Here is a 50973-nt window from a genome sequence, read left to right as displayed (position 1 = left end):
GGGCATTAACGACTTGCGCGACTGAGCGCACTCTAGATGCCAATTTTGGCCGTTTAGGGGCGGTTTTTGCCATCTGGTGTGCTCTCTGTCGCGTAAACGCCGTCAGCCCCCAGGATGACGTGCAAGACCATCCTCCGGGCTGACGCTTTCCGCGCGGGGGCTGCGTAGCGTTCGTAACGTCACCCAAATTGGAACCAGATTGGAAAGCGAGTGCACCATGCAAGAGTCATTCGAGGAGCTGCGCGACGTCGCGGCCGCCACCCGCGATCTGAGAAAGATCTACGGCGAAGGCGCCACCCAGGTTGAGGCGCTTGCCGGCGTCGATGTGCAGTTCAAACGCGGCGAGTTCGCCGCGATCATGGGGCCATCGGGCTCCGGCAAATCGACGCTCATGCACATGCTCGCCGGCCTCGACCGCCCCAGCTCCGGCCTCGTCTGGCTGGCAGGGAAGTGGATCACCAGCCTGAAAGACAACGACGTCACGCTCCTGCGGCGCGACCGCGTCGGCTTCGTCTTCCAGGGGTTCAACCTGCTGCCGATGTACACCGCGAAGCAGAACATCCTGCTGCCCTTCGAGCTCGCCGGCACGAAACCCGACGACGCGTGGTTCGCCACGGTCGTCGATCTACTGCACCTCGGCGACCGCCTAGAGCACCTCCCCTCGGAACTCTCCGGCGGGCAACAGCAGCGCGTCGCCGTGGCACGCGCGCTCATCACCAAGCCCGACGTGATCTTCGCCGACGAGCCCACGGGCAACTTGGACTCGCGCGCGGGAAGTCAAGTGCTCTCCTTCCTGCGCACGAGCGTGCGCGAGCTAGGGCAGACCGTCATCATGGTGACCCACGACGCCGTCGCCGCCGCGCACGCGAGCCGCGTCCTTCTCCTCGCCGACGGGCGCATCGCTGGCGAAATCCAAGACCCGACGCCTGAAGCGGTCTCCACCAGTCTCGATCTCCTCCGCACCGACGAGGTGGCATGATGTGGCACTTCGCAATCACGCAGATGCGTTCGTCGGTCGGCAAGCTCGTGCTGGCGGGCATCGCCATCGTGCTGGGCACGGGCTTCGTGTCAGCGACGCTGCTCGGCACCAGCATCATGAAAGCGACCGCGGAAGCCGTAGCCACCGCGGACTTGAACGGGGCAGACGTCGCAGCCAAGCAAGTCAATATCACCGACGAGCAACTCGCCGCCGTGCGCGCCACTCCCGGTGTCAAGACCATCGATTACCGGCTCAACGAGGGCGTGCCCGTGGGGAACGCGACATCGACGTACTTCCTACAATTACAGTCGCTGCCGACGGCAGGCGACGCGCCAACACCTGCGGAAGGAACAACGCCGAAGGCTCCCGGCGAGCTGATGATCGCGCACGATCTCGCCAAGTCGCTACACGTGAGAGCGGGCGACACGCTCCAGTGGTCTGGGCCAGAAGACAAGGGTAGGGAATTCAAGATCGTCGGTGTCACCCAGCCGAGCATGTCCTTGTTGAGCACCGCGCCGTCGTGGGCGACCGCAGAAACAGTGCAGCAGGTTCGCGCCGCATACGCAGAAGAACAAGTCGACAACGACACGCTACTCGTCTACACCGACGGCTCACGCAACCCGAGCGAGGTAGCGGCCGACATTGCGAAGAAAATTCCTTACACCGTGCACACCGCACAGGAGGTCATCGATCAGCAGGTTGAGGGCATGGTCGGCAATGCGAATTTCTTCGTATTCTTGGGGCTCGCCTTCGCAGCCGTTGCGGTGGGCGTGGCTGCCATGGTGATCGCCAACACGTTCGAGGTGCTCGTCGCGCAGCGCACGAAGGCCCTCGCCCTGCTGCGCTGCGGCGGTGCCACGAAGGCGCAGATCCGTCGGTCGGTGCTCATCGAGGCCGCGGTGTTGGGCGTCGTCGCGTCGGTTGTCGGTATTCTGCTCGGCCACGGGCTCGGCTACGCCGGCCTTTGGTGGGTGTCGACGCAGTCCTCCGACGCCGCGAAGCTCGGCAGCATGGGTGTGAATATGCCGGCGATCCTCGTGCCCCTCATCGTCGGCCTGGTGGTGACCGTGCTCGCAGCACTCGGCCCCGCCCGGGCCGCCACGCGGGTGAGCCCCGTGGCCGCACTGCGCCCGACGACGGTGAACCCCGTGCGGACGAAGAGCGGTCTGCGCAAGGTCGTGGGGCTGGTCATACTCATCCTCGGTGCTCTGATGCTGGGCTTCCCCACCGCTTTGGTGTACGGCTACCGCGCCGACGGCGACCTCACCGGGCTCATCGACCTGCTCGGTGTTCTGCTGCTCATCGGCGTGGCCGGCGGGCTGCTGCTCGTCGCGGGGTTCCTCGTGCTGGCCGTGTACATGGTGCCGCAGATGGTAGCGGTGCTCGGGTGGCTGGTTGCGCTCGTCGTGCCGCAGAAATCGAAGGCGACGGTGCGGCTGGCCACAGCGAACGCCACGCGGAACCCTCGTCGGACGGCGGCTACCACATCGGCGCTCGTGATTGGCGTGGGCCTGGTGACTTTGATGGCGACGGGTGCGGCCTCGGGGCGAGCCACGATCGAGAATTCACTCGACGAGTTCTACCCCACCGAGGTGGTGGTCAGTGTCAATGGCACCGAGGCATTTTCCGACAATCTGGTGAAAGCCGTCGAGGGCGTGGAGGGCGTCGAGCACGTCGCCCGCGCATGGATGGCCAGCGACGCCAACGGTAACCACGTGATGATCGCGAAGCGCGACGACGTGTTGGCCACGGTGAAGACCTCAAACTACTCGCTGCAACCCGGGCGCGTCGGTGTGGACCCGCGGCCGTTCCACGAGGGAGGCGTTCCCGACGAGGTGGTGCTCAGCATCCAGACGCCGTCGGGAGAGAGAACGAAGCCCATCACGCTGCCCACCCAGACCGTGAAGAATCTCTCGGTGGCGATGGTGGTGGAGCCTGAGACCATCGAGCAGTCCGGGGCGCAGCTCGGCCAGCCGACGATGCTCTTGCTGAACGTCAACGACGAGCGGGTGGACGACGTCGTGCTCGACGTGCAGCGCGTAGTCTCCGAGCATGGCGGCGACTCGGCGCCTTCCGTAGCGGCGCCGCTACAGCAGCGCCAGAACATGACTCGGGTGATCGACGCGGTGGTGGCCGTGATGATTGGTCTGCTCGCGGTGGCGGTGGTGATTGCCCTTGTCGGCGTGGCAAACACGCTCACGCTGTCGGTGATTGAGCGGCGACGCGAGCACGGCATGCTGCGCTCCGTCGGCGTCACGGGCAGTCAGTTGCGCGGGATGCTGGCCGCAGAAGGCGTGCTCATCTCGGTAGCCGGTGCTGTGATCGGCACCCTGCTCGGGGTGCTGACCGGCTTCGCTGGGGCAACGATCCTGCTCAGCAGCGCGGACGGCTTTGTGTTCGCCCTCGATTGGCGCGTGCTGCTCGGCATCTTGGTCGTCGCGGTGGTGGCTGGGCTCATCGCCTCCGTCATGCCGTCACGGTCGGCGGCGCGGGTGCCCGTCGTGGTGGCGCTGGCCGCAGAGTAGGCCTAGCAGGCCCCATGAGGTGGCAGATTGGCGCCCGTCAATGGGCGCTGATCTGCCACCTTGTGCGTATGCGACGGGCATGACGCGCGCGAGGTGCTTCTCAGCGGGTGACCAGGTTACGGAACTCGCCGCCTGTGGCGAGCGCGCGGAGCTGTTGGGTGACCAGCTCGTCGGCGCCGATGGGGCGGCCACCCGCAGCGTGCGGGGAGATGAGCAGGTTCGGGGCCTCCCACAGCGGCGAGTCCTCCGGCAGGGGCTCGTGCCACATCACGTCGATAGCCGCACCAGCGATCGATCCGCCCTCCAACGCCTGCACCAGCGCGTCCTCGTCAACAGTGCGCCCCCGCCCAACATTCACGACGTAGGCGTGCTCAGGCAACTGCTCCAGGCGCTCGGCGTTCAGTGCGTTTGTGGTGTGCTCGGTGTCGGGCAGTATCATGATGAGCACATCCGCGCGGGCGAGTTCGCCGTCGAGGTGCGCCTCGTCGACGACCGGAAACCCGCCACGCTCCCCCGCCGAGCGGGCCGCGCCGACGACGTTGGCGCCCAGCGTCTCCAGCACTGGGGCGAGGCGTTGCGCGATCGACCCGAACCCCCAGATGAGCACGTTGGCACCAATCAGGGTGGTGACGGGCTTCGTCGCGAGCTCCTGGCGGCCGCTGATCTCCCACGTCCAGGTGTGTGTGGCCTTGTTCGCGACGACTGTCGGCACCTTGCGCACGAGCGCCAAGGTGAGCGCGACGGTGTGCTCGGTCACGGTGCGATCGTGCAGGCCCGCGCCCCCGCAGAGCACCGCGTCGTCGTTGAATCCCGCTGCGAGGATGGCGTCGGTGCCGGCCATGAGCGTCTGCACCAGCTTTAGCTTCGGCAGCTGCGGCGCGATCTCCTTGAGCTTGCCAGGCTTGTTGCCCCACACAACGAGCACCTCGGCGTCGCGGTGCTCGTCGGGGATATCTTCTTTGATGTCGTAGATGACCTGCTCGTCATCGGTGTCGAGAGCCAGGGGAAAGGAGTTGGGCACGAGGATCTTCATGTGTCCACAGTAGTCCGCGCTACCCTTCCATCATGCCCGGATACCTCATGTTGCTCGCGCCCTCCGCCAACCGCGTCTACGCCGGGTCCGCGCCGCAGCTCGCCGTCGCAGAGCTCAAGGCCACCTGCCCGGGCGCCTTCGACGTCGAACCCGTCGAGCTGGCGGGCGTGCCGTACTTGGCGTTCACCGCTGACGAGGGGGCGCTCGACATGGTGGCTCTCCAGTCGGGGTGTTTCGCGCTGTTCGAGCACCGAGAGGGGTTGCTTCGGCCGGTCGAACTGCCGAAGGTGTTCCGTTTCCCCGACGATCTCGTCACCATCCCGAAGTATCAGGGCAAGACGAATGAGCAGTTCACGCAGCTGTTGTTGAACGTCACGCTGGGCGCGGTGACGCGTGAGGCCGACGGCCGCCGCCAGGTGCTCGACCCGATGGCCGGGCGCGGCACCACACTGTCGACCGCGCTGCGGCAAGGCCACGACGCGTACGGCGTCGAGCTGGATGACAAGGCGTTCGAGGCGGCCGCGTCGTTTTGGAAGTCCTATTTCCGCCGCAAGCGCATGAAACACACGGCCGACGTCACGCCCGTGAAACGCAACGGACGCGCGGTGGGCCGGCGCCTTGACCTGCGCGTCGACGGCCTCACCGCCACCATGTTCACCGGCGACGCCCGCGACTCCGCGCAGCTCTTCGGCAAGAAGCGCTTCGACGCGGTGGTCACCGATGCGCCCTACGGCGTGGCGCACGGCGCGACGAGCGACTCCGGCCGCCACCGCTCCCCCGCCGAGCTGCTCGCCGAAGCCATCCCCGTGTGGGCGGGCCAGCTGAAGCACGGCGGCGCGCTCGGCGTCGCGTGGAACACGTTCGGGCTCTCCCGCGACGATCTCTCGGCCCTGTGCGAGAGCGCCGGCCTGCGCGTCGTCGACGGCGAGGAGTTTGCCCACCGCGTGGACGCGTCCATCAAGCGCGACGTGCTGGTCGCGCGCAAGCCCTGACGCTGGGCGGCTGCGCTGCGGGGGTGGTTTCGATACGCCGCCTCCGGCGGCTACTCAACCACCGGTGCAGGCAGGCGTGGCCCCACCGAGCGTCGAGCCGCCACTCACCCGACCGTCGAGTAAGCGCGAAGCGGGGTTTCGAGACGCAACGTGGTTTCGATACGCGCCCTACGGCCGCTACTCAACCACCGGAGACGAGGCGCCCTCCCCCAACCGTCAAGCCGCCGCAACCCAGACCGTCGAGTAGGCGGCGCAGCCGCTGTATCGAGACGCGGTGAGGGGAAGGAGCTAACCCGATATCCACACGCGTTTGCTGCACAGGCCGATTCTGCCCGGTTTCGACAAACGAATGTGGATATCGGGTTAGCCAAGCGATCAGAGGGGTGTGGTTTCGAGTCGCGGGGACAGTTTCGATACGCCGCCTGCGGCCGCTACTCAACCACCGGAGACGAGGCGCTCGCATAGGCTTGCTGCATGCGATGCATTTTCATGCGGCATGCCCAGGCCGAAGATTTCTCCCTCACCGGCGACCACGACCGGCGCCTCACCGTCCGCGGGCGCGAGCAGGCAGTTGCCGCAGGCGAACTTCTCCAGCCCCTTGGCGTCACACACGCATACGTGTCGACGGCAGCCCGGGCCCGCGAGACCTTCGAGCTCCTCGGCCTTGACTGCGCCGTCGAATACCTCCCCGGCCTCTACAACACCCACCACGACGGGGTGCTCGAAGCGCTCGTCGCCGCAGAAACCACACCGTCGGGCGCGGCGCTCATCGTCGGCCACAACCCCTCGATGCACAGCTGGGCCGCTGAACTCGCCAGGCTCAGCAATGCCACCGCAGCAGCCGCCATCGCAGCATCATTCCCGACGGCCGCCCTCGCCGCCTTCCATCTCCCAAACACCCCGTGGGAATCGTTCCTCGCTGGCAACCTGCCCGACGAAGTCCAACTCGAACACGTCCACCTGCGCTAACTCAGGCGCCGGCTCACGCCTGCACAAACGGATACTCAGCGAACCGCCGACGCACGCCGGCATGAGCACGCTTGGGGATGCCCGCAAGCTCCGTGAGCTCCAACGTGCGACGCCCAGCCTGCCCGCCACGGCTCCAGAAGGCCCGCACCACGCCGTCGACGACCACCGATTTCCTGAACACGCCGTTGTTGCCGGGCACGAGCGCGTCGTGGGTGGCTTGGTCCATCGCAAACAGCCTGTCGGGGTAGCCCAAGATGTATTCGTCGAAGCCAGGCAACAGGAGTGGTTGCGACGCGGCCCGCGCCAGGTCGTCCATGATCTCGGGCGGCGAAGCCGACGCGTACGTCTCGTCGCCGAGATACGTGACATCGTCGGGTAGCTGTGGCAGCGCCGCCCGAATTGTCCTGAGCGGAAGCTTGCACCACCACGCGAAATCCCGTACGGTCGCCGGCCCGTGGCTGCGGAAGTAGCGCGCCGCGAGTTCCGTCGTCGCGGATACGGCATCGCCGTTGAAGCGCTGCTCCAGGCCGGGGCCGAGCAGCTCGTCGGCGAGCATGAGCTGCTGATCGACACCGTTCCAGTGGCCGTAGCACAGCACCCCTTCTGCGATCAGCGTGAAGATGCAGTGATACCCCCGCCCGCCACGGTGGTCGAGGTCTGCTGCCGCCATCAAATCCATGAACTCGCCCCTGCTCACACCCTTGCCAGGCGCGATGTCGCGCACGCGCTGCTCCATCTGACGGATCTCGGCCTCTGTGATGCCGTCGACTCGTTCGCGACGCCTGCGCGCCTCCCCCAACGACTTCCCCGCACACAAGTCGGTGATCCAGCGCAGATCCTCGGCAGTGCTCAAGAACACGGTGCCGCGCATCGGATAGCCGCGCACGAGTTCACCGGCGTTCATCGCCGCGATGACATCCGCGACTAAGCCCGTCGCGCGCAGCGCTGCGGAGGCCATGACACCCGGAAGATCCTGCCCCTGCATCACGCCAAACGCACGCACGGCGTCGACGGGCGACGCCCACCGGGGCTGGATGAGACCTTGGGCGGCGAGGCGAGCTCGGGCGAGTTGACGATCAGGCACACCTGGAGGCTACCGCAGCCGCGGCCGCCTGGCCGGAGCGCAGCGCACCCTCCATGTACCCGTTGAACCGGGTGGCGTACTCGGCGCCGGCCCAGTACAGCACCCCTTCTGGCTTCGCGAGCCCCGGGCCGACGGCGGTCCAAATGCCCGGCGCAAAATGTGCTCCGTGGCAGCCCTGAGTGAATTGCTCCGCCGTCCAGTCGCGCTCGACGTAGCCGCTTGGCTGGGGCACGTCGTTGCTGAACGATGCCCGCACGGAATCCAGGAAAGCCCGTTCCCGAATCTGTGGTGTGCGCTTCGCCAACGACACCGCCTCAGAACCCGAGAAGAAGCCCATGAGGTGACCCTGCGACGCATTCGTCGGCGTGGTGTCGAACGTGACCCGCACCGGCCCGGCATCCGCGCTGGACTGACCCGACAGCCCCCGCGCGCGCCAGAAAGGCTCATCGAACAGCAGGTACGCCTTAATCACATTGCCTGGGCTCACCTTGTCGGCCTCCTCGAGGCGCCACGTCGGCAACGCGGGCTCATGCGCAAGCGCCGTAGCCAGGCGCGGTGGAAGCGTCGAGATCACGAATCGCGCCTCGACTTCCTCGCCGCTGGCGAGCACCACGGTGGCGCCGTCGGCACGATGCCGAACGCACGTTACTTCCTGGCCGAGGCGCACGGTGTCGCCGAGGTCTGCGGCCATGCGTCGGGCCAGCTCGTGCATGCCGCCCACCACGCGCAGCTGCTCCAGCTGCCCGTTCACGGCCAACATGGACTCGAGATCGGGCCCGTCCTCGACGAGATGCAACGCCTCCGACAGCGGTGTGCTGGCTGCTTCCACGTCGAATGCGGAGGCGAACACCTCGGCGAACCGCGCCCGCGACATGTCGGTGCGGATGTTCGCAGAGGCCCAGCGCTCCAGCGACTGCTCCAGCCACAGATGGTTCGCCCGAGCCCACACCTTGTCATTGACGAGCCGATGCGCCAGTCGCCGCAGGCGAAGGAGCCCTTGCCCTAAGTCGGCCACTTCGAACGGATTGAGCACGGTGGTGTTGCCGTCGGTGGGAATCTGATGCGTCTTTTCGTGATGGCGAACGATGAAGCGACCGTTTGGTTCGGGAATGCCGACGGTCTCCAGGCCAAAGTGGGCAATCAGCTCACGCAGCGCGTCGAAGCCGGAGCCAATCCACTGCCCGCCCATCTCGAGATAGGATCCGTCGGGCAACGCAATGTTTTCCACCCGCCCACCGACGCGGTCACGGGCTTCGAGGACGGTCACACGCAGCCCGCGAGCGCTCAGGTCTCGGGCCGCTTCAAGCCCCGCCAAACCGGCTCCGATGATGGCTGCGTCATACACGACCCGGACTCCTGTTCTTGACATCATTGAACAGGCACCAGCCTACAAAGGCGGCCCTGGCCGGTTCCGGGCGCCCCCTAGTTGAGCGCAGAAGAAGCTCAGACACCGTGGATGCGACTCCGCCGTATGGCTGAACATTCGCGCGAACACACGTGAGCTACCAGAGCCGTCCACGGGAATCGAACCCGTGACCTACGCTTTACGAGAGCGTCGCTCTACCGACTGAGCTAGGACGGCAGCAAGGTGAAACTATAGCGGTAACCCAGCAAAACCTCACAACCCGGCATCACTACTTGCACCGCTTCCCCTCCTCGGGCAGCGTGCCGTCAGCCAGAAACGCCCCGACGGTGCGCGTTACGCATTCGTTGCCGCCGGTGACGGCGCCGTGCCCGGCACCTTCGTAGGTGAGGAGTCTCGCTGGCTCGAGCTGCTTCGCCATCCGCTCGGCCTGCTCGTAGGGCGTCGCGGAGTCGCCTGTCGAACCGATGACGAGGATCGGGTCGGCGTCTTTCGCGTCGAGCTTGTACGGCGGCAATGATTCGGCCGTCCAGAACTCGCACTGGTACCTATAGCCCATGTGGCGACCGAAAATGGGCGTGTCCGCCATGGCTTCCTTGGCGCGTTGCGGCACGACTGCGGCCCCCTTGTCGTACGAATCTGCGCAGCTCATTGCAGGGAATGCATAGGCAAGCGTGTCGTATTGGCCGCCCTGCCCTCGTCCGTTCAATTCGTCGGCTGCCCGCAGGAGCCCTTCGCCGTCACCTGCCATCGCCTCGCGTAGGAACTCCGCGAGCGCGCGGTAGCCCGAATCGTCGGCGTACAGGAACATGGCGATGCCGGTGGCCGCAAGCGACTGCGTCAGCATGCGGTTGCCTACTTCGAGGGGCGACGCGTCCAGACTTTGCAGCCAGTTTGTGACCTGCTGCTGGAGCTCCTTCGACGACTTCCCGTGCAGCACGCATACCTGCTGTTCCGCGCACCAGTCAGCCCAAGCGACGAAGGCTCGCTCGAACCCGACGATCTGCGGCACTGGTTCTTCGTCGGTGATCTCGACGGCACCGTCGAGCACGAGCCGCCCGGAGGTGTCGGGGAACAAGGTGGCGTACATCGCGCCGATGAAGGTGCCGTACGAGACGCCCAGGAAGTTCAGTTTCTTGGCTCCGACGAGGTGCCGCAGCAGATCCATGTCGCGAACCACGTCGATGCTGGAGATGTGGTCGAGCAGCTTGCCCGAGGCGTCTCGACATTGCTTCGCGAACTGACGGTAGCCATCCTGGAGGGCGCGTTCTTCTTCTGCGTCGTCGGGGGTGGAGTCGAGGTCGAAGAGTTTGTCGGTTTCTGCTGGGGAACCGCATTGGACATGCGTGGATTCGCCCGTACCGCGCGGGTCCCAGCCGATCAAGTCCATGCCCTCGAAGTAGTCGGGTGCGAATCGAGTGGCGAATCCTGTGCCGCCCGCACCAGGGCCGCCGGGGTTGACGAAGAGTGGATCCAAGCTCGGATTAGCGCTCGGCACCTTCGTGATCGCCAACTCGACGGCGGCTTGTCCAGGGTTCTCCCAGTCGAGCGGAGCGAGGATCTTCGCGCACAGGCCCTGACCGCACGTCTCCCACTCGACGGGTTGCTCGGCGTAGGCGCGCAGATCATCGCCCAAGCCGCCTGGGAACCTAACCTTCGGCTGCCCCGTCGCCTGGTAGTCGGTCTGGCGATCAGGATTGGGGGTGGCATCGGGATTGAAAACATCAAGCGTGTCGAGTGGACGGGCGAGTTTGCCGGGCATGCGCTGCCCTGCTTCCACCTTCCGGGGCCCCTGGCGGGTGGGCTGCACCTTCGGCGGCTGTTGGTCGGGTGACGTACCCCCGCCGACGAGCCCAAACGCGAACAGAGAAAAGACAAGGCTTACACAAAGCAGTGCGATGACAACCTGTGTGAGCCTCAGTCTTTTATCCATACGGAAAGCCTATAGGGCTGATGCAATTATTCGTCGATCGTTTCCTTCGACTTCTGCCTCGCGGCATAGATGGCGCCGTCAATCGACCAGCGTCCGGCACCGAAGGCGACGATGACGAGCGCGGCAGCCAGCGTCAGCAGCGTGCGGTCGCCGAGGAAGCCCTCACTGCCCTCCGTGAAGATGCTGAACGCACCCCACCGGAACAGCGCCAGTGACGCTCCCGAGATGAGCACGAGCAGCACGCTGACGAAGCGTGCACCCAAACCGATGAGCAGGAACGCAGCCAGCACAGCCAGGCTGTAGCCAAGGACCCATGCGACGAGTCGCGGCTCGGGCACGACGGTTCCGGCGAGGAACTCCTCTGTGCGAGCGACGTTTTGGAGCACCTGGTACGCCAGCACGCCGATAATCGCTGCAAGCACTCCGCGCAGCACGAAGAGCGAAAACGCGCCAAAGAACTTGTCGGCCTGGCGCTTCACCGGCCTGGTGACGACGCGCACCCCGGAATCCTGCGAGCTGGGCACGACGCCGAGACGGGCATCGCGCGCATCCCGCTGCTCCTGAAGCCGGGCCTGGCGCTCACGCTCCTCGGCTTCCTCGGCGGCAAGGCGCTCGTCGTCAATAACTTGCGTGTTGTGATCCACCGCTGGGGCGAAAGCCTGCGTTGTTTCGGCCTCGAGCTCTTGTTCAGCGGCAGGCTCGGGCTCTACTTTCTGGTGTTCTTCGCGGTAGAGCGATGCGTACTGACCATCGCCATGCTTGGCTCCGTCGCCAGGGCCAGCCGCCACGGCATCTGCTGCCAGCGGCGCGCCTGCCGCAGCGGCTTCACCCTCAACGCGTTCATCACGAGGCTCCGGCTCTGGCTGGGGTTCAGCCTCCGGCTGTGTCTCGGCCTCGTGTTGAGGTGTCGCATCGGGGGACTGCTCCGCCTCGGGCTGGGGCTCCGCCACTTCGGGCTGTATCCGCTCCTCCGGCTGCGTCTCGGGCTCGCGCCCGATCTCATTGCGATCAACCGCACTGTGCACAGCCGTGGATTCGGGGTCGTCCTCGGTGCGAGGCTCAACAGCAGCATCGGTGATGCTCTCAGGCTGCTCGGCAGCTACTTCCGGCACGATCGGGCGAGGGCGCACCGGAGTGTGTTCGTCGTCGGCAGTCTCGTAGCTACCGTAGAATTCATCGACGGGGGAAGTGCTCTCCGAGGACTGCTCACCCTGAATTTCCTCAACCGGATGGTCCTCGACCGGGCTTTCGTCAGCCATGCGTTCCTCAGCGGGATAGTGATCCGTCGGCTGCTCCTTAACCGAGCTTTCGTCAACCAGACGTTCCTGAGCCAGATTCTCCTCGGCCAGGCTTTCGTCGGCCGAGCTTTCCTCAACCGGATTGTCGGTAACCGGCTGCTCTTCGGCCAGTCGCTCATCCTCATGCGCGGCTGAAGCAGCAGTCTGCTGCACATCGCCGGCCTCAACATCGGGCGTCACCGCATGAGTAGGAAACGCCGCAGGCGCCGGCTCGGTAGTGGGTGCTTCGTCGACGGCAGATATCCCGGCGTCGGGCTCCACGGCGTCGGGCACCTCCTCAGCTACTACCTGCGTCTGCTCGACCGACTCTTCCTCTTCAGGCTCGGAGTGTTGTGCCCGTCGCATGGGCGGCACATATTCGCGTGCGGCCTCCGGTGTACGCACAGGCACAGCCTGCTCCTGTGCGTAGTCGTCCCATTCCGCAGGGTCGACTTCGACGCCGTAGTCGGTATCGGCATCCCAATCCTCACGGGGGGTGCCCTCCCGAACCCAGTCGTTGGAGTTGTTGGTCGACATTGCTGACCTCGCTCGTTGCGTAGATGTTCTTCCCGCCCATTGTTTCAGCCAAACGGCGAGTTACGGAACCAGACACGCGCCCCACAACCTAGCTTCGAAGGATACCCACCAACAGCGCTTCGAATGCGAGTTGGGGTGCGACGTTACCCTCCAGCCGGGTGCGCGTTGCCAGAATGTGATCCAGCACACGCACGGTGCGCTCAGCGGAAGAACGCCGGGCGAGCTGCTCGACAATGTCGGCGATGTCGGCATTAACCAGCGGCGCTTTGGCGTTGGTTTGCACCGCAAGTACATCGCGATACAGCGCAGTGAACTCGGTAAGTACGCGGTCGAGGGAATCCCGGACAATGCGCTTGCGGCGAGTCTTGTGCTCATCTTCCAACTCTCGCAGTGCGGCCTGCGCATTCCGCGGTTTGCGCGTGCCCCTACCTCCCAAGCCCAGCGATTCCTTCAGTGCCGCCACCTCTTTCTCGTCGAGCGGCGCGCATATTTCTTCGGCATCTGCCGTCGCATTCGCCACGAGGTTTTCAGCCGCCACCAGACAGTCGGTGACACAACCCAGTTTGGCTGGGATGGTGAGCACCTCGTGCCGACGGATGCGCGCGTCTTCAGACCGGGCGAGCCCACGAGCCCTCCCGACGTGCCCCTGCGCCGCGCGTGCGGCGTGGGCAGCCAGCGCTGGGTCGATGCCGTCGCGCTCCACCAGCAGCTGCGCGACAGCTTCGTCGGAAGGCGTGGCGAGCTTGACGGTGCGGCACCGTGAGCGGATGGTGATGATGACGTCGTCAGGGCTGGGCGCGCACAGTAGCCACACCGTGCGCGGGGCGGGCTCTTCGAGCCCCTTGAGCAGGGCATCGGCGGCGCGCTCGGTGACGCGATCGGCGTCTTCCACCACGACGATCTGGTAGCGCCCCTTCACCGGTGCCACGTTGGCGCGAAACACCATCTCGCGCGTCTCCTTCACACCGATGGAGAGCTGTTCGGTGCGCACCAGCGTGACGTCGGGATGGGCGCCACTGAGTGCCGTGCGGCACTCCTCACACGCCCCGCAGCCCCCACGCGGGCACTGCAGTGCCGCAGCGAAAGCCTTGGCAGCATTCGACCTGCCGCTACCAGGAGGGCCGACGAACAGCCAGGCGTGCGTCATGGCGTGCCGAGCACCGGAGACGGCGCGACGCAACGTCGCAACCACGCGTTCCTGCCCAATCAACTCGCCGTAGACGTCCGCCATGTCTCACATCCTGCCACGCCGCACTGACAATTCAGCTTCGTCGAGCGAGCAACCCATCGACGGCATCCGCCACGCGTTTGGCAATCTCGTCCCGAGGGGCTCGCGCGTGCAGGACGAGATACTCGTCGGGGCGCTGGGCGGCGAGGTCGAGGAAGTGCTGCCGTGCGCGCCGGTGGAACTCTGCGCCGGCGTCCTCGAGCCGATCCTTCGTCGCAATGCGGTGTACCGCGTCGGCGGGGTCGACGTCGAGAAGAATCGTCAGGTGCGGGCGCAGCCCCCCGACTGCCCACCATGCGATGCGCGACACGTCGTCAAGGTTCAGCGCCCTGCCAGCGCCCTGGTAGGCGATCATGGAATCGACGTAACGGTCGGTGATAACCACCTTCCCACTCGCCAGTGCGGGGGCGATGAGTTCGTGCACGTGCTGGGCCTTGTCGGCGGCGTAGGTGAGTGCTTCTGCCCTGGCATCGACGTCGCCTGTCGCCGGGTCGAGCAGCAGGCGTCGGAGGGTGGCGCCCAGTTGCGTGCCCCCCGGTTGGCGCGTCACCACTCTTTCTACGTCGAGGCTAGCCAGGTGCGCAGCGAGGTACTCGACCTGGGTGGATTTGCCGACGCTGTCTCCGCCCTCGAATGCAATGAAGATGCCTGTCACCGCAACTTCTTTCGCATCTTCTTCAATGCTTTTCTGCCCTTTGCGACATGCTCGGGCCACGTATCGATCAGGGTTCGACGAGCCCGTACCACATTCCACTGCGCGTGCTCCACGTCTCGTCCGAGTTGGAAGGCTTCCTCCGGAGACAGGCCAGCGACCTCAATGCCGTCGGGCGGGCTCACCGATGAGCGCAGGAGGTCGATCACTTCGCCGAGTTCACGATCAAGCTTGCGCGCGGGTTTACCAAACAGGGGTTCGAGCAGGCGGTTCGTCGCTTGGAGCTGCAAGGCCGACCGCAGCGCGGCACCCCATGCTTCGTCGGGACCATCCAGTTCGAGCGCTCGGCACCGATCGAAGAGGATCATGAGCGCATGCTCCATGCGGCTATTGAGCGCCACGCGGGCACTCTCCGTCGACATATTGCCAAGCTTCGGCGCACGCACAGCCCCGACGAGCGCGTCAATGACGCCTAGAAGGAGATCGTCTCGGCTGCCGGGATGCGACGAGGCAAGCGTCCGCAGGTCAGTTTCAAGCTCATCGCGCCACGCCGGTTCAAGCACCGGGGCGAGCCCCCGAAGGTCATGCGAGAGCTTGTCGATCTCGACGCGCTCCTCCTCCGGCTCCTGCTTCAATTCCGCGATAACGAGCTCGTACAGATGATTCAGTAGCACCTCGGAGACGAACTCTTCCAAATTCATGTCCGAGTCGATGCCTTCTGGTGGCCGGAAGCTCGTCAGCCCGGTGGCGGGAGGGCCGATGCGCTGCTGAAGTGTGGGCGGGGCACCCATGGGGCTCGCATCGATCGCTTCGAGCGCGGAAACGATGAAATCACGCTGCTGGCCCGCGAGCTTGGCCCGTGGAGTCATCGTGATCTCGCGAGTCTCAGGCAGTTCGATGTTGTCGCGAACGATACGGATGGTGTCGTCGCGGATGTCGACAAGATCGTCATCACCACCGCGTAACACGTACTCGTGCCGGTCGCAAACCATCGTGGCGAAGGCCGTAAGCGGTTCGTGGCGCACGAACCACGACAGTTGACGTCGCAACTCGCGCGGTAATTCTCCCGAGCCGTCAAGTGCATAGCTCGCCTCGTCGGGAAGACCTGGCCAGCCCGGCGCGGACACGTACCACTCCCCCGGCTCCTCGTTGCATCGACGACGCGCCACGATGATGCTCGCGCGCAGCAGGCGAGCATCGTGGGAGTCGAGGACGGTGACTTCCATCCGATGGCCTTGCGCGGGGCGCGCGAGCAGGCGGGTAAACCCGGCCGAATTCGACACCAGCGGCGGCACTGAGGCCTCAACCGGCACCTGGAACCGCAGCGGCTTCTGTTTGGCCATCAGGACTTCTTCTTCGTCGTCTTACGCCTCGTGGTCTTGCGCTTGGGAGCCGGGCCCTTGGCGCGCTTGGCTGCCAGCAGCTCGAAAGCGCGGGAGGCGGTGAGGGTGGCAGGGTCTTCCCCGCGCGGCACAGTCACGTTGGTTTCCCCGTCGGTGATATACGGGCCGTAGCGTCCGTCTTTCACCACGACGGGTTTGCCATTGGTTGGGTCTTCACCCAGCTCAAGCAGCGGAGGCTTAGCTGCGGCCCGGCCACGCTGTTTGGGTTGCGCATAGATGGCCTCAGCTTGCTCCATGGTGATGCTGAAGATCTCGTCCTCACTCGTGAGCGAGCGAGAATCCGTGCCTTTTTTCAGGTACGGGCCATAGCGCCCGTTTTGCGCCGTGATCTCCGTGCCGTCCTGGGTTGTTCCGACGACGCGCGGCAAGCTGAGTAGCTGGAGGGCTTGATCAAGCGTGACCGTCTCCAGCGACATCGACTTGAACAGCGATCCGGTGCGCGGCTTCTTCGACTTCGGTGCGTCCTCAGGCAGCAGCTCGGTGACGTAGGGACCGAAGCGCCCGTTCTTCGCGACGATGGTCAACCCCGTCGCCGCATCGACGCCCAGCTCTCTCTGCTCGTCGAGCGGTTGGCTAAGCAGCTCCTCTGCTGCCTCGACGGTGAGCTGATCTGGAGGCAAGTCTTCGGGCACGTTGGCTCGTTTCTTACCCCCCTCCGCTTCAACGTAGGTGCCGTAGCGCCCAACACGCACGTCGATGCCAGAGTCGCCGAGTGGGAAGGTCGACAGGGCTTTGGCGTCGATGTCGCCCAACTCCGTGACGAGGGTCTGCAAGCCTTGCGCCGTCTTGCCTTCAGGGCCGAAATAGAAGTCGTTCAACACGGCGAGACGTTTCGCACGCCCCGACGCGATCTCGTCGAGCTGGTCTTCCAGATGCGCGGTGAAGTCGTAGTCAATGAGCTTAGAGAAGTGCTCCTCGAGCAACCGTGTTACCGCGAAGGCGAGCCACGTGGGCACCAGTGCCGACCCCTTCTTGAACACATAGTCGCGTGCGGTGATGGTGCGGATGATCGATGCGTACGTGGAGGGGCGGCCGATCTCCAGCTCTTCGAGCTTCGCGACAAGCGACGGCTCGGTATATCGCGCGGGGGGCTTCGTCTGGTGCCCCGATTGGGCGACGGCGTAGGCGGCGAGCGTGTCACCCTTGGCCAGTTCCGGCAACCGCGACTGCTGATCGTCGGCGGCGCCCTCGTCAACACTCACGACGTAGGCCTTGAGGAAACCGGGGAACGTGATGGTGCGGCCAGAGGAGACGAGTTCCAGTTCTTGGCCATCGACGACTGCTTGGAAGGATAGCGACATCTGCTCACCCACCGCGTCGGCCATCTGGGAGGCGACCGTGCGCCTCCAGATGAGCTGGTAGAGGCGGTAGTGGTCGCCGTTCAGGCCGGCCTTGTCGGGGTGTACGAACTCATCACCGGCTGGACGGATGGCCTCGTGCGCTTCCTGTGCGTTCTTCACCTTCGACGCGTACACTCGCGGCTTCGGGGAGAGGAACTTCTCGCCAAACAACCCTGCGACGGCGGCTCGCGCGGCCTTGATGGCTTGGTTGGAGAGCGTCACCGAGTCGGTACGCATATAGGTGATGAAGCCCTGCTCGTAGAGGTCTTGAGCCACCGACATCGTGCGCTGCGACGTGAATTGCAGCTTACGGCCAGCCTCCTGCTGCAGGGTCGTAGTGCGGAAGGGCTCATACGGCCGGCGGGTGTAGGGCTTCGCTTCGACGGAGGTCACGACGATCTCCGCGTCGCGCAGGCCGTCGGCAATCTTGGCGGCGCTGGGCTCGTCGAGCACCATGACGTAGGGGTCTTTGGTTTGGCCGTCGGCATCGAAATCTCTGCCCTGGGCCACCTTCTGCCCGCCTACGGATACGAGGCGGCCGGGGAAGGTGCGCGGGTCGCGGTGCTCGCCGGCGTCTAACGTGAGGTCGAGATCCCAATATGCGGCGGGCACGAACGCGATGCGCTCGCGCTCCCTATCGACGATCAGCCGGGTTGCCACCGACTGCACACGCCCGGCGGAGAGCTTCGGCATCACCTTCTTCCACAGCACCGGGGAAACTTCGTAGCCATAGAGGCGGTCCAAAATGCGCCGGGTCTCCTGCGCGTCAACGAGATGGACATCGAGCTCACGTGGGTGCTCCACCGCCTCTTGGATGGCATGCTTGGTGATCTCGTGGAACACCATCCGCTTCACGGGGATCTTCGGCTTCAGTTCCTCGAGCAGGTGCCACGCGATCGCTTCGCCTTCGCGGTCACCATCGGTGGCGAGCAGGAGTTCGTCGACGTCCTTCAGTTTCGCCTTGAGTTCCTTGATGGTGGCTTTCTTGTCGGCACCCACTACATAGATGGGCGTGAAGTCGTCATCCACGTTCACGCCAGTGCGCGCCCATTTCTCGCCCTTGTACTTCGCGGGCACGTCGGACGCGCTGGTGGGCAGGTCGCGGACGTGGCCGCGACTCGAGGTGACCGAGTATTCCTTACCGAGGAAACCAGCGATTTTGGTGGCCTTGGTGGGTGACTCAACGATCACGAGGCGCTGTGGGGTCATGAATTCTTCCTGCTCAATGTTTGGGTTCCTAGACCATAGCCGACGAAGTGCGGAACACCGGGTGGTACGTCAGCTCCCTTCCAGAACAAGGTACTGCTCTTCGAACGCCTGACGCAGTTTGGCCAGCATGTCCACAGTGAATTGCGAGGGCTCCAGTTCCAGGATCTGCGCTACCGCGCCCAGCACCTGCTGCACGGTGAGTTCGCCGTCGAGTGCCCCGAGCACGGCGGCGAACGCGGTGTCGGCCGTCATGCCTCGAAGCAGCCCGGTGGTCTGCCTGAAGACGATGTGCTCCGGGTCTACTGCACCTGGAGCACCCACCGTTTCCTGACGCACGTCGACCAGCCGGGGGCGTGAGGCCAGAAGTTGCTCGTCGGGGGCGATGGCTGCGTCGACTGCGGCCCGATGCCGCGCGAAGAGTGGACCTACGGGTTGCTGCGCGGCATGAGGCCACGATTCGACGCGGACGTGCGGGGTGGCCCTGCCCGCGTCGGTGACGAGAATCCAACCCATCCCCACTTCCGCAATGCGCAGTTCGGCGAAGTACTCGAGCCACCGCTCATAGGCTTGCCGCCACTGAGGCGTGCCTGCGAGCCCGGCGTCGGTGAGCCACATTTCGATGTAGCTGTACTTGTCGAGGCGCTCCCGCTCAATCACCCACACATCGAGGTTGAGCGGCGTCACCAGTGACCGGATGCGCTCATCCCACGCCTGGCCGTCCAGGATGGCCCAGTTCGTGAGCAGTTGGAGACTGCCGCCCGGAGCAAGGTGCGCCGGAGCGTCGTGGAGGATGGCCTGTAGCAGACCGTCACCGGTGAAGTTCGTCTCTCGGTAGGTGAGCGTCGAATCATCGCTCGACGGCGGGCTCATCACGTACGGCGGATTGGAGACGATGAGATCGAACCGTTCCCCCTCCACCGGCGAAAACAACGACCCCTCCCGAATATCGACGGCGACCCCGGTGAGCGCAGCGCTCTCGCGCGCCATGGTGAGCGCTCTGGAGTTGACGTCGGTGGCGACGACACTCTTCGTGTGCTGGGCGAGGTGCAACGACTGCACCCCGCAACCGGTGCCGAGATCGAGCGCACGCTCAACCGGGGTGCGCATCGTCATCTGCGCGAGCGTGGTGGAGGCCGGCGAGACGCCCAGCACGTAGTCGGGGCGGGTGGGCGTGGTCACCATGTCAAGGCCGGGGGTCAGGTCGGAGACAACCCAGCCCGAAGCGCCATCGTCGGGCGAACCATATGGCCGGACGTCAACCGTGGCCCGCACGAGCCCATCGTGCTGGGCGAGGTACTGGTCGGCCTCCCCTTTCAAGAACGCGACGTCGGAGCGTGGCACTTCCTGCTGCAAGATGAACAGCTTGATGAGCGTGGCGAGCGGGTCATTAACATCGCCCAGCTCGCAGGATGCGGGAACCGTGATGTTGCGTCCGAGCCCGGCCTGGCCAAGCTCGCCGATGCGTTCCAACACACCATCTGCTGTGTACCCCGCCTCGGCCAATCGGTTGCGCAGTGCCATAGATTCCCTTTCCTCGTTGGCGGTAGTTGCTCTTCACTATTTCTACTGCACAACTGCTCTTGGACTACGCCATCACACGGTGGCCGCGGTGGCCAACCGTTCGATGTGCTCGGGCACGAGTCCCAGGTGCGGCTGGATGTGCGCCACCACCCCGGTCTCTACGACGACGTTCGGGCCCTCGCCACGCACGATGCAGCGAGAGAGGGACCCTCCGTTGCGCCGGGCCGCTTGTTGTGACGCGGCGCACGGGTCGTCACCCCTCACGGCCGCCGACGCACCCGCCAATGCCGCAACCTCTGCGACGCGCTCAGCCTGTCGAATGGTGCTGAACCAGGTGATGCACATGCACGATGCCCCGGCCACGATGGCAGTCACAGCTGCGATGCCCGCAGTGAGCACGGTACCGACGCCACGTTCTGCCCGGCTCATGATCGCGCGCCTGGCTCGTAGGCCATCCAAGTGCTGGCACGCACCGGAATATCGCCCAAGCCAATCACCAAGCTGGTCGTAGACACGGTGACGGTGACACCGGCGTCGTCGCGTTCCACGTTCACCGTGCCCGGCGCCCGCTGCTTGGCCTTGCTGGCCGCGTCGGCGTCACCCCGGGCGAGCTGCCTGGCGATCTGCGCGGAAGATTCCGCCACCGCTGCTTGCGACACCCCGAGCATGGTGAGCGTTACCAATACCGCCGCCAGCATCGTCGCAGTGACGAAGCCGATGGCGAGTTCGACGCTGACCATGCCGCGGGGTGAGGGGCGACGGCCGATGCCGCCGCCCGCCAGCCCTGCGAGCATTAGAAACCGAACATCTTTCCGAAGATATCGAAGATGCTGCCGCCTCCGCTGCCGGTACTGATGTTGTTGAAGATGTTCACCACCCAGTCGAAGAGCATTTTGAAGAACTGGTTGTCGTTGAAGATGCGCAGCAGCACCAGTGCTGCTGCGGCGGCCGCGAGCAAGCCAATGGCGTACTCAACGGTGGTCAGGCCGCGTTCGGCCAGACGCTTGACGGTAGTGGTGGTCTTGACGATGTCCATTGGGGTTCCTTCCCTCGAAGCCGTCCGGGAATGTCCCGGACACCCATCGTTATGGCAGCGACACGCCCGAGATTCCCGTCTGGAAGGAATGTTGTGGATAACTTCGTCGCCTCGAAATTGGAACTGTGGAGGGTGGGCGCAGTTCACACCTCGAGCACACGGCTCATCAGCACGGTGGCTTTTTCTTTGTCGAGCACCTGGTTGGCGTTGCCGCACTTCGGAGAGACGATGCACGCGGGACAGCCGTCGTCGCAGGGGCAACGGCGAAGGCGTCCCAGTGTGGCGGTCAGCCACGCCTCGACGATGTCGTAAGCGCGGAAGGCGAATCCGGCGCCGCCTGCAAGACCGTCGTGGACGAAGATGGTGGGCATTCCGGTATCCGGGTGCAGCGGTGTGGAGACACCGCCGATGTCCCAGCGATCGCAGGCAGCAAAGGCCGGAAGCAGACCGATGGCGGTGTGTTCGATGGCGTGCGCCGCAGCGCCCAACTGCAGCGATCCCCAGTCAAGGGCTGCGGTGAGCGCGTCAGGGATGGTGAGCCACACCGCCTGCGTGATGAGCTGCCTGCGCGGCATCTCTAAGGGGTGCTGGTCCCAGACTTCGTGCGTGAGCTCGTCGCGGCGAAGGAACGCCAGCACCTGCGAGGTGAGCCGCACGTCGCCGCGGTGGACCGTCGCGGCGCCGAAGGCACGCGAATCCAGTTCGGAGAGCACCTCGATATCCGAACTGACCTGCGGTTGGGTGTAGTACTTCGGCCGCGCCTGCACCACGAAGGCCTGTCTATCGGCTCGGTCGATCTCATCGACGAGGAAGCTCTCCCCTTGGTGCAGGTACACCGCCCCAGGATGGGCGACGGCGTCGACGCGCACTTCATCGACGGTGCCGACGATCCTTCCCGTATCCCGTTCCACGAGGTCGTAGGGCTTCGTTCCAGCCGACCGCAGCGAGATGAAGTCGACGGCACGATCTGCCCTGGTCCAGTAGTACTTCCCGCCCCGATCACGCAACACTTTTTGTTCCACCAGCTGATGGACGACGTCGCCGTAGGAACCGCCAAACCACCGGGCATCCTCACGCGTCAACGGGAGCTCTTGAGCCGCAGCGGCAAGGTGCGGCCCGAGTATCCGCGGATTGTCGGGGTGCAGCACGGCCTGCTCTACGGGAGCGCGCAGCAGCGCGTCCGGGTGGTCGAAGAGGAATCCGTCCAGAGGGTTCTCCCTGGCCAGCACCACAACCAGCGCGTCGGATCCCCGTCGACCCGCCCGCCCAGCCTGTTGCCACAGCGTGCTCAGTTTCCCTGGGTAGCCTGCGATGAGCACAGCGTCCATGCCCGCCACATCAATGCCGAGCTCGAGCGCGTTCGTCGTCGCAACCCCGCGCAGCTCGCCGGTTTGTAGCGCCTGTTCCAAACCGCGCCGCTCGCTGGGCAGAAAGCCCGCCCGATAGCTCGCGATGGCCGGGCCTGCGATCTCCTGGGCTTCGAGCGCGACGAGTTCCGCGCCCGTTCTGCTCGCCACGAAGGCGATGGTCTGCGCCCCGGATACCGCCAGGCGTCCGAGGAGGTTGCCCGTGTCTTGGTTGAGCGAGATGGATGGCTTCCACAGCGCCACGACACGCTTCGGTTTCGGTGCCCCGTCACGCGTCACCGCTGCAACCGATGATTCCCCGATCAACTTGCCCCCGAACTCCGCCATGCCCGTGGCGGTTCCCGAAGCCAGCAAGAAGGTTGGGTTGGCGCCGTAGTGGGTGGCGAGTCGACGCAGGCGTCTCAGCACGTGCGCGATGTGTGCGCCGAACACCCCCTGATAGCGGTGGGCTTCATCGACGACGACGTAGCGCAATCCCGAGAGCAGCCTGGACCACCGCCGGTGATTGGGCAGCACGGAGTAGTGCAGCATGTCCGGATTGGTGAACACAAAACTGGCGTGCTCGCGGGCGAATCGTCGCTCGGCTTCATCCGAGTCGCCGTCGACGGCCGTGATGCGCCAATCGGCTGGCCCAAAGGTGGTTGCGGCGCGCACCTGATCGTGCGCGAGCGCCTTCGTCGGTGCGAGGTACAGCGCGGTGTGTTCGGTGCGCCGGATACGCGAGATGGGCACCTCCACGCCCACGTTACCCTCGGCCGTCGCGGCGATCACTGGCAGCAGATAGGCCAGCGATTTACCAGAACCCGTTGACGTGGTGAGCGCAACGTGCTGCCCACGATAGGCGAGCTCCGCGAACTCCTGCTGATGTGTCCACAGACGTGTGATGCCCTGGCTGGCGCAACGTTGCTGCACCTGAGACGACACCCACGCCGGCCAATCGCCGTACTCCCCCTCGCTCGCGGGGCGCACGTCGACGGTGGAGACCTCGGGCGCCTCCAGCACCCACGACCAGCTGTGCATGGGCGCACTCTACAGCGGCATCCTGCACTGGCCCTGCTGCGCCTGGAGCGCGCTACAGGCACGATGCTTATCCGCCCGAGAGGAAGTTCTTCAGCAGGCCGGCGATGATGGGCACCACGCCGATGAGCACAAAGGCAGGCAGGAAACAGGCCATGAGCGGAATCACCGACTTCACCCCCACCTTGCGCGCCCGCTTCATGGCGGCATCGCGCACCTGTACGCGCACATCGTCGGCATGCAGACGCAGCGATCCCGACAAACTAGTGCCCGACCGGCTCGCACGCACCATGTCTTTCGCCACGGTGCCCCAGACGGGGTGCTGCCCAAGCTCCTCCCACGCTTCCTCGACGGATCGTCCGACGTTGAGATGAGCGAGCACGCGCCGCAGGAGTGCCTGCGTGCGGGAGGGAGACACGTCGGCGACGGTGGCGAGCGCACCCGAAATAGGCGCCCCGGATTCGAGACAGACGGCTAGGTAGTCCAAGGTGTCGGGCATCTCTTCTTGTTCTCGACGGTGCGAGACGCGCCTGCGCAGAAGTCCCGTCGCGAGGAAGGTGACGGCACCCAGCATGAGCGCCAGCGCCGGCACTTCAGGAAGGCCCACCGCGCAGATTCCCGCAGCACCCAGGGCAGCCACGGCGCGCCACGACGTCGGATATTGCTCTCCGCGACGGTGTTCTGCGGCCCGGCGCGTTGGCCCTGCCTCCAAGCGGTGCAGCGCCCTGTCAGGGGTGAGGAGCCAGGCGCACGCCGCCGCGAGCGCGATCAACAGCGCAGACATCATCGTGCAAGCCTTTCCGTCCAGATCACTCCGAGCGCCGTCAGCCCGACGGCCGTCGCAGCGAGCCATTGCCCGAGTGCAGCGCCGAAGATGAACTCCAGCGGATTGCCCCCAGCGAAAAAACCCAACCCGAGTGCACCGAAGGGGAGTACGGCCATAATGTGCCCCGAGGCTCGAGCCGACGACAGCTCCGTCTCGACAACCTCAGCGAGCTGACGCGCCTGCCGCAGCGTATCGGCAACCTGCTCCAGTACACCAGCCACCGGAGCACCGCTGCGCTCGCTCACCTGCCAAGCCGCCGCGACGGATTCGAGCCCTTCCGCACCCGGCAGTTGAGCGGTGCGGCGCAGCGTTTCGGGCACATCCGCCCCCAGCGCCGACGCGTACGCCGCCTCCGTGAGCAGCGGATGGTCCTCAGCAGCTTCCCGCAAGGCCACCGTCGGAATCTGCCCGGAGCGCAGCAGCGACGCCAACAGTCGCGCCGCGTCTGCCACTTCCTGCGAACGCTTGCCAGCTACCTTGGCCCGACGACGCTCGAGCACCAGCCAGCAGGCGGTTCCCGCGGCGACGGCGGCCGCCACCGCCCAGCCTAAGCCGCCGAGGCCAAGCAAGAGCGTCACAGCTCCGAAGGCCACGAGCGCGGCTGTCATCACCGGTGTCGCCCGCCAGCGACGACGTCGACGGGAGCGGGCGGGCGAGAGTCGTCGAAGGGCCGAGCTCGGGTGCGCGCCGACGGCCAGCCAACCCGTGATGCCTGCGAGTGCTGCCGTCAACATAGCCACTCCTCGACGATGCTCGCCGCTTCTCCGCGTTCCCAGCCGTCGGCGGTGAATGTGAGACCTGGTTGCACGACGACGCCGTCGCCGTCGCGGCGGATGACGCCGAGCTCTGCGATTCGGCGCCGCCCCTGCGCGTCGCGGCGGACGTGGACAACTAGCTTCAGCGCTGCGGCAACCTGGGCGCTGCAGGCCACCCGGTCGAGCCCTCCGAGCGCTGCGAGTGCTTCCAGGCGCGCGGGCACGTCGCGCACCGAGTTGGCGTGGATGGTGGCGCAGCCGCCTTCGTGCCCTGTGTTGAAGGCGCGAAGCAGGTCGGTGATCTCTCGGCCCCGTACCTCGCCCAGCACCACGCGGTCGGGGCGCATACGAAGGGCCTGGCGCACGAGGTCGGTGAGGCTGATGGCCCCCGCGCCCTCCGCGTTGGGCGGGCGGCCCTCCATGCGCACGCAGTGAGGATGATCGGGAACGAGTTCGCGGGCGTCCTCCACCAAGACGATGCGCTCGCTGTGAGGTACTTCTGCCAACAGCGCCGCGAGCAGTGTCGTCTTGCCCGAGCCCGTGCCGCCGCTGACGAGGAACGGCAACTTCCGCTGCACCATGGCACGCAGCAGGCTGGCTCCGCGCTGCGATAGGGAGCCACTGGCCACGAGATCTTCCAATGAGAACGAACGGGAGGCCGGAACGCGTAGTGACAAGCATGTTCCGGGCATCGCCACGGGCGCCAGCACAGCATGGAGGCGCGTACCGTCGGGCAGCCGCCCGTCGACGAAGGGCTGCGCGTCGTCGAGCCTGCGGCCGGCCGTCGCTGCGAGACGAATGGCCAAGCGGCGCACCTGCTCGTCGTCGAGGAAGGTGACCGCTGCGCGTTCGAGCCCCGAGCCGGCGTCGAAGAACACATCGGCGGGGCCGTTGACGACAACATCACTCACCCCCGGTTTGCCGAGCAGTTCCTCGAGTGGGCCGGCGCCGATGGAGTCGCGTCGCAGCATGTCCATCACCGTCAGCACGCGGGCGTCGGTGACCACCTCGCCGAGGCTTCGCATGACGGCCGCCACGTCGCTGGGGCCGTAGCTGCGCCCCAACGCGCCAAGGCGTTCACGAATGCTGGAAAGCTCAGCCATGGAACGCCTCCTGCCAGATGGCCGCCACGTCGCGTCGGAACTTCTTGGCAGGCCCGCGAAGGGGCGGCTCCCCCAGCTCTGCGAGGCGCGGCAGTGCCCGATCCTCTGCTAGTGACCCCGCCAGCGGCACGCCCAGCGCATTTGCGATGGCATCGGCGCCCAGCCGTCGCCCAGGCCCGGAGCGCACCACCAGCCCCGACGGTGGGGTTGCCGCCGCAGCCGCCCGCATCCGCGCAGCGGCCACGCTGCGCACGTCTGCGCCTACCACGAGCAGCTGCGCCTCCGCGCGAAGGTCAAAACCGCTGCGATCATCGACCACCACGACGTCAACTTCGCGGCGCAACGCCGTGAGCACGGCGTGGGCTGCTTGCGGATCGGGGAACGCCGGATCACCGCGGTCGAGGCCGAGCAACAACAGGCCGTCGACGGACGGCAGCAGCGCCTCGAGCCCGCCGATCTCGCCGCGAGCCCGCGCGAGCTCCGACCACCGCACCCCCTCGTCGGTTTCCTTCCCCACCAGCAGGTCAAGCCCACCGCCGCCGGGCACCAACTCGACGACTGCCGCGCGGGATCCTCGTCGGACGGCCTCCTGGCCCAGCCCCACCGCGAGCGTAGAAGTGCCGAGGCCTCCAACGGCGCCCGTCACCGCGATCGTCCACGCCTGAGACACCGGGCCGCCCGACGCCTCCGCAAGCAGATCCGCCAGCTCCGCCGAAGCGTGCGGCAGCATGAGCGCCGGGCAACCGAGCTCGGCGGATGCGAGCACCAGCGCCTTCGGATCTCTACCGACGACGTACGTTGCGGTGCGTGTATCCAGCGACGCGGCACGCCCCGCCATATCGGGTGCAACTAGCCTAAGGCGCGCAGCGCGCCACCGCTGATGCATCTCTTCGGTGTCGTGGGCTGCAGCCACCGGCACGTCGAGCGCGAGCGCTGATGCCTGCACTGCTTCGTACACCGATACATCACGGGTAAGGACCAACACGGGTGCGATATCGTTCATACCCATTGTTATGGCAGCGACACGCCCGAAACTTGCACGGCCCACGAAGCCTGTGGATAACTCCGCACACGGCTAGGCTGGGGTTGAGGAGGTCCTGTGAGCACGTTTCCCCCCGAAGCACTCGATTGGCTCGCCGTCTGGAGCGGCGTGCGCGGGCTCGTCGTCGGTGACGATCTCGCACTGCCCGGCCGCCTGAGCAACCGCGGCCACCACGTCCTCGCACTCTCGCCGTCGAAGAAGGTGGTGGAGCACCACCGACGCGCTCCCGGCGTCGTCGCGTTGAGAGGGCGCGCTGAGGCGATCCCCACCGATCCCTTCCAGTTTGAGGTGGTGCTAAGCCACCAAAGTTTCCACACCCTCAACGCCGAACAGGCGCTGCCGCAGATCGCCGGCGTGCTGCGTGAAGGCGGGTGCTTCTCCGCGTCGTACCTCATCCGCGACGATTCCGTGCCGTGGGTGCGTCGTTTGGCGGCCCTGCTTCGTCGTTACGATCCGATGGCGATGCGCGGTGACTACGGCCATCAGTCTCTCGAACAGCTGCGCGAGTCGCCCTACTTCCCCGAGATTGAAACACGTGCCTTTCGCATCTGGGAGCAACTGTCCAGGGATGCGATGCAGACGATGATCCGCCGTCAGCCTCTGACCCGCTCGCTCGGAGAACGGCAGCTCAACCACCTCATCGAGCAAGTGATGGAGCTCTACGACTCGGCAGCGCGTCCCGGCGAAAACTTGAAGCTTCCCTTCCAACTCCTGTGCTGGCGGGCTTGGGTAGATCACACCGAGCTCACCAACCCCGTTCGCATTCCCGACGACGGACTGGAGATCAAAGTCTGACGCCTGGCCCGGCACCGCATAGGCTAGGAGGACACGAAAGGAACGAAATGGCTGACAACGTGAAAGACATCAGGGAGAACCTGGGCGACTTCTTGTCCAAAGAAGCCGAACTCGCCAAGGCCGAGCTCGTACCGTCGGCGAAAAAGGCCGGCATTGGCACGGGCATGTTTGCCGTGTCGCTTGGTTTCGCGCTCCACGCGGTGTGGATGATCGTCATAGCGCTCGCCGCGCTGTTCACCTGGCTCCTCACGCTGACGGGCCTCAGCCTGGCACTCTCGCTCATCTTCGGTTTCCTCATCGCCGCGGTGGTGTCGCTCATCTTCGCCGGCGTCTTCGCACTGATCGGCATCGGCAACTTCAAGAAGGTCAAGGCACCCGAAGCCACCATCGCCGAGTTCAAGGCGACGCTGAACGCCATATCCGACGGGTGGGCCCGCAAGGACGATCCGACGATGCCTGCCAAGCATCCCGACCTGAACGTGGTTCCTGGGGAAAGCGCCTAGTCACGCATGTATTCCGCTGGGATCGGGACGACATCGTCTCGGTCCCAGTTCGTCTCCCAGCCCCCCAGCCGAAGCACCCAGTCGACGAGGTGCGCTGTGAGTCCCCAGATGAACACGTCGGGCAACACGAACGCCGGGCCGCGGAACCCCGTCGGATGACGCGATGTGCGACGCACTGTCGCCGACGTGAGCACCGACACCGGGCACTGATGCACGGATGCGGTCTCGCCTGGATCCATCGCATACAGCTCACCGCCCGGCCACGTGACGACGACGGTGGTGACGTCGAAGTTCGATTTCGGCACCCACACGGGAGGCAACTGGCCGAGCACATCGATGCCGTCTCGCTCCAGCCCGACCTCTTCCCAAGCCTCGCGCAGAGCGGCACCGACGGGGCCATCGTCGCTGGGGTCGATGCGTCCGCCCGGCAACGCCACCTGGCCAGCATGATTGCGCAGCGTCGACGCCCTGCGCACGAACGTGATGCGGGGGTCGGGTTCGTCGCTGAGCATCATGGCGACGGCGGCAGAGCGTTGCCCGCGCGGCTGGCGGTCCATGTCGGAGGCGCGTAGCGGCTGCGGATTCATGAGTGCGTCTCGCAGCTTCGCAAACGTCACAGGTGCTCCTCAATCAGCTGTTCGAGCTGCTCGGTGGACCGCAACACGCCCGGGTGCGTGTAGACGACGCGGCCCGAGGGGTCGACGAAGAGCGTCATGGGGATGCCCGGCACATTCAGTTCGGTACGCAGTTGTTTGTCCATGTCCTGCACGTGCGGGTATGGCCAGTGCACGACGGAGGCGAATTCGAGCGCCCAGTCGGGCCGCGGGTCGTTGTAGTTGATGCCGAGGAAGGCGATGTCGTTGTGCTTCGTGGCTGCTTCCCGAAGGAAGGCCGCCTCTTCCCGACACGGCGCGCACCACTGCGCCCACAGGTTGATGACCATCGGCTTGCGAGGCAGCCCTGCGAGGTTGACTACCTTGTCGGAGCCCAAACAGGGCAGCGCCGTGCGCGGCAACCCGTCCTCGACGGGTTCAGCGTCGGAGGCGCTTGCCGGGCAGTCGGGAACCCCGTATTGCTCCCTGAGCGCGCGTAGATCGCTCGACGGTGAAGGCGATGCGGTGGGCGGGGGTTGCGACGGGGCACAGCCGGCGATGCAGAGCACCGCCGCGACGAGCGCGACGAGCCGCGCCTTCACTGGCTCGTCCCCTGCGCTACAAGTGCCGCCGCTTTCTTCGGGTCTTGTTCGCCGCAATCGTTACTCGGGCACGCATCGGCGACGGGGCACGCGCCGCAGGCAGGGCGCCTGGCATGGCAAATCCGTCGACCGTGCGCGATGAGCACGTGCGACATGACGGTCCACCGCTCGCGGGGTAACAGCTCCATGAGCCGCCGTTCGACGACGTCGGGTTTGCGCTCGTCCACCCATCCGAGCCGGTTGCTCACCCGCATGACGTGCGTGTCGGGGGTGATGCCCGGCACACCGAAGGCGTTGCCAAGCACGACGTTCGCCGTCTTGCGTCCCACACCTGGCAGCGCGACGAGTTGCTCGAGCGTGTCAGGAACCGCGCCGGCGTACTCGTCGACGATCATCTGAGAAAGGCCGACGAGGGCCACCGCTTTGTTGCGATACATACCCACCGGACGGATGATGCTCTCCACGCGTTCCGGGCTGGCGATGGCCAACGCCTCGGCGTCGGGGAATTCGTCGAACAACTTCGGCGTGACGGCGTTCACCCGCACGTCGGTGGATTGCGCGGACAACACCGTCGCGACGAGCAACTCAAATGGCGTCGTGAAATCGAGCTCGCATCGGGCGTCGGGGTAAGCCTCAGCGAGCTTGTCCGCGACGCGTGCCGCGGACTCCATCGATTAGCTCTCGAGCGGGCGCTTGAAGTAGCCGACGAGCGTGTCGGGGTTTGGTCCGGGCGCGAGGGTCACGAGTTCCCAACCTTCGGAACCGAAGTTGTTGAGGATCTGCTGTGCAACGTGCGACAGGATCGGTGCGGTGAAGTACTCCCATTTCGTCATGGAAGTCAGCCTAGCCAGCGATAACAACCACGTCGGCTAGCGGCAGAGCACGGCATGCCAATCCTTGATGTCAGGGCGAGCCCGCAGCAGCGCACGGCGCTCCCGCTCGGTCATGCCGCCCCAGACTCCCCACTCGATGCGGTTATCGAGCGCCTCCGCGAGGCATTCAGACCGGACAGGGCAATCTCGACACACAGCTCGGGCACGCTTTTGGTCTTTGCCTTCAGGAAACAGTGCATCGGCTAGATCGCGGCAGTTGGCTCGAAGCGTCCATTCACTCACTTCTGCAAGAGACATGCTCTGCCCTCCTTTGCGCAGGTTCTCTAGTGGGTTGAACCCTACCAGGTCACGACGAGGTAACGGAAGGGTCGGTGGGCTGCTCAGAGCTCGCCGGCGTGAGATATGGGGATTGTTTCGAGTGTCACGTAGACTGAGCGCCATGAAATCGGCGAAACTGAGCGAGAAGACGTATGCCCTCTTCATGTTCCTGGCAATCAGCCTTCTTGCTGGCGTACTGCTATCCGGGGTAGCGGTGCCGTTCGTCGCGATGGCGAGTGGAGCGACGAAGGCCGCCAAGCAGTCGTTGGATTACCTGCCTGCCGAGTTCGAAACCCCACCGCAGTCACAGCGTTCTCGAATCCTGATGGCCAATGGCGAGGTGCTCTCCACGTTCTTCGAGGAGAACCGCATCTACAAACCGCTCGCTGAGATCTCGCCCCTGATGCAGAAGGCGCAGATAGCCATCGAAGATCACCGCTTCTACGAGCATGGCGCTGTCGACCCTGAAGGCATGGTTCGAGCGTTCTTCAAGACGATTGCGGGCGATACCCAGGGCGCGTCGACGCTCACCCAGCAGTACGTGAAGCTCGTGCGCGTCGAGCAAGCGAAATACAGCAACGACCCAAAGGCGGCGAAGGAAGCCGTCGAAGTGTCGATCGAACGCAAGATCCACGAGGCACGCTACGCCTTCGCCGTCGAGGAAAAACTCACGAAACAGGAGATCCTCGAGCGGTACCTCAACATCGCTTACTACGGCAACGGCGCCTACGGCGTCGAGGCCGCCGCGCAGCAGTACTTCGGTATCCCCGCGAAGGATCTCGACCTGGCCCAGAGCGCTTTGCTCGCCGGCCTGGTGCAGAACCCCGTCGGGCTCAACCCGGTGAGGAACCAACACAAGGCCTTGCAGCGTCGCAATGTGGTGCTCCAACGCCTCGCTGATGAGGGGTACGTGACGCAGGCGGAGGCCGACGAGGCGAAGAAGGTCGGCTTCGACCAGCAGAAGGTCACGCGTACCCCGAACGGCTGCATCACATCGAAGTATCCGTTCCTGTGCGATTACGTCACGCACACGCTGCTCAGCGGCGAGGTGGAAGGCCTGGGCGATACCCGAGAGGAACGACGCAACACGTTGCGCCGCGGCGGCCTCACAATTCAGACGCTGATTAACCCGGCCGCGCAGGATGCGGCGGAGAAGGCGGTGTCGAACATGATCGCCCCGACCGACCCGATCCTCGCGAACACCGTGCTGTTGGAGCCAAAGACGGGCCTCATCGTCGCAATGGCGCAAAGCCGGCCTGTGATGGGCGACGACAGAGCCAAGGGCGAGACGTACTACAACTACAACGTCACCAAGGCGATGGGCGGCGCGGAAGGGTTCCAGTCCGGTTCGACTATGAAAGTGTTCGCCTCGGCAGCAGCACTGCAGGGCGGTATGTCGATGACGCACACCATCAACGCTCCCGGCACCCTCACCGACCTGGGCGGCACGCGTTGGAAGGGCTGTGACGGCATCTCAATCGTCGACAAGAACTACACGCCGAGCAACCTTGGTAAGCGTGGCTACGGCAACATCACAATGACTGAGGCGTTGAAGAACTCCGTCAACACCTACTTCCTTCGCCTCACGCAGGCGATGGGCAACTGCCCCGCCATTGAGATGGCGCAGAAATCCGGCGTTGTACGCGCCGACGGCGTCGATATGAAGGAGCAGGAGTCGTACTACCCGTCATGGGTGCTCGGCACGAGCTACGTCACTCCCCTGGCTATGGCCGAAGGCTACGCAACGCTCGCGAACCGCGGCGTGCATTGCAAACCCCGCATCCTCGAATCGATCAAGACGGCGAGTGGTGCCGAGATTCCGGTGCCCGACGGCAGCTGTGAGCGCGTGATGGACGAAGGCGTCGCCGATGCGATGAACAAGATGCTGGCGAATGTGATGACCAGCGGCACTGGTCGCCCAGCGGCGCTGAGAGATGGCAGGCCGCAGGCAGGTAAAACGGGTACAACGCAGAGCGCCGCGGCGGTTTGGTTTGCTGGGTATACGCCCGAGATGGCGGGCGTCGGCATGCTCGCGGTCGACAGCGGTTTTCCGAAGGAACACCGCCGCAAGTCGCTGACCGGCTTTAGGATGCACAACGGCCAATATCTACGCGGTACGGGTGGTGGCGACGCCGGCCAGATTTGGCGGGCCGCAATGACTGCCGCACTCAAAGACAAACCGAAGACGAAGTTCGTCGAACCGGGCGAGAAGGTGAAGGAAGGCAAGAAGGTACCCGTGCCGAACGTCTCAGGCATGGGCTACGACGAGGCGAAGAGAACGATTGAAGCCGCCGGGTTCAGTACGCAGCGGTTGAGCGTCTACTCGTCGCACCGTGCGGGCACCTTCCTTGGTGCATCCCCGTCGAAGGAAGCCCCCGTCTACTCGACGATCTCCCTGCGCATCTCCGCTGGTCCGCGTCCGGCGCCGAAACCGAAGCCACAGCCGGAGCCGAAACCTCAGCCGACCCAACCCGCGCAGCCCGACACGCAGCCTGCCCCGCCGCCCGACAACCCGCCGCAACAGCAGCAGCCGGCGCCACCGGCTCCGAGTGAAGGTGGCGGATAGTGCACGCTGCAGTGAAATGCGTCGGCGCCTTGATCGGTGCCGGCGCCGCTGCGTTCGGCTGGGCTCTCGCAGAGGCACACCTGTTCACGCTGCGTCGGGCTACCCTGCCTGTGCTACCACCGGGTAGCGAAGCCATCGAGGTGCTGCACATTTCCGATCTGCACCTACTGCCCAGCCAGCGCGATAAGTTGCGCTTCGTGAGAGGGCTGGCCTCGTTGAAGCCCGACCTCGTCGTCAATACCGGCGACAACATCAGCACTGGTGCGGCCATCGGCCCGCTGCGCGATGCGCTCGACGGTCTGGGTGGCGTCCCCGGGGTGTTCATCTTCGGCTCCAACGATTACCAGGCGCCCCACTTCAAGAACCCCCTGCGCTATGTCACCCAGGGGAGGTCCACAGCCACGTCCGACGACGTCGCACCCTCGCTGCCCACCAGCGAACTGCGCGAAGCCCTGGAGTCACTCGGGTGGGTGGATCTCACGCACCGCCGACACACCATGCGGCTGCGCGGGCTGACCGTGGAGTTTCGTGGCACCGACGACGCCCACCACGACCGCGATGACTACGACGCTGTGGCCGGTGGGCCTGCACCCGACGTCGACCTCGCCGTTGGCGTCACGCATGCCCCCTACCTGCGATTGCTCGATGCAATGACCGCCGACGGCGTTGCCGCCATCTTCGCCGGCCACACGCACGGCGGGCAGGTGTGTGTGCCTGGATATGGAGCGCTCACCACGAATTGCGACCTCGAAGCTGACCGGGTGCGCGGCGCGAGCACGCACACCGTCGACGCACAGACGGCCCACCTGCACGTTTCCGCAGGGCTGGGCACCTCACCTTTTGCGCCGATCCGCTTCGCCTGCCGCCCGGAAGCGAGCCTCGTGACGCTGGCAGCGCGCAGTTAACCGTCGTTTGGCACCACCGGTGACCACTGCGCTATGCTGGTCGTCGGCTCATTTGCCACCGGGGTGTGGCGCAGTTTGGTAGCGCGCGTCGTTCGGGACGACGAGGCCGCAGGTTCAAATCCTGTCACCCCGACCATTCGAAGTTCTATGAATCAGACCCACCGCCCCGATGGTTAAGTAGCTGTTCCGTGCCGGTGGTTGAGTAGCCCGCGAAGCGGGCGTATCGAAACCCCGCAGGCAACCCAACGTCGCGGGCGCGCTACGCTCAGCGACATGGACGTGCTCGTACTACTCACCCCTCAACATCCCGAAGGCGTGCTCGTCGATGCCGACGCGCCGCACTTCTCGCCTCTCGCGCAAGGTATCGCCCGCGGCGACGGCATCTTCGAGACCATGCTGTTCAACGGCCAGCGGGTGAAGAAGATGGAGGAGCACCTGTGGAGGCTGCGCCGCTCAGGCACTATCACCGACATCGAAGTGCCTTCCGACGAGCACTGGCGCACCGCGGTCGACACGGCGCTCAGCGCATGGCGCTCCGAACCCCTCGAAGGCGTGATCCCCAATGAAGCTATGGTCAAGCTGTTCGTCATGCGCGGCTATGCACCCGAAAACCCCGACGGCTACGCATGGGTTGTGGTCACCCCGCTGCCTGCAGCGCTGCGGCCCGAAGACCCCATCCGCGTCGCGCTGCTCAGCCGCGGCTTCTCATCTACGACGGCTCACTCGTCGCCGTGGCTACTGCTTGGCGCCAAGACTCTCAGCTATGCCACCAATATGGCGGCGTTGCGCGAGGCGCGGCGTCGAAACGCCGACGACGTGATCTTCACCACCACCGACGGCTTCGTCCTTGAAGCGCCGACCGCCAGCGTATTCATCAAGCGGGAGCGCACGCTCATCACTCCTCCCACCGATGTCGGCATCTTGCCGGGCACCACACAGCGCGTGCTTTTCCGCGCCGCGCAACGACGCGGGTGGGACGCCATCGTGGAGCGCATCACCCCGAGCGATCTCCTCGCCGCAGACGGCGTGTGGCTGAGTTCTAGCGGTCGGCTACTCTCGCAGGTCGGTTGGATCGACGATAAGGAAATCTCGCTCGACGATGCCGCGCATGCGGAGCTCAGCCAGATCTTGCGGGACACCGAGTAGGCCCGACGCCTACCAGAAGCGCACGCTGCCGTCGTTGTCTTCGCAACGCAAGCCTTCCCCATTCAGGTAGGGAACTTGGGCGGGGACACCGGCGTCGGAGAGCTCTTCGCAGTCCGGCATATCGGGTGCGGTGAGCACGGCGGGCACCCATCCGTCGCCGTCCTGCGCAACAACCCCGCTGCTCTCCTCCGGGCCACACCCGATGATGCTCACGACGGCGAAGCCAGCCGGGTGATACCCGACGACGGAGGTCTCCACTGGGCAGTTTTCGGCGCCTTCCTCACCCTCATTCGCAGTGACGACGTCGAGCACCGTCTCTTTCAAGTACGTCTTCAAACTCGCGGGGACATCAACTGCGTCGATCTCTTCGTTGGTGAGCATCGCAGTTGCGTCGAGGGTGCGCCAGCTCCCCTCCACAGACGGGGTCGCGGCGGGCGTCGCGGCGGCGGTGGCAGCCGAGGATGACGCGACAGTCGGTGCGGCGGATGAAGCCGAAACCTCAGGCATGGATGGCTCCCCGCCGGTGCAGCCCACCAGCACCACAAAGGCTCCTGCGAGTGCACAGCGGCGCATCAATAGCGCTCCGTTCCCGACCCTGTCGAGCAGGCCAGCCCGTCAGGAAACAGCTTCGACGTGGGCACACCCTTGGGCACGCCGGCCTTCTCGAACTCCGAACAAGCAGGCACCGCAGTGAACTCGACAAGCTCTTCGATCTCACCATCGTTCGGACCGTAGACGAACAGTGCCGCACCGTCGCAAATGCCCGTTTCGTCGGCCACCAGGTAGCCGTCGGAATGCACGGCGAACAGCGTCATTTCGAGCTCGCACGGCTCACCCATCCTGCTCTTGAGGTAGTGGGCGACCTCGGCGCTCACTGGCAGCGCGTCTACCTCGCTAGCGCTCGATAGCTTGGTGTCGAGCACGCTCCACCCGGGTTTCGGAGCCGGCGCGGTATCCGTCGAGGAGTCGCTCGGGGAGGGCTCCGTGGAGGGTTCACTCGACGACGACGCCTTCTGCGAGGGTGACGCCTCGGACTGTTCAGGCTCAGACGTCGACTCTGAGGCGGGCGCTCCCGACTCACTCGCCGACGTGGCCACCGGAGGGGAGGCTTGCTCGGCGTCGCTGCCCCGGCCGGGGGCACAGGCCACCAGCGCACACGTCAGGGCAATCACCACCCCTATTCGCGCCCTCACGCTGCGCCCCTTCCAGCAATTCTGTCGAGCACGATACCGGGCATCTCCGGCGCCTCCACGGCGTACCCGACGGCACCCTCCAGCGCCGCACGTGCGCGCTCGAAGCGTTCTGGGGTATCGGTGTGCAACGTCATGAGCGGCTGACCGGCCTCGACGTGGTCGCCGGGTTTGGCATGAAGCTCAACGCCGGCCACGGCCTGCACCGGATCTTCTTTACGTGCGCGCCCAGCACCCAACCGCCAGGCGGCGATGCCCACGTCCCATGCGTCCATCTTGGTGATGTATCCCGACTCAGCCGCGTGCACCACTTCTTGGTGCTTCGCCACTGGGAGCGGCGCGTCGGGATCGCCATCTTGGGCGGCGATCATGCGTCGCCACACATCCATGGCGCGACCATCACTCAGCGCGGCCTCGACGTCGACGTCGGATTTGCCGTGCGCGGCCAGCATTTCTCGAGCGAGGGTGCAGGTGAGTTCAACGACGTCGGCGGGGCCTCCCCCCGCCAGCACCTCAACGGCCTCCCGCACCTCGAGTGCGTTACCGGCGGTGAGGCCGAGCGGGGTGCTCATGTTGGTGAGCAGCGCGACGGTATGGACGCCGGCGTCGGTGCCGAGGTCGACCATGGTGCGCGCGAGCTCGCTGGCCTCGTCGAGTGTGCGCATGAAGGCTCCGGAGCCCACCTTGACGTCGAGGACGAGCGCGCTGGTGCCCTCGGCGATCTTCTTGCTCATGATGGAGCTGGCGATGAGCGGGATGGTGTCGACGGTGCCAGTGATGTCGCGAAGTGCGTAGAGCTTCTTGTCGGCGGGCGCCAAGCCAGAGCCCGCCGCGCAGATCACGGCGCCGACGTCGTCGAGTTGCCGGAGCATCTCGTCGTTGCTGAGTGCGGCGCGCCAGCCGGGGATGGCTTCGAGTTTGTCGAGAGTGCCGCCGGTGTGCCCGAGCCCGCGACCGGAGAGCTGCGGCACCGCCACGTCGAAGACTGCGACGAGTGGGGCGAGCGGCAGCGTGATTTTGTCACCGACACCACCCGTGGAGTGCTTGTCAGATGTGGGTTTGGTGAGCGATGAGAAGTCCATTCGCTCGCCGGAGGCGATCATGGCCTGCGTCCAGCGGGCGATCTCTTCTCGCGACATGCCGCGCAGGAAAATGGCCATGGCAAGCGCCGCCATCTGCTCGTCACCGACCGCGCCGCGCGTGTACGCGTCGATCACCCAATCAATTTCCTCAGGGCCGAGCGCTCCACCGTCGCGCTTGGTTCGGATGAGATCCACCACGTCAAACTGCATGTATCAACCTTATCTGCGACCACTGACAATGCTGCGCCACCGCGACATCAAACCATCCAATTCTCGACGTTGAGCCCCGGCACGCGACGAAAGTCACGCTCGTTCGCGGTAACGACGGTCTGCCCGTGTGCGAGGGCCTCTGCCGCAATCCAGGTGTCGTTCACCCCGATCGGCGTACCTGCGCGGCGGAGCTGGGCAGTGATTCGGGCATACTCCTCCGAAACGAGTTCCGTAAACACATTGGTGGCAAGGCGCGAATAGATGTAATCCAGCTGACTTCGCTCCCTCTGCAGTCCAGCGAGCTGATAGCCCACTTCAAGTTCGCCTCGGACGATGACGGACAACCGGAGCCTGCCCAAATCTTGCTCTGCCAAACGCTGATCCAGCACAGGACTTCCATTGAACCAGTCAATCCAAACGTTGGTGTCGAGCAAGTACGTCACCATGAGGGGATCTCCTCGACGTTAGGCTCATCGTCAAAGTCCACCAAACGAGTGCCGTGCCGCGGCAGACCGTCGAGGAATTCCTGCATGGTGAGGGGCTGGGGGCGCAAGATGAGCGCGTCGCCGTCGACTTCGATGGTGACCTTGTCCGTCGAAAACGCTAGGTCTTTCGGGATGCGCACGGCCTGCGAGTTGCCGGACTTGAAGACGGTGGTGGTGCGGAGCGTCATCGTTCCTCCTCGATGTATATACAGGAAGTATATATTACACAGCAACAGCCGCCAGTTCCTCGAGCTCCACGCCGAGCTGCACCAGCGTCGACTCCTCCCCTGGCCGGCCGATGAGCTGCACGCTCATAGAGAGCCCGTCGACCAGTGGCAGCGTCGGCAACGAGAGCGCTGGCAGTCCGGAAACGTTCACCACAGCCCCATGCGGGGAGTACTCGCACTGGCGACGGAAGTTCACCTCTGGGTCATCGCCGAACCATCCGATCGGGCGTGGGGTGAGTGCGGTCGTCGGGGTGAGCACCGCGTCGAACGGAGCGAAGGCGGTGACGATTGTTTGCTCGAGGTGGTGCAGCGTGCGCACGGCGTCCACGATCTCCTGCGCGCCAACCCGTCGCCCCGCCTCGACGAAGCTGCGCGTGAGTGGCTCCAGCTGCACCACCTGTTCGTCGGTGAGCCTCAGTCCCGCCGCGTTCGCGTACCACAGCGTCTGGAATGCGTGTGCAAATCCTGGCAGTGCCGGCCCGGTCACGTTCTCAACGGCGTGTCCCGCGTCGCTCAAGAGTGTCGCCGTACGCTCCATTGCCTCACTGGCTTCGCTGGATGCAGGCGTGGCGGCCACGCCCTCCCATGGAGTGAAACCCTGCAACACCCCGACGCGTCGCCTGCGGCCTGGGTGGGTGGCCGCAAGCAGCGAGCCGCCGTCGAGTTCTGGGCTACGGAGCGTCGTGCGGTGGAGCGTCCGACCATCTCGGCGCTCGATCAGGGCGTCGACGAGAAGGGCAGCGTCGGCGACGCTTCGCGCCAGGGCGCCAGCCACCGCCAGCTGTCCGAGCGAGCCTTGCCCGTCCATCGCCGGCACTCGCCCACGCGAAGGCTTGAGCCCGACGACGCCACACGCCGCCGCGGGAATCCGCACAGAGCCGCCCGCATCCGAGCCGGGCGCGAACGGCAGCAGCCGGGCCTTCACCGCCGCAGCGGCCCCGCCGCTCGAACCCCCGGCCCCCAGCTCCGGATGCCCAGGGATGGTGGTGTGACCATGCACCGCGCTGGATGTATAGCCAGCGAACCCGAACTCCGGTGTGGCCGTTTTCCCCAGCGAGATGGCGCCTGCGTGATCAAGCTGCAGCGTCAGCGGATCACTGTGCTGAGCGACGAACTCTCGAAACGCGCGCGAGCCATAGGTGGTGACGGTGCCCGCCCGCTGGTGAAGGTCTTTATCAGCGATCGGCATGCCATGGATGACGCCCAGTGGTTCTCGGGCATCCAATTCTCGGGCGCGAGCCAGCGCCAGTTCTGGCGTGACGAGGGTGAACGCGTTGGCGCGATCGTCGGCGATGCGCTCCAGGAAGTGCCGCGTTACTTCCTCGCTGCTGAGCTCGCGGCGGCGCAACGCGTCGCGCAACTCCACCGCCGACAGCTCACTCACGTCCATGCGCCTACTCTAGGGCGGTATTTGCAGGGCTTGGTGCAGCCGATACCTAACCCGATATCCACACGCGTTTCCCGAAACGGGCGATTTTGGCCGGTTTCAGCAAACGCGTGTGGATATCGGGTTGGCTTTGCCGTGCTCTCGGCGTTCTGCGACGATTACGCAGGTGGCACGCTTCATGTGGTTGATCTGGCTCGCGGGCAGCGCGGTGCTCGTGTGGGCGCTCGCGCAAACAGGATGGACGCCCGCGCTCGTCATGGTGGCGGTGGGGCTGTTGCTCGTCGCCTATTGGCTCTCCCCCCTGGTACGGCGGCATCTCCCGCAAAGAATGCGACGTGCGCGCCCTGCCCGCTGACGAGCGCCGGCTGATCATCTATTGGCGCCCGGCCGATATCTTCTCGACGCGGCTGCGCGGCGGGCTCGGAAAGCACGGCAAGCGATTCATGTGGATCAACGCCTGGCAGGATTCAGAGGCCGAGCAGCGCGCCAAGAGCCTTGGCGACGGCGTCTACCCGGTGGTGCTCGTCGACGACGAGGTGTACGTCAATCCGGATCCGCGAAAGGTGATTTCACTGCTGTGAGTACTGAGGTCCGGCGCGCCCGCTGGGGCGTCACGCTGTGTTTCGTGCTGAACGGCCTCGCGTGGTCGACGCTGCTGCCGCGCTTCCCTGAAATCAAGGAGTCGCTCGAGATTCGCGACTGGGTGTGGGGGTTCATCATCGCACTGGGGCCGATCGCAGGCCTCATGCTGGGAATGTTCACGGCGAAGCTGATGCGACGATTCCAGTCGGCCGGCGTCGCAGTGATTTTCCAGACGTTCGGGATTCTCTGCCTCAACATTCTGGGCAACGCACCCAACGCCGCCGTGTTCACCTTCGGTGTGGTGTTGATGATGTCGGCAGACTCCGTCACGGACATCGCTATGAATGCCCACGGTTTGCGTGTACAGCAGCGGTACGGGCGCTCGATATTCAACGGCTTCCACGCCTGGTGGTCGGTCGGTGCCGTCACGGGCGGTGTCATCGGGTCCGCGTGCGCACAGGCGCGGGTCGATATCTGGCTGCAGTGTCTCGTCGGCAGTCTCCTGTTTGGCTCGCTCGCGCTCCTCGCCAGGCGGTGGATGCTCGACGGCCCGGACCCCGTGCCCGAACAAACTGAAGAAGAACAGCAGCGTCGGTTCATTCCGACGTCGCTCCTGCTGCGCCTCGTTGCGCTGGGCTTGCTGGCAGGCTGTGCCGGCGTCCTCGAGGACGCGTCGGGTTCATGGAGCCCGATCTACATGCAGCGAATGTTCCCTCAGCTCGACCCATTCTTGTGGGGCATGGCCTTCGTCGCTCTCCAGGGCACCCAGATGGTAGCGCGCTTCGTCGGCGACGCCGTCGTGGATCGCCTCGGCCAGCGCTTCACCATCACGTTCGGGATGCTGCTCGCGACGGTGGGGCTGGGCGCTGCGGTGTGTTTCCCGTCGCCAGCCCTTGCCCTCATCGGATTTGCGCTCGCAGGCTGGGGCATCGCGACGGCATTCCCCGGCGCCATGCACGCCGGCGACCAAATGCCAGGACTCCCACAGGGAACCGGACTCACCATCGTCACGAGCGTCGCGAGGGTGGGGTTCCTCGTCGGGCCACCACTCGTCGGCACCGCGATTGAGCTTGTGGGAATGCGATGGGGTTTGATCGTGCTTCCGCTCGCCTCCTTCCTAGGTCTCATGCTCACTCCTGCGCTGAGCACGCCCAAGCGGCGTTGAACCGAGCGCGTCGCCAGGAGGTGTGGCGGCCCGGCGGGGCGAGGCCCCAAGTACGGGCGATATTCTGGGGCGCATGAGCACTGTGCATCCTTGGGTTCAGCACTACCAGGCCGGGGTGCCGGCCGAGATCGAGATGCCTCGCACCTCGCTCGTCGAAATGTGCGAGCAATCGATTCGGCAGGCGGGTGACGCCGTCGCGCTCGAGTTCTTCGGTCGTGAGACGACGTACGCGCAGCTAGGCGACGAGATCGCTCGCGCTGCGGAAGGACTGCGTCGACTCGGCGTGAAGCCTGGCGACCGCGTCGGCCTGGTGCTGCCCAACTGCCCGCAGCACGTCGTGGCGTTCTACGCCGTGCTGCGCGTGGGCGGGGTCGTCGTCGAACACAACCCGCTGTACACCGCCCGCGAGCTGCGGCACATGTTTGAAGACCACCGCGCGGAGGTCATCATCGCCTGGGACGTCGCCGTCGAGAAGGTGGATGATCTGCCGCGCGACCTGGGCGTTCGTCGAATCATCGCCGTGAATCTGCTCGATGAGATGCCCAAGCCGATGCGCTTGGCGCTGCATCTGCCGCTGCGCAAGCTGCGAGCCGCCCGCGCGTCGCTGCACAAGAAAGCCCCGGGCGCGCTGACGTGGAAGAATCTCCTATCCGCACCGCCGATCAACCCCGACCACGGGCGCCCCGGGCTCGACGATCTCGCGGTGATCCAGTACACGTCGGGCACCACCGGCACACCCAAAGGTGCGATGCTCACCCACAGTAACCTGTATTGCAACGCGCTCCAGGGCGCGGCGTGGATGCATGACGCGGAGGTCGGGCGCGAGACGAGCTACGCGTTGCTGCCTATGTTCCATGCCTTCGGTATGACGCTGTACCTCACGTTCGGCATGTACAAGCAGATGCGCATCGTGCTGTTCCCCAAGTTCGACATCGACATGGTGCTGAAGGCGTGGAGGAAATCGCCGGCGACGGTGTACTGCGCCGTGCCGCCGATCTACCAGAAGACGGCGGCTACAGCGCGGGAACGCGGCATCGACATTTCGTCTGCGAAGTTCTGCATCTCCGGCGCCATGGCGCTCACCGACGAGATCGTTGCCGACTGGGAATCCGTCTCCGGCGGGTTACTCGTCGAAGGCTACGGCCTCACCGAATCTTCGCCCGTCGCGCTCGGCAACCCGTTCGCGCCGACCAGGCGCACCGGCACCATCGGCATCCCGTTCCCTTCCACCGAGATGAAGGTGGTGCGCCCGGATCATCTGGACGAGGAGGTGGCCATCGGCGAACCCGGTGAGCTGCTCATCCGCGGCCCGCAGGTATTCCAGGGCTACTGGGAAAACCCAGAGGAGACCGCCAAGATGCTGCTGCCCGGCGGCTGGCTGCGCACCGGCGACGTTGTCGTCCAGGATGAAGATCTGTTCACCACCATCGTCGACCGCGTGAAGGAACTCATCATCACCGGCGGGTTTAACGTCTCCCCCAGCGAAGTGGAGCGAGTGCTGCGCACCCACGACGCCATCACCGACGCGGCAGTCGTCGGGCGCAAGAACGCAGGCGGGGGTGAGGATGTCGTCGCGGTCATCACGATCGCCGACGGCGAGCAGGCACCGTCATTGGAGGAGCTGCGGCAGTTCTGCAAGCAGTCGCTGGCGGCCTACAAGGTGCCACGCGACATGCGCATCGTCGACGAGCTCCCCCGCTCCATGCTGGGCAAGGTGCTGCGCAAACAGGTGCAGGAAGAACTGCTCTGAGCAGGTTTAACCCGCCTCGTCGAGGCGAAACAGCTCGACGAGGCGGGTCACCATCATCAGCCACACGCCGAGCTTGCGACGCGTCGATGAATACCCACAACCGTTTAGCGAGTGGGCGCGCTCCGCGCTTGAGCCCACTCGTCATCATGTCGATGGGGTTCTTGATGAGCTGGCCAGGCCCGTGCCGGTCTGCTTCGGCTGACCCTCGGCGCTCGGGCAGCTGCCTTCGGCGAAGGTCCTACGTGCCGGTATAGAACAAAATCTTCGCACCTTCAAAAGATCACTGCGCCGTCGAACTGTCTTTACTGTTGCCCATACACGTTCTGGTATCGATCAAATAGCGAATCAATGAGCTCTTGTTCAATGGGAATCGGATCGCCGAGCTGGCGGGAGATGTGCACCGTTCGAGCAACTTCTTCACACATCACAGCTGCCTTGACCGCATCGCGCGCATCTGTTCCGATAGTGAACGGCCCGTGATTTTGCATGAGTACAGCACGGCTGCGGGATCCTTGCAACGTTTCGACGATGCCTCGACCAATGGAGTCGTCCCCAATGAGCGCAAACGGGCCAACCGGGATCTCGCCACCAAACTCATCGCCCATCATCGTGAGCACGCAAGGAATAGCTTCACCACGTGCGGCCCACGCCGTCGCATACGTGGAATGCGTGTGAACCACACCTGCCACATCTTCCATTTGTGCGTACACGTACGCGTGGGCGGCAGTGTCACTCGATGGTTTCAGCCCGTCTGCCGTTCCGTCGTCAATCTTCTTGCCATCGAGCGTGCAGACCACCATCTTCTCGGGAGCGAGTTCGTCGTACGAGACCCCTGACGGCTTAATCACCAGCAGATCTTCACCGATCACATCCGCGCAACGAATACGCTGGGAGACATTTCCTGCAGTCCACACGACAAGCTCCCATCGAGGCAGCTCGGCATGCAACCTCGCCACCGTTTCACGGACAGCACCAATCTGGTCCTGCAAGTCACGAGGAAAATCTTCGAGTTTCAGCATTGGTCTCACCATCTCCTTGCGTTGCGTCCCTCATGCTGGTGAAGCCGTGATGGTTGGCATTGGAGCATCAGGCAGTCACCGCGTGAGCTTCGAGTGTATCTCTCACACATTCCTCGAAGACCGCTCCTCATATTGTCGACCCTGCCGATGTTGTCGGGGATCTTCTTGCTGCAACGTCCCCGGACATGATGTGCACCGTGTTTCACACGTTCGTCAGCCGCTACCTCAGGGGCACGGGCCAACGCCTGGTGCGCTACGTTCTTGTTCAACAGCCTTGCTGGGCAGCGCTCATGGTACCCATCCATCGCGAAGTGCCGCGACCACCGGCGCAGCGGGATCTGTGCCGGCTGGGCTGACCCGCCTCGTCGCAGCGACTAGCTCGCGGCGTAGCTGGCACCGTCCGGCTGTTCGAGCGCAAGCAGAAAGCGTTTCACGTCGAGGCCCCCGCTATACCCGCCGAGGGTTCCGTCGCTGCGGAGCACGCGGTGGCAAGGGACGATGATGGGCACCGGGTTGGTGGCGCAGGCGGTGCCGACGGCTCTCGCCGCGCGCGGACTCCCCGCCAACCGTGCCACATCCTGGTACGAGGCCGAGCTTCCGTAGGGAATGCGCGGGAGTCGTCGCAGCACCTTGCGTCGGAAGCCCGACGAGAGTGCGTGATCGACGGGCACCGTGAACGCGCGAAGCTGGCCCGCGAAGTAGCACTCGAGCTCGCGAGACACTCCGTCGAGGCGGCTGTTGCTCTGGCGCACACGGGCGCGGAGGCTCGTAGAAAGCTCCTCCACGACCGCTTCGAACCCCTCGTGTTCGAAGGCGATCCTCACCAGCCCCGCATCCGTAGCGGCCAGCAGCAGTGCTCCGACGGGGGACTCCACGGTGCGATACGTCACCTCATTCATGTCGGCACCTCCTGGGCGTTCGTCAAGGTGCGCGTTAGGAGGCATCGGGGAACATGGATCGGCGCCCCGAGAATGCGCGCCCGAGGGTAACCTGGTCGGCGTACTCCAAGTCGCCGCCGACGGGAAGCCCGCTGGCGGGGCGGGTAACGCGAACCCCGAAGTCGCGCAGCATGCGCGAGAGGTACGACGCGGTCGCCTCGCCTTGGGTGTCTGGGTCGGTAGCCAGAATTACTTCTTGGATCTCGCCATCTGCCAGGCGCGTGAACAGCTCCCGCGTGTGGAGATCGCCTGGGCCGCGCCCGTCGATGGGCGAAATAGACCCACCAAGCACGTGGTAGAGGCCACGGAACTCGTTGGTGCGCTCGATGGCCACCACGTCTTTGGATTCCTCGACGACGCACAACAGCGAGCGGTCACGTCGCGGATCTCGGCACACCCGGCACCGGTCCTCCTGCGAGACGTTGAAGCACACCTCACAAAAGCGGGCGTGCTGCTTCACCTGCCGCAGGGTTTCGGCCAGCTTGAACACGTCCTCTTCGGGAGCATCGAGCAGGTGGAACGCGATGCGTTGCGCGCTGCGAGGCCCAACTCCGGGCAGCCTGCTGAGCTCGTCGATGAGGCTTTGAACGGGACCTTCGTACAACTACATCCCCAGCCCGGGAACCTGCGGCATGGCTTCCGCGAGCGCCTGGTCTGCCTCGGCCTTCGCGGAACGGAATGCCGCGATAATCAGGTCTTGCAGCGTCTCGATGTCGTCGGCGGCTTCTGACTTGATCTCGATGCCCGTCATGATGCCTTGCCCATTGAGGGTGACCGAGACGAGGTCGCCGCCAGCGGATGCGGTGAAGCTGCGCGACGCCATCTCTTCCTGCGCCTTGACCATATCTTCTTGCAGCTGCTGCGCCTGCTGCATCAAGGCGTTCATGTCAAAGCCTTCACCGAACATGTGTTTTCCTTTCGTGGGGCTAATGCCCAAGTGTATGAGGTTCTCCGGGGAGTCAGCGTGGAGGCGGAGTGCCTTCCTCCACGGAGATGATTTCTGCGCCGAACTCGTTGCCGAGCAGCTCGGCAGCGTTGTGGGAGCCGTCGAATACCTCGTCGTCGGCCGACAGATTGGCGTAGTCCGGCTCCGGTTCGGGCTCCGGCTGTGACACCGGTGGGCGTTCGTCGACACGGCTGGCCGCAGGCGCTCCGGCCTGACGCTGACCCTGCTGGGCGGTGTGTTCGTCGGCGGTAACACCTTGCACGCGAAGCTCAACACCGAGCACCTCGATAATGGCTTCGGCGAGGAGGTCGCTGGAGCCGCCGCGTCCGAAGTTGTCCTTCGCGCCGGGGTTCGTGAAGCCAAGCATGAGCAGGCCGTCGCGGACTTCCTGCACATGCGCGTTCTGGCTGAGCAGCATGTACGTAAACCGTCGACGCCGCTTCACTTCGTCGAGCACGTTGGGCCATGCGCGCCGCAACTCCTCCGTGGTGAGCTGCCCGGCCCGGTTGGGCGCTGCGGCGGGTGCGGACGGTGCGTGTGCAGGACGCTGCGGTGGGGCCTGCTCCGGTGCGCGCTGCGCCGCCGGGGCGCTCCCGGCGGGGCGCTGCGCGGGAGGGGCACCCGCTGGGCGCTGACTTGCGGGAGCTTGGCTCGCTGGACGCTGACCGGCTGGGCGCTGCTGAGGCATCGACTGCGGTTCCGGGGCACGTTGCTCCACTTGCGCCTGTGGGGTGGGGTGCTGCGCTGGCTGCGACGGGGCCTCCTCGTCCGCCTGCTGCGGGACCGAACGCGTCGGGCCTGGCACGTCGCTCCACTCCTGCGGGGGTTGGGGCGCGTCGGGGGAACCCATCATGCCGACTCGGCGTTCGAGCCTGTCCATGCGGGCATGCAGTCCGCGCTCGTCGGTGTCGGCCTCTGGCAGCAGTACACGAGCGGCCATGAGCTCGAGGTGGAGCCTGGGGGCGGTGGTGCCGCGCATCTCGGTAAGTCCGACGGCGATCACCTCCGCAGCGCGGGTGAGCTCGCCGGAGCCGAGCGCCGCGGCCTGGGATTTCAGGCGTTCGGCCTGGTCCTCGGGCACTTCGAGGATGCCGTCCTCGGCTGCGGTGGGAACGGCGGCGAGGATCACGAGGTCGCGGAGGCGTCGGAGTAGATCTTCGGCGAAGCGACGCGGGTCTTGTCCGACCTCGATCACCCGATCGATCGTCTTGAACACGCCCGACGAGTCGCCTGCCGCGAAAGCGTCGACGATGTCGTCCAGCAGAGATTCTGGCGTGTAGCCCAGCAACGCTGCGGCTTGTGCGTATTCGACGCCGTGCTCGCCCGCACCGCCCAAAAGTTGGTCGAGGACGGAGAGCGAATCGCGCACGGACCCGCCGCCGGCGCGCACGACGAGCGGCAGCACCATTGGGTCGATGTCGACGGCCTCCGCCTCGCAGATCTCCTGAAGGTACGTTGCGAGCGTCTTCGGCGGGACAAGCCGGAACGGATAGTGGTGGGTGCGCGAGCGGATGGTGCCGATCACCTTTTCCGGCTCTGTCGTCGCGAAGATGAACTTCGCGTGCGGCGGCGGCTCTTCGACGAGCTTCAGCAGCGCGTTGAAGCCCGCTGGGGTGACCATGTGGGCCTCGTCAACGATGTAAATCTTGTAGCGGCTCGCTACAGGCGCGAAGAACGCTCGCTCGCGGAGGTCGCGGGCGTCGTCGACGCCGCCGTGACTGGCCGCGTCGATCTCGATGACGTCGATAGAGCCAGGACCACCGCGCGCCAAATCGATGCATGACTGGCACTCACCGCATGGGGTTGCGGTCGGGCCCTGCTCGCAGTTCAGGCAGCGCGCCAGGATGCGCGCTGACGTGGTTTTGCCGCAACCGCGCGGACCGGAGAACAGGTACGCGTGCCCCACCTTGTTGTTTTCGAGCGCGCGCTGGAGGGGCACGGTGACGTGATCCTGCCCGATGACATCGGCGAACGTATCTGGGCGGTAGCGGCGGTAGAGCGCTAGCGGCGCGTCAGGGATGGCGACGCGCTGCGCGGGCGCGGAGGGTTGTGATGTGGGCGCGGCTTCGCCGCCGACGCTGCCCCCCACCGGCGCCGCGGGTGCATCGTCGCCGAACAGATCGGGGCCGTCTTGTTGCATCGGCTCCTCGGGCTCTTCGTCGAGCGCGTCATCTGGCTGGATGGGCTCGTCGAACAGCGAGTATTCGTCGTCGTCTTCCACGTCCCCCACCCTATTGCACCCCACTGACAATCTTCACCGCTCCCCGAAACCTGTGGAAAACGCACTGCCCCCTGCCCCGTCGCCGCGCGGACTCGCCGCCGGCACCCGTAACCTGTGCGGCAACTGAGCGGAACAAGTGTCACTTGCCCAGGCAGAACGGGGCGGCGTCGGGAGGCAAGTGACACTTGATCCGCAACTGAGCCGCACAGGTTGCACGTGCCCGACGGGGCCCGCGCCAGGAGGGCGGCGCGCCGGCCGGGCACAGGCACGGCCCAAAAAAAGGGGCTCCCCGCGCACCCGGAAGAGCTCACTTACCCTTGCTGCCTTCCGACCCTGGGGGAGTTGGGCGAGGTACCGCCGCGCGAGGAACCAGCGTCCAGCCTAGCGCATCGCAGCGCGCTTCCCCAACGACGACGGACAACCCGACGATGCCTCCCCACCCGTTGCTTTGCCCAGCGCGCTGATCGTCGGGTAAAGTCCTCCTTTGGAGGATTCGCCTAGAGGCCTATGGCGCTCGCTTGGAAAGCGGGTTGGGTTCACGCCCTCACGAGTTCGAATCTCGTATCCTCCGCTGGAAGCGCCCCCTGCCGGGGGCGTTTTCCGTCTCCGGCAACGCACTTAATGGCAGGGAAGAGGCGGCGATGGCCCACGACGATCATCCCGACGTGTGCTGGGAGCGCATCGAGTGCGACGGCACGAGCTTCCAGGTGCTGCACACTACCCCTGACGGCCCGGCCGCGCAGCGCCCGACTTTCGTCCTCGTGCACGGCCTCGGCGTCTCCGGGTTCTATTTCGAACCCCTCATTCGAGAACTCGCTGACCACGCACCCGTCGTCGTCTTTGATCTTCCCGGGGCCGGACGTACCGCCGAGAGCGACGGTGCACTCACCATCGCGTCGCTCGCCGATGTGCTGCACGAAGTGATCCAGCAGCTCGACCTCGGCAAGGTGGTGCTCGTCGGGCACTCGATGGGCACGCAGGTGGTGGTGGAAGCACTGGCACGCTACCCCGAGCTCGCCGACGCCGCCGCGCTGCTCGCGCCGGTGGTTCCACCGTCGGCGAGAAAGCTCGGCCCACTGCTTGCGCACTTCGTACGAACGTCGTGGCACGAACCCTTCGCAGCGGTGTGGCGGGCCTTTGTCGGATACCTCCAGATGGCTCCGTCGTGGCTGTGGAAGCAGACGCAAGCGATGCTCCACTACCCCATGGAGGAACGCATCCGCGACGTGCGCGCCGACCTCATCCTGATCCGCGCCACCCACGACTACGTCGCGCCCCGCGACTTCCTCGCGCAGCTGCGCGCCGCAGCCGGAGGGCAGCGCACCATCATGCGCGAAATGCCGAACGCCGCGCACCACATGATGGCCACTCACGCCGACGCGCTCACCGCCGAGATTCTCCGCGTCGCCCACGTGCACGACCCGAAAGCCGCCACCGACGCGGCTGAGAACCTGCGGCGAGTGACCAGCCAGGAGTGATTTCGATACGCGAGCTTCGCTCGCTACTCGATCACCTGACAGAGTCGAGGCGGACCCCTCGATCACGTCACAACGATGCCACACCTCCCACCACTATGTTGATGCCGAGGGCAACCATCCCCATCGGGTACAAGATGTATTGCGTCTGTTGCAGCGCTGCGCTGATGCGGGGGCGCGTGGCGATAAATTTCGCCAACCAGACAAGCACGGCCACGTGAATGAGCTGGGCGACGAGAACCCCAACGATCGCGAAAGGCAAAGCAAAGCCCACAAAAATGATCACGAGCAGCGGCATATACACACCGATGTTGCGACTACTATTCGCGAACGTGACGGCCGCGACGGTAGCGATCGCCACCTTCCTATTCCCCTCAAGCCCCTGCTTTCTCCCGCGCCAAGCCTTCCACGCGGCGGTGAGCCCAATGCACAGCGGAATGAGACCGAAGTACGGGCTCGAAACCGTCCATGCCGGCAGCGGCAGCGACTGGGTCTCCCGGAAAACTTCCACAGTCAAGGCGAGGACCCCAAGGAGCCCGACATAGTAACCAATCATGATATTTCGCGTCAGATCGGGTGTCCCCGCACCTCGCGCGAAGAACAGCGCCAGGATGATGACCTCGCTGATAGTCATCAACATGAACCACCAGATAAGTGGCAGAAATCCCACGAGCATGGGCAGCATCGTAACCGACCATCCCACGTTGTGAACGCCCCTACGACACCCCCCGTCTAGCAGGATACTTTCACGGACATCAACGATCCTGGAGGAACACATGTCCGAGACCCCCGCAGTCAAGGCTGATCGCGGCGCATTCTCTGGTCGCACGGCCTTCATCCTGGC

The 50973-nt window shown here is 65.3% G+C and carries 49 protein-coding genes, 3 tRNA genes and 1 other RNA gene; 16 read left to right on the top strand and 37 right to left on the bottom strand.

Annotation, left to right across the window (positions count from 1 at the left end):
- Positions 1–217: 217 nt before the first annotated feature.
- A complete protein-coding gene (locus tag Q0X61_RS05050; protein WP_297740981.1) occupies positions 218–979 on the top strand; it encodes an ABC transporter ATP-binding protein in 762 nt (253 codons plus the stop codon).
- Positions 976–3504, top strand: a complete 2529-nt coding sequence (locus tag Q0X61_RS05045; RefSeq protein WP_297740979.1) for an ABC transporter permease — start codon at positions 976–978, stop codon at positions 3502–3504. The genes Q0X61_RS05050 and Q0X61_RS05045 overlap by 4 nt, the downstream gene beginning before the upstream one ends.
- A 100-nt stretch (positions 3505–3604) precedes the next feature.
- Here Q0X61_RS05045 and Q0X61_RS05040 read toward each other — a convergent pair whose 3' ends face one another.
- Entirely contained in the window at positions 3605–4537 is a 933-nt protein-coding gene (locus tag Q0X61_RS05040; RefSeq protein WP_297740977.1) for an NAD(P)-dependent oxidoreductase, read from the bottom strand.
- A gap of 32 nt (positions 4538–4569) precedes the next feature.
- On the opposite strand from Q0X61_RS05040, the gene Q0X61_RS05035 reads away from it, so the two are divergent.
- Positions 4570–5529, top strand: a complete 960-nt coding sequence (locus Q0X61_RS05035; protein WP_297740975.1) for a TRM11 family methyltransferase — start codon at positions 4570–4572, stop codon at positions 5527–5529.
- A gap of 474 nt (positions 5530–6003) precedes the next feature.
- Positions 6004–6498 carry a histidine phosphatase family protein gene (locus tag Q0X61_RS05030; protein WP_297740973.1) on the top strand — a complete coding sequence of 165 codons (495 nt, stop codon included), beginning with the start codon at positions 6004–6006 and terminating at the stop codon, positions 6496–6498.
- A 13-nt stretch (positions 6499–6511) separates the two neighbouring features.
- Here the strand turns inward: Q0X61_RS05030 and Q0X61_RS05025 are convergent, their stop codons facing one another.
- The 18 genes from Q0X61_RS05025 to ssd all read right to left on the bottom strand — a co-directional run bounded on the left by Q0X61_RS05025 (position 6512) and on the right by ssd (position 27152).
- The gene (locus Q0X61_RS05025) at positions 6512–7582 is read right to left on the bottom strand and encodes a winged helix DNA-binding domain-containing protein (protein ID WP_297740971.1); all 1071 of its coding nucleotides are present in this window, start codon (positions 7580–7582) and stop codon (positions 6512–6514) included.
- Positions 7575–8927 carry an NAD(P)/FAD-dependent oxidoreductase gene (locus Q0X61_RS05020; protein WP_297740969.1) on the bottom strand — a complete coding sequence of 451 codons (1353 nt, stop codon included), beginning with the start codon at positions 8925–8927 and terminating at the stop codon, positions 7575–7577. The genes Q0X61_RS05025 and Q0X61_RS05020 overlap by 8 nt, the downstream gene beginning before the upstream one ends.
- 164 nt (positions 8928–9091) lie before the next feature.
- A tRNA-Thr gene (locus Q0X61_RS05015) sits at positions 9092–9164 on the bottom strand.
- A 52-nt stretch (positions 9165–9216) separates the two neighbouring features.
- Positions 9217–10878, bottom strand: coding sequence for an alpha/beta hydrolase (locus tag Q0X61_RS05010; protein ID WP_297740967.1), 1662 nt, complete (start codon positions 10876–10878; stop codon positions 9217–9219).
- A 26-nt stretch (positions 10879–10904) separates the two neighbouring features.
- Complete coding sequence (locus tag Q0X61_RS05005; protein WP_297740965.1) at positions 10905–12692, bottom strand: hypothetical protein; 1788 nt, start codon at positions 12690–12692, stop codon at positions 10905–10907.
- Positions 12693–12780: 88 nt separating this feature from the next.
- Positions 12781–13923: a DNA polymerase III subunit delta' gene (locus Q0X61_RS05000; RefSeq protein ID WP_297740963.1), complete on the bottom strand. Its 1143-nt coding sequence runs from the start codon at positions 13921–13923 to the stop codon at positions 12781–12783.
- Between the two features lie 31 nt (positions 13924–13954).
- On the bottom strand, positions 13955–14575 hold the full coding sequence (gene tmk / locus Q0X61_RS04995) for a dTMP kinase (RefSeq protein ID WP_297740961.1): 621 nt from the start codon (positions 14573–14575) through the stop codon (positions 13955–13957).
- Complete coding sequence (locus Q0X61_RS04990) at positions 14572–15915, bottom strand: hypothetical protein (RefSeq protein ID WP_297740959.1); 1344 nt, start codon at positions 15913–15915, stop codon at positions 14572–14574. The genes tmk and Q0X61_RS04990 overlap by 4 nt, the downstream gene beginning before the upstream one ends.
- Positions 15915–18524, bottom strand: coding sequence for a type I DNA topoisomerase (gene topA, locus Q0X61_RS04985; protein WP_297740957.1), 2610 nt, complete (start codon positions 18522–18524; stop codon positions 15915–15917). The genes Q0X61_RS04990 and topA overlap by 1 nt, the downstream gene beginning before the upstream one ends.
- 69 nt (positions 18525–18593) lie before the next feature.
- Positions 18594–20045 carry a methyltransferase gene (locus Q0X61_RS04980; RefSeq protein ID WP_297740955.1) on the bottom strand — a complete coding sequence of 484 codons (1452 nt, stop codon included), beginning with the start codon at positions 20043–20045 and terminating at the stop codon, positions 18594–18596.
- A 72-nt stretch (positions 20046–20117) separates the two neighbouring features.
- Positions 20118–20474, bottom strand: a complete 357-nt coding sequence (locus tag Q0X61_RS04975) for an Rv3654c family TadE-like protein (RefSeq protein WP_297740952.1) — start codon at positions 20472–20474, stop codon at positions 20118–20120.
- The gene (locus Q0X61_RS04970) at positions 20471–20839 is read right to left on the bottom strand and encodes a hypothetical protein (RefSeq protein WP_297740950.1); all 369 of its coding nucleotides are present in this window, start codon (positions 20837–20839) and stop codon (positions 20471–20473) included. The genes Q0X61_RS04975 and Q0X61_RS04970 overlap by 4 nt, the downstream gene beginning before the upstream one ends.
- The gene (locus Q0X61_RS04965; protein WP_297740948.1) at positions 20839–21081 is read right to left on the bottom strand and encodes a DUF4244 domain-containing protein; all 243 of its coding nucleotides are present in this window, start codon (positions 21079–21081) and stop codon (positions 20839–20841) included. Before Q0X61_RS04965 ends, Q0X61_RS04970 begins: the two co-directional genes overlap by 1 nt.
- 143 nt (positions 21082–21224) lie before the next feature.
- Positions 21225–23468: a DEAD/DEAH box helicase gene (locus Q0X61_RS04960; protein WP_297740946.1), complete on the bottom strand. Its 2244-nt coding sequence runs from the start codon at positions 23466–23468 to the stop codon at positions 21225–21227.
- Between the two features lie 67 nt (positions 23469–23535).
- Positions 23536–24252, bottom strand: a complete 717-nt coding sequence (locus Q0X61_RS04955; protein ID WP_297740944.1) for a type II secretion system F family protein — start codon at positions 24250–24252, stop codon at positions 23536–23538.
- Positions 24249–25025 (bottom strand): type II secretion system F family protein, encoded by a 777-nt coding sequence (locus Q0X61_RS04950; RefSeq protein ID WP_297740942.1) that lies wholly within the window; start codon positions 25023–25025, stop codon positions 24249–24251. The genes Q0X61_RS04955 and Q0X61_RS04950 overlap by 4 nt, the downstream gene beginning before the upstream one ends.
- A complete protein-coding gene (locus Q0X61_RS04945; protein WP_297740940.1) occupies positions 25019–26149 on the bottom strand; it encodes a TadA family conjugal transfer-associated ATPase in 1131 nt (376 codons plus the stop codon). The genes Q0X61_RS04950 and Q0X61_RS04945 overlap by 7 nt, the downstream gene beginning before the upstream one ends.
- Positions 26142–27152 (bottom strand): septum site-determining protein Ssd, encoded by a 1011-nt coding sequence (ssd, locus tag Q0X61_RS04940; protein ID WP_297740939.1) that lies wholly within the window; start codon positions 27150–27152, stop codon positions 26142–26144. Before ssd ends, Q0X61_RS04945 begins: the two co-directional genes overlap by 8 nt.
- Before the next feature lie 96 nt (positions 27153–27248).
- Between ssd and Q0X61_RS04935 the strand changes: the two genes are divergently transcribed.
- Both Q0X61_RS04935 and Q0X61_RS04930 read left to right on the top strand, forming a co-directional pair.
- Complete coding sequence (locus Q0X61_RS04935) at positions 27249–27986, top strand: class I SAM-dependent methyltransferase (protein WP_297740937.1); 738 nt, start codon at positions 27249–27251, stop codon at positions 27984–27986.
- 47 nt (positions 27987–28033) lie between these two features.
- The gene (locus tag Q0X61_RS04930) at positions 28034–28489 is read left to right on the top strand and encodes a phage holin family protein (protein ID WP_297740935.1); all 456 of its coding nucleotides are present in this window, start codon (positions 28034–28036) and stop codon (positions 28487–28489) included.
- Here Q0X61_RS04930 and Q0X61_RS04925 read toward each other — a convergent pair.
- Genes Q0X61_RS04925 through Q0X61_RS04905 form a run of 5 tightly spaced genes read right to left on the bottom strand, consistent with a single transcriptional unit; the run spans position 28486 to position 30814 of the window.
- Entirely contained in the window at positions 28486–29106 is a 621-nt protein-coding gene (locus Q0X61_RS04925) for a CoA pyrophosphatase (protein WP_297740934.1), read from the bottom strand. The two genes, Q0X61_RS04930 and Q0X61_RS04925, sit on opposite strands and share 4 nt — an antisense overlap.
- On the bottom strand, positions 29103–29684 hold the full coding sequence (locus Q0X61_RS04920) for a TlpA disulfide reductase family protein (RefSeq protein WP_297740932.1): 582 nt from the start codon (positions 29682–29684) through the stop codon (positions 29103–29105). The genes Q0X61_RS04925 and Q0X61_RS04920 overlap by 4 nt, the downstream gene beginning before the upstream one ends.
- Positions 29681–30355 carry an endonuclease III gene (gene nth / locus Q0X61_RS04915; protein ID WP_297740930.1) on the bottom strand — a complete coding sequence of 225 codons (675 nt, stop codon included), beginning with the start codon at positions 30353–30355 and terminating at the stop codon, positions 29681–29683. The genes Q0X61_RS04920 and nth overlap by 4 nt, the downstream gene beginning before the upstream one ends.
- 3 nt (positions 30356–30358) lie before the next feature.
- Complete coding sequence (locus tag Q0X61_RS04910; protein WP_174202235.1) at positions 30359–30517, bottom strand: hypothetical protein; 159 nt, start codon at positions 30515–30517, stop codon at positions 30359–30361.
- A 36-nt stretch (positions 30518–30553) separates the two neighbouring features.
- Entirely contained in the window at positions 30554–30814 is a 261-nt protein-coding gene (locus Q0X61_RS04905; RefSeq protein WP_297740926.1) for a WhiB family transcriptional regulator, read from the bottom strand.
- Positions 30815–30956: 142 nt separating this feature from the next.
- Between Q0X61_RS04905 and Q0X61_RS04900 the strand changes: the two genes are divergently transcribed.
- The 4 genes from Q0X61_RS04900 (at position 30957) to Q0X61_RS04885 (ending at position 35452) form a co-directional block, all read left to right on the top strand.
- The gene (locus Q0X61_RS04900; protein ID WP_297740924.1) at positions 30957–33401 is read left to right on the top strand and encodes a transglycosylase domain-containing protein; all 2445 of its coding nucleotides are present in this window, start codon (positions 30957–30959) and stop codon (positions 33399–33401) included.
- Positions 33401–34306, top strand: a complete 906-nt coding sequence (locus Q0X61_RS04895; RefSeq protein WP_297740922.1) for a metallophosphoesterase — start codon at positions 33401–33403, stop codon at positions 34304–34306. Before Q0X61_RS04900 ends, Q0X61_RS04895 begins: the two co-directional genes overlap by 1 nt.
- Positions 34307–34365: 59 nt before the next feature.
- Positions 34366–34442, top strand: a tRNA-Pro gene (locus Q0X61_RS04890).
- A 137-nt stretch (positions 34443–34579) separates the two neighbouring features.
- Complete coding sequence (locus Q0X61_RS04885) at positions 34580–35452, top strand: aminotransferase class IV (protein ID WP_297740920.1); 873 nt, start codon at positions 34580–34582, stop codon at positions 35450–35452.
- Positions 35453–35461: 9 nt separating this feature from the next.
- Here the strand turns inward: Q0X61_RS04885 and Q0X61_RS04880 are convergent, their stop codons facing one another.
- The 6 genes from Q0X61_RS04880 to Q0X61_RS04855 are packed head-to-tail and all read right to left on the bottom strand — an operon-like array spanning position 35462 to position 40036.
- Complete coding sequence (locus Q0X61_RS04880; RefSeq protein WP_297740918.1) at positions 35462–36025, bottom strand: hypothetical protein; 564 nt, start codon at positions 36023–36025, stop codon at positions 35462–35464.
- Positions 36025–36645, bottom strand: a complete 621-nt coding sequence (locus Q0X61_RS04875; protein WP_297740916.1) for a hypothetical protein — start codon at positions 36643–36645, stop codon at positions 36025–36027. Before Q0X61_RS04875 ends, Q0X61_RS04880 begins: the two co-directional genes overlap by 1 nt.
- On the bottom strand, positions 36642–37934 hold the full coding sequence (locus Q0X61_RS04870; protein WP_297740914.1) for a thymidine phosphorylase: 1293 nt from the start codon (positions 37932–37934) through the stop codon (positions 36642–36644). Before Q0X61_RS04870 ends, Q0X61_RS04875 begins: the two co-directional genes overlap by 4 nt.
- Before the next feature lie 47 nt (positions 37935–37981).
- On the bottom strand, positions 37982–38380 hold the full coding sequence (locus Q0X61_RS04865) for a type II toxin-antitoxin system VapC family toxin (protein WP_297740912.1): 399 nt from the start codon (positions 38378–38380) through the stop codon (positions 37982–37984).
- Positions 38374–38607 carry an antitoxin gene (locus tag Q0X61_RS04860; RefSeq protein ID WP_297740910.1) on the bottom strand — a complete coding sequence of 78 codons (234 nt, stop codon included), beginning with the start codon at positions 38605–38607 and terminating at the stop codon, positions 38374–38376. The genes Q0X61_RS04865 and Q0X61_RS04860 overlap by 7 nt, the downstream gene beginning before the upstream one ends.
- Positions 38608–38641: 34 nt before the next feature.
- A complete protein-coding gene (locus tag Q0X61_RS04855; RefSeq protein ID WP_297740908.1) occupies positions 38642–40036 on the bottom strand; it encodes an amidase in 1395 nt (464 codons plus the stop codon).
- Positions 40037–40199: 163 nt separating this feature from the next.
- On the opposite strand from Q0X61_RS04855, the gene Q0X61_RS04850 reads away from it, so the two are divergent.
- The 4 genes from Q0X61_RS04850 (at position 40200) to Q0X61_RS04835 (ending at position 43530) form a co-directional block, all read left to right on the top strand.
- Positions 40200–40388, top strand: coding sequence for a hypothetical protein (locus Q0X61_RS04850; protein ID WP_297740906.1), 189 nt, complete (start codon positions 40200–40202; stop codon positions 40386–40388).
- On the top strand, positions 40369–40614 hold the full coding sequence (locus Q0X61_RS04845) for a hypothetical protein (protein WP_297740904.1): 246 nt from the start codon (positions 40369–40371) through the stop codon (positions 40612–40614). Before Q0X61_RS04850 ends, Q0X61_RS04845 begins: the two co-directional genes overlap by 20 nt.
- Positions 40611–41780, top strand: coding sequence for an MFS transporter (locus tag Q0X61_RS04840; protein ID WP_297740902.1), 1170 nt, complete (start codon positions 40611–40613; stop codon positions 41778–41780). Before Q0X61_RS04845 ends, Q0X61_RS04840 begins: the two co-directional genes overlap by 4 nt.
- Positions 41781–41853: 73 nt before the next feature.
- A complete protein-coding gene (locus Q0X61_RS04835) occupies positions 41854–43530 on the top strand; it encodes a long-chain-fatty-acid--CoA ligase (protein ID WP_297740900.1) in 1677 nt (558 codons plus the stop codon).
- Positions 43531–43832: 302 nt separating this feature from the next.
- Here Q0X61_RS04835 and Q0X61_RS04830 read toward each other — a convergent pair whose 3' ends face one another.
- The 6 genes from Q0X61_RS04830 to ffs form a co-directional block, all read right to left on the bottom strand.
- On the bottom strand, positions 43833–44549 hold the full coding sequence (locus tag Q0X61_RS04830; protein WP_297740898.1) for an L-ribulose-5-phosphate 4-epimerase: 717 nt from the start codon (positions 44547–44549) through the stop codon (positions 43833–43835).
- Between the two features lie 374 nt (positions 44550–44923).
- Complete coding sequence (locus Q0X61_RS04825; RefSeq protein ID WP_297740896.1) at positions 44924–45448, bottom strand: methylated-DNA--[protein]-cysteine S-methyltransferase; 525 nt, start codon at positions 45446–45448, stop codon at positions 44924–44926.
- Between the two features lie 34 nt (positions 45449–45482).
- Positions 45483–46091: a recombination mediator RecR gene (gene recR, locus Q0X61_RS04820; RefSeq protein ID WP_297740894.1), complete on the bottom strand. Its 609-nt coding sequence runs from the start codon at positions 46089–46091 to the stop codon at positions 45483–45485.
- Positions 46092–46394: a YbaB/EbfC family nucleoid-associated protein gene (locus tag Q0X61_RS04815; RefSeq protein WP_297740893.1), complete on the bottom strand. Its 303-nt coding sequence runs from the start codon at positions 46392–46394 to the stop codon at positions 46092–46094.
- A 52-nt stretch (positions 46395–46446) separates the two neighbouring features.
- Complete coding sequence (locus Q0X61_RS04810) at positions 46447–48654, bottom strand: DNA polymerase III subunit gamma and tau (RefSeq protein WP_297740891.1); 2208 nt, start codon at positions 48652–48654, stop codon at positions 46447–46449.
- Positions 48655–48931: 277 nt separating this feature from the next.
- Positions 48932–49028, bottom strand: an RNA gene (gene ffs / locus Q0X61_RS04805) — signal recognition particle sRNA small type.
- A gap of 112 nt (positions 49029–49140) precedes the next feature.
- On the opposite strand from ffs, the gene Q0X61_RS04800 reads away from it, so the two are divergent.
- Positions 49141–49225, top strand: a tRNA-Ser gene (locus Q0X61_RS04800).
- Between the two features lie 70 nt (positions 49226–49295).
- Positions 49296–50132 (top strand): alpha/beta fold hydrolase, encoded by an 837-nt coding sequence (locus tag Q0X61_RS04795; protein ID WP_297740889.1) that lies wholly within the window; start codon positions 49296–49298, stop codon positions 50130–50132.
- A 67-nt stretch (positions 50133–50199) separates the two neighbouring features.
- Here the strand turns inward: Q0X61_RS04795 and Q0X61_RS04790 are convergent, their stop codons facing one another.
- A complete protein-coding gene (locus Q0X61_RS04790; protein ID WP_297740888.1) occupies positions 50200–50814 on the bottom strand; it encodes a cadmium resistance transporter in 615 nt (204 codons plus the stop codon).
- Positions 50815–50973 lie beyond the last annotated feature (159 nt).

Source organism: uncultured Tessaracoccus sp., from assembly GCF_947255005.1.
GTDB lineage: Bacteria > Actinomycetota > Actinomycetes > Propionibacteriales > Propionibacteriaceae > Arachnia.
Note: the sequence above shows the minus strand (reverse complement) of the source record. Positions and strands in the feature narration are given on the sequence as shown.

Excerpts from the sequence above, each read along its gene's own strand:
- Q0X61_RS04930 (WP_297740935.1), top strand. The coding sequence starts at position 28,034 with ATGGCTGACAACGTGAAAGACATCAGGGAGAACCTGGGCGACTTCTTG.
- Q0X61_RS04990 (WP_297740959.1), bottom strand. The coding sequence starts at position 15,915 with ATGGCCAAACAGAAGCCGCTGCGGTTCCAGGTGCCGGTTGAGGCCTCA.
- Q0X61_RS04885 (WP_297740920.1), top strand. The coding sequence starts at position 34,580 with ATGGACGTGCTCGTACTACTCACCCCTCAACATCCCGAAGGCGTGCTC.
- Q0X61_RS04965 (WP_297740948.1), bottom strand. The coding sequence starts at position 21,081 with ATGGACATCGTCAAGACCACCACTACCGTCAAGCGTCTGGCCGAACGC.
- Q0X61_RS04815 (WP_297740893.1), bottom strand. The coding sequence starts at position 46,394 with ATGTTCGGTGAAGGCTTTGACATGAACGCCTTGATGCAGCAGGCGCAG.
- Q0X61_RS04970 (WP_297740950.1), bottom strand. The coding sequence starts at position 20,839 with ATGCTCGCAGGGCTGGCGGGCGGCGGCATCGGCCGTCGCCCCTCACCC.
- Q0X61_RS05050 (WP_297740981.1), top strand. The coding sequence starts at position 218 with ATGCAAGAGTCATTCGAGGAGCTGCGCGACGTCGCGGCCGCCACCCGC.
- ssd (WP_297740939.1), bottom strand. The coding sequence starts at position 27,152 with ATGAACGATATCGCACCCGTGTTGGTCCTTACCCGTGATGTATCGGTG.
- Q0X61_RS04830 (WP_297740898.1), bottom strand. The coding sequence starts at position 44,549 with ATGCTGAAACTCGAAGATTTTCCTCGTGACTTGCAGGACCAGATTGGT.
- Q0X61_RS05005 (WP_297740965.1), bottom strand. The coding sequence starts at position 12,692 with ATGTCGACCAACAACTCCAACGACTGGGTTCGGGAGGGCACCCCCCGT.
- Q0X61_RS04825 (WP_297740896.1), bottom strand. The coding sequence starts at position 45,448 with ATGAATGAGGTGACGTATCGCACCGTGGAGTCCCCCGTCGGAGCACTG.
- Q0X61_RS05035 (WP_297740975.1), top strand. The coding sequence starts at position 4,570 with ATGCCCGGATACCTCATGTTGCTCGCGCCCTCCGCCAACCGCGTCTAC.
- topA (WP_297740957.1), bottom strand. The coding sequence starts at position 18,524 with ATGACCCCACAGCGCCTCGTGATCGTTGAGTCACCCACCAAGGCCACC.
- Q0X61_RS04975 (WP_297740952.1), bottom strand. The coding sequence starts at position 20,474 with ATGAGCCGGGCAGAACGTGGCGTCGGTACCGTGCTCACTGCGGGCATC.
- Q0X61_RS04790 (WP_297740888.1), bottom strand. The coding sequence starts at position 50,814 with ATGCTGCCCATGCTCGTGGGATTTCTGCCACTTATCTGGTGGTTCATG.
- Q0X61_RS04900 (WP_297740924.1), top strand. The coding sequence starts at position 30,957 with ATGAAATCGGCGAAACTGAGCGAGAAGACGTATGCCCTCTTCATGTTC.
- Q0X61_RS04880 (WP_297740918.1), bottom strand. The coding sequence starts at position 36,025 with ATGCGCCGCTGTGCACTCGCAGGAGCCTTTGTGGTGCTGGTGGGCTGC.
- Q0X61_RS04865 (WP_297740912.1), bottom strand. The coding sequence starts at position 38,380 with ATGGTGACGTACTTGCTCGACACCAACGTTTGGATTGACTGGTTCAAT.
- nth (WP_297740930.1), bottom strand. The coding sequence starts at position 30,355 with ATGGAGTCCGCGGCACGCGTCGCGGACAAGCTCGCTGAGGCTTACCCC.
- Q0X61_RS04910 (WP_174202235.1), bottom strand. The coding sequence starts at position 30,517 with ATGACGAAATGGGAGTACTTCACCGCACCGATCCTGTCGCACGTTGCA.
- Q0X61_RS05040 (WP_297740977.1), bottom strand. The coding sequence starts at position 4,537 with ATGAAGATCCTCGTGCCCAACTCCTTTCCCCTGGCTCTCGACACCGAT.
- Q0X61_RS04945 (WP_297740940.1), bottom strand. The coding sequence starts at position 26,149 with ATGGCTGAGCTTTCCAGCATTCGTGAACGCCTTGGCGCGTTGGGGCGC.
- Q0X61_RS04955 (WP_297740944.1), bottom strand. The coding sequence starts at position 24,252 with ATGATGTCTGCGCTGTTGATCGCGCTCGCGGCGGCGTGCGCCTGGCTC.
- Q0X61_RS04950 (WP_297740942.1), bottom strand. The coding sequence starts at position 25,025 with ATGTTGACGGCAGCACTCGCAGGCATCACGGGTTGGCTGGCCGTCGGC.
- Q0X61_RS05010 (WP_297740967.1), bottom strand. The coding sequence starts at position 10,878 with ATGGATAAAAGACTGAGGCTCACACAGGTTGTCATCGCACTGCTTTGT.
- Q0X61_RS04960 (WP_297740946.1), bottom strand. The coding sequence starts at position 23,468 with ATGCACAGCTGGTCGTGGGTGCTGGAGGCGCCCGAGGTCTCCACCGTC.
- Q0X61_RS05045 (WP_297740979.1), top strand. The coding sequence starts at position 976 with ATGATGTGGCACTTCGCAATCACGCAGATGCGTTCGTCGGTCGGCAAG.
- Q0X61_RS04795 (WP_297740889.1), top strand. The coding sequence starts at position 49,296 with ATGGCCCACGACGATCATCCCGACGTGTGCTGGGAGCGCATCGAGTGC.
- Q0X61_RS04870 (WP_297740914.1), bottom strand. The coding sequence starts at position 37,934 with ATGCAGTTTGACGTGGTGGATCTCATCCGAACCAAGCGCGACGGTGGA.
- Q0X61_RS04905 (WP_297740926.1), bottom strand. The coding sequence starts at position 30,814 with ATGTCTCTTGCAGAAGTGAGTGAATGGACGCTTCGAGCCAACTGCCGC.
- Q0X61_RS04860 (WP_297740910.1), bottom strand. The coding sequence starts at position 38,607 with ATGACGCTCCGCACCACCACCGTCTTCAAGTCCGGCAACTCGCAGGCC.
- Q0X61_RS05000 (WP_297740963.1), bottom strand. The coding sequence starts at position 13,923 with ATGGCGGACGTCTACGGCGAGTTGATTGGGCAGGAACGCGTGGTTGCG.
- Q0X61_RS05030 (WP_297740973.1), top strand. The coding sequence starts at position 6,004 with ATGCGATGCATTTTCATGCGGCATGCCCAGGCCGAAGATTTCTCCCTC.
- Q0X61_RS04980 (WP_297740955.1), bottom strand. The coding sequence starts at position 20,045 with ATGGCACTGCGCAACCGATTGGCCGAGGCGGGGTACACAGCAGATGGT.
- Q0X61_RS04855 (WP_297740908.1), bottom strand. The coding sequence starts at position 40,036 with ATGGACGTGAGTGAGCTGTCGGCGGTGGAGTTGCGCGACGCGTTGCGC.
- Q0X61_RS04835 (WP_297740900.1), top strand. The coding sequence starts at position 41,854 with ATGAGCACTGTGCATCCTTGGGTTCAGCACTACCAGGCCGGGGTGCCG.